General features: G+C 66.5%; 50 protein-coding genes (2 of these 50 cut by a window edge). 31 read left to right on the plus strand and 19 right to left on the minus strand.

Annotated elements, in window-relative coordinates; translation table 11 throughout:
- From infA to ACIBK2_RS09435, 13 genes are all read left to right on the plus strand, one after another.
- On the plus strand, positions 1-221 hold the 3' portion of the coding sequence (gene infA / locus ACIBK2_RS09375) for a translation initiation factor IF-1 (protein ID WP_003418601.1). The gene continues 1 nt to the left of window position 1, outside the view; 221 of the gene's 222 nt are visible here — the last part of the coding sequence; only part of the start codon is in view: it crosses the left edge, with 2 bases visible at positions 1-2; the stop codon is at positions 219-221.
- Positions 222-376: 155 nt separating this feature from the next.
- On the plus strand, positions 377-490 hold the full coding sequence (gene rpmJ / locus ACIBK2_RS09380) for a 50S ribosomal protein L36 (RefSeq protein ID WP_011207363.1): 114 nt from the start codon (positions 377-379) through the stop codon (positions 488-490).
- Positions 491-709: 219 nt separating this feature from the next.
- A complete protein-coding gene (rpsM, locus tag ACIBK2_RS09385) occupies positions 710-1084 on the plus strand; it encodes a 30S ribosomal protein S13 (RefSeq protein WP_218473860.1) in 375 nt (124 codons plus the stop codon).
- Between the two features lie 10 nt (positions 1085-1094).
- Positions 1095-1508, plus strand: a complete 414-nt coding sequence (gene rpsK / locus ACIBK2_RS09390) for a 30S ribosomal protein S11 (RefSeq protein WP_040731638.1) — start codon at positions 1095-1097, stop codon at positions 1506-1508.
- Between the two features lie 22 nt (positions 1509-1530).
- Entirely contained in the window at positions 1531-2136 is a 606-nt protein-coding gene (rpsD, locus tag ACIBK2_RS09395) for a 30S ribosomal protein S4 (protein WP_357386299.1), read from the plus strand.
- A gap of 102 nt (positions 2137-2238) precedes the next feature.
- Positions 2239-3297, plus strand: coding sequence for a DNA-directed RNA polymerase subunit alpha (locus tag ACIBK2_RS09400; RefSeq protein ID WP_014981770.1), 1059 nt, complete (start codon positions 2239-2241; stop codon positions 3295-3297).
- Positions 3298-3346: 49 nt separating this feature from the next.
- A complete protein-coding gene (rplQ, locus tag ACIBK2_RS09405; RefSeq protein WP_357386302.1) occupies positions 3347-3883 on the plus strand; it encodes a 50S ribosomal protein L17 in 537 nt (178 codons plus the stop codon).
- A gap of 96 nt (positions 3884-3979) precedes the next feature.
- Positions 3980-4867 (plus strand): tRNA pseudouridine(38-40) synthase TruA, encoded by an 888-nt coding sequence (truA, locus tag ACIBK2_RS09410; RefSeq protein ID WP_396965897.1) that lies wholly within the window; start codon positions 3980-3982, stop codon positions 4865-4867.
- Between the two features lie 63 nt (positions 4868-4930).
- Positions 4931-5761, plus strand: coding sequence for an LLM class F420-dependent oxidoreductase (locus ACIBK2_RS09415; RefSeq protein WP_396965351.1), 831 nt, complete (start codon positions 4931-4933; stop codon positions 5759-5761).
- A 208-nt stretch (positions 5762-5969) separates the two neighbouring features.
- Positions 5970-7418, plus strand: a complete 1449-nt coding sequence (locus ACIBK2_RS09420) for an MFS transporter (RefSeq protein ID WP_396965353.1) — start codon at positions 5970-5972, stop codon at positions 7416-7418.
- 50 nt (positions 7419-7468) lie between these two features.
- A complete protein-coding gene (locus ACIBK2_RS09425; RefSeq protein ID WP_396965899.1) occupies positions 7469-8128 on the plus strand; it encodes a response regulator transcription factor in 660 nt (219 codons plus the stop codon).
- Between the two features lie 13 nt (positions 8129-8141).
- The gene (locus ACIBK2_RS09430; protein WP_396965355.1) at positions 8142-9572 is read left to right on the plus strand and encodes a sensor histidine kinase; all 1431 of its coding nucleotides are present in this window, start codon (positions 8142-8144) and stop codon (positions 9570-9572) included.
- A 313-nt stretch (positions 9573-9885) separates the two neighbouring features.
- On the plus strand, positions 9886-10797 hold the full coding sequence (locus tag ACIBK2_RS09435) for a TAXI family TRAP transporter solute-binding subunit (protein WP_396965357.1): 912 nt from the start codon (positions 9886-9888) through the stop codon (positions 10795-10797).
- Positions 10798-10822: 25 nt separating this feature from the next.
- Here ACIBK2_RS09435 and ACIBK2_RS09440 read toward each other — a convergent pair whose 3' ends face one another.
- A complete protein-coding gene (locus ACIBK2_RS09440) occupies positions 10823-11146 on the minus strand; it encodes a metal-sensitive transcriptional regulator (RefSeq protein ID WP_357386312.1) in 324 nt (107 codons plus the stop codon).
- Between the two features lie 191 nt (positions 11147-11337).
- Here ACIBK2_RS09440 and ACIBK2_RS09445 point away from each other — a divergent pair, with 191 nt between their 5' ends.
- Together ACIBK2_RS09445 and ACIBK2_RS09450 are read left to right on the plus strand one after the other, a co-directional pair.
- Positions 11338-12147: an S-methyl-5'-thioadenosine phosphorylase gene (locus ACIBK2_RS09445; RefSeq protein WP_396965360.1), complete on the plus strand. Its 810-nt coding sequence runs from the start codon at positions 11338-11340 to the stop codon at positions 12145-12147.
- A gap of 32 nt (positions 12148-12179) precedes the next feature.
- A complete protein-coding gene (locus tag ACIBK2_RS09450; protein ID WP_396965362.1) occupies positions 12180-13244 on the plus strand; it encodes an NAD-dependent epimerase/dehydratase family protein in 1065 nt (354 codons plus the stop codon).
- 3 nt (positions 13245-13247) lie between these two features.
- On the opposite strand, the gene ACIBK2_RS09455 is transcribed toward ACIBK2_RS09450, so the two are convergent.
- Positions 13248-14237, minus strand: a complete 990-nt coding sequence (locus tag ACIBK2_RS09455; RefSeq protein WP_396965364.1) for a GAF domain-containing protein — start codon at positions 14235-14237, stop codon at positions 13248-13250.
- Between the two features lie 105 nt (positions 14238-14342).
- Positions 14343-15176 (minus strand): NAD(P)H-binding protein, encoded by an 834-nt coding sequence (locus ACIBK2_RS09460; protein WP_396965366.1) that lies wholly within the window; start codon positions 15174-15176, stop codon positions 14343-14345.
- Positions 15177-15220: 44 nt separating this feature from the next.
- Between ACIBK2_RS09460 and ACIBK2_RS09465 the strand changes: the two genes are divergently transcribed.
- Complete coding sequence (locus ACIBK2_RS09465; RefSeq protein ID WP_396965368.1) at positions 15221-15781, plus strand: NADPH-dependent FMN reductase; 561 nt, start codon at positions 15221-15223, stop codon at positions 15779-15781.
- 270 nt (positions 15782-16051) lie between these two features.
- On the opposite strand, the gene eccE is transcribed toward ACIBK2_RS09465, so the two are convergent.
- Complete coding sequence (gene eccE / locus ACIBK2_RS09470; protein WP_396965370.1) at positions 16052-17704, minus strand: type VII secretion protein EccE; 1653 nt, start codon at positions 17702-17704, stop codon at positions 16052-16054.
- 112 nt (positions 17705-17816) lie between these two features.
- Here eccE and eccB point away from each other — a divergent pair, with 112 nt between their 5' ends.
- Complete coding sequence (gene eccB / locus ACIBK2_RS09475) at positions 17817-19307, plus strand: type VII secretion protein EccB (RefSeq protein WP_396965372.1); 1491 nt, start codon at positions 17817-17819, stop codon at positions 19305-19307.
- Here eccB and ACIBK2_RS09480 read toward each other — a convergent pair whose 3' ends face one another.
- The 3 genes from ACIBK2_RS09480 to eccD all read right to left on the minus strand — a co-directional run bounded on the left by ACIBK2_RS09480 (position 19308) and on the right by eccD (position 23770).
- Positions 19308-20114 carry a potassium channel family protein gene (locus ACIBK2_RS09480; RefSeq protein WP_396965374.1) on the minus strand — a complete coding sequence of 269 codons (807 nt, stop codon included), beginning with the start codon at positions 20112-20114 and terminating at the stop codon, positions 19308-19310.
- Positions 20115-20891: 777 nt separating this feature from the next.
- A complete protein-coding gene (mycP, locus tag ACIBK2_RS09485; protein WP_396965376.1) occupies positions 20892-22307 on the minus strand; it encodes a type VII secretion-associated serine protease mycosin in 1416 nt (471 codons plus the stop codon).
- The gene (gene eccD / locus ACIBK2_RS09490; RefSeq protein ID WP_396965378.1) at positions 22304-23770 is read right to left on the minus strand and encodes a type VII secretion integral membrane protein EccD; all 1467 of its coding nucleotides are present in this window, start codon (positions 23768-23770) and stop codon (positions 22304-22306) included. The genes mycP and eccD overlap by 4 nt, the downstream gene beginning before the upstream one ends.
- A gap of 203 nt (positions 23771-23973) precedes the next feature.
- Between eccD and eccCa the strand changes: the two genes are divergently transcribed.
- Positions 23974-28008: a type VII secretion protein EccCa gene (gene eccCa / locus ACIBK2_RS09495; RefSeq protein WP_396965380.1), complete on the plus strand. Its 4035-nt coding sequence runs from the start codon at positions 23974-23976 to the stop codon at positions 28006-28008.
- Positions 28008-29456 (plus strand): type VII secretion-associated protein, encoded by a 1449-nt coding sequence (locus tag ACIBK2_RS09500; protein ID WP_396965382.1) that lies wholly within the window; start codon positions 28008-28010, stop codon positions 29454-29456. Before eccCa ends, ACIBK2_RS09500 begins: the two co-directional genes overlap by 1 nt.
- A 103-nt stretch (positions 29457-29559) precedes the next feature.
- On the opposite strand, the gene ACIBK2_RS09505 is transcribed toward ACIBK2_RS09500, so the two are convergent.
- The 9 genes from ACIBK2_RS09505 to ACIBK2_RS09545 form a co-directional block, all read right to left on the minus strand.
- The gene (locus ACIBK2_RS09505; RefSeq protein WP_379286841.1) at positions 29560-29862 is read right to left on the minus strand and encodes a WXG100 family type VII secretion target; all 303 of its coding nucleotides are present in this window, start codon (positions 29860-29862) and stop codon (positions 29560-29562) included.
- A gap of 39 nt (positions 29863-29901) precedes the next feature.
- Positions 29902-30219 carry a WXG100 family type VII secretion target gene (locus tag ACIBK2_RS09510; protein WP_396965385.1) on the minus strand — a complete coding sequence of 106 codons (318 nt, stop codon included), beginning with the start codon at positions 30217-30219 and terminating at the stop codon, positions 29902-29904.
- A 386-nt stretch (positions 30220-30605) separates the two neighbouring features.
- Entirely contained in the window at positions 30606-31643 is a 1038-nt protein-coding gene (locus ACIBK2_RS09515) for a hypothetical protein (RefSeq protein ID WP_396965387.1), read from the minus strand.
- Between the two features lie 227 nt (positions 31644-31870).
- Positions 31871-33070: a hypothetical protein gene (locus ACIBK2_RS09520; protein ID WP_396965389.1), complete on the minus strand. Its 1200-nt coding sequence runs from the start codon at positions 33068-33070 to the stop codon at positions 31871-31873.
- A 133-nt stretch (positions 33071-33203) separates the two neighbouring features.
- A complete protein-coding gene (locus tag ACIBK2_RS09525; RefSeq protein ID WP_396965391.1) occupies positions 33204-34385 on the minus strand; it encodes a hypothetical protein in 1182 nt (393 codons plus the stop codon).
- A gap of 147 nt (positions 34386-34532) precedes the next feature.
- Complete coding sequence (locus ACIBK2_RS09530; RefSeq protein ID WP_396965393.1) at positions 34533-36095, minus strand: serine/threonine-protein kinase; 1563 nt, start codon at positions 36093-36095, stop codon at positions 34533-34535.
- Between the two features lie 76 nt (positions 36096-36171).
- Positions 36172-37395 (minus strand): hypothetical protein, encoded by a 1224-nt coding sequence (locus ACIBK2_RS09535; protein ID WP_396965395.1) that lies wholly within the window; start codon positions 37393-37395, stop codon positions 36172-36174.
- Complete coding sequence (locus tag ACIBK2_RS09540) at positions 37392-38555, minus strand: hypothetical protein (protein ID WP_396965397.1); 1164 nt, start codon at positions 38553-38555, stop codon at positions 37392-37394. Before ACIBK2_RS09540 ends, ACIBK2_RS09535 begins: the two co-directional genes overlap by 4 nt.
- A 136-nt stretch (positions 38556-38691) precedes the next feature.
- A complete protein-coding gene (locus ACIBK2_RS09545; RefSeq protein ID WP_396965399.1) occupies positions 38692-39822 on the minus strand; it encodes a hypothetical protein in 1131 nt (376 codons plus the stop codon).
- A gap of 219 nt (positions 39823-40041) precedes the next feature.
- Between ACIBK2_RS09545 and ACIBK2_RS09550 the strand changes: the two genes are divergently transcribed.
- Complete coding sequence (locus tag ACIBK2_RS09550; protein ID WP_396965401.1) at positions 40042-41328, plus strand: FHA domain-containing protein; 1287 nt, start codon at positions 40042-40044, stop codon at positions 41326-41328.
- 4 nt (positions 41329-41332) lie between these two features.
- Here ACIBK2_RS09550 and ACIBK2_RS09555 read toward each other — a convergent pair whose 3' ends face one another.
- Positions 41333-42781, minus strand: a complete 1449-nt coding sequence (locus ACIBK2_RS09555) for a metallopeptidase (protein WP_396965403.1) — start codon at positions 42779-42781, stop codon at positions 41333-41335.
- Positions 42782-42889: 108 nt separating this feature from the next.
- Between ACIBK2_RS09555 and ACIBK2_RS09560 the strand changes: the two genes are divergently transcribed.
- The 5 genes from ACIBK2_RS09560 (at position 42890) to glmM (ending at position 49918) form a co-directional block, all read left to right on the plus strand.
- Positions 42890-45361 (plus strand): FHA domain-containing protein, encoded by a 2472-nt coding sequence (locus ACIBK2_RS09560; protein ID WP_396965405.1) that lies wholly within the window; start codon positions 42890-42892, stop codon positions 45359-45361.
- 76 nt (positions 45362-45437) lie between these two features.
- The gene (locus ACIBK2_RS09565; RefSeq protein ID WP_396965407.1) at positions 45438-47216 is read left to right on the plus strand and encodes a hypothetical protein; all 1779 of its coding nucleotides are present in this window, start codon (positions 45438-45440) and stop codon (positions 47214-47216) included.
- Between the two features lie 158 nt (positions 47217-47374).
- Entirely contained in the window at positions 47375-47818 is a 444-nt protein-coding gene (rplM, locus tag ACIBK2_RS09570; RefSeq protein ID WP_107654232.1) for a 50S ribosomal protein L13, read from the plus strand.
- A complete protein-coding gene (gene rpsI, locus ACIBK2_RS09575; protein WP_396965410.1) occupies positions 47815-48330 on the plus strand; it encodes a 30S ribosomal protein S9 in 516 nt (171 codons plus the stop codon). The genes rplM and rpsI overlap by 4 nt, the downstream gene beginning before the upstream one ends.
- Before the next feature lie 208 nt (positions 48331-48538).
- A complete protein-coding gene (glmM, locus tag ACIBK2_RS09580) occupies positions 48539-49918 on the plus strand; it encodes a phosphoglucosamine mutase (RefSeq protein WP_396965412.1) in 1380 nt (459 codons plus the stop codon).
- A gap of 29 nt (positions 49919-49947) precedes the next feature.
- On the opposite strand, the gene ACIBK2_RS09585 is transcribed toward glmM, so the two are convergent.
- Positions 49948-51603 carry an ABC-F family ATP-binding cassette domain-containing protein gene (locus ACIBK2_RS09585; RefSeq protein WP_396965414.1) on the minus strand — a complete coding sequence of 552 codons (1656 nt, stop codon included), beginning with the start codon at positions 51601-51603 and terminating at the stop codon, positions 49948-49950.
- A 245-nt stretch (positions 51604-51848) separates the two neighbouring features.
- Here ACIBK2_RS09585 and ACIBK2_RS09590 point away from each other — a divergent pair, with 245 nt between their 5' ends.
- The 5 genes from ACIBK2_RS09590 (at position 51849) to ACIBK2_RS09610 (ending at position 55313) form a co-directional block, all read left to right on the plus strand.
- Entirely contained in the window at positions 51849-52040 is a 192-nt protein-coding gene (locus tag ACIBK2_RS09590; RefSeq protein ID WP_357386371.1) for a PspC domain-containing protein, read from the plus strand.
- 104 nt (positions 52041-52144) lie between these two features.
- Positions 52145-52453 (plus strand): DUF6802 family protein, encoded by a 309-nt coding sequence (locus ACIBK2_RS09595; RefSeq protein ID WP_396965417.1) that lies wholly within the window; start codon positions 52145-52147, stop codon positions 52451-52453.
- Between the two features lie 177 nt (positions 52454-52630).
- Positions 52631-52957 carry a hypothetical protein gene (locus tag ACIBK2_RS09600; protein ID WP_396965419.1) on the plus strand — a complete coding sequence of 109 codons (327 nt, stop codon included), beginning with the start codon at positions 52631-52633 and terminating at the stop codon, positions 52955-52957.
- A gap of 8 nt (positions 52958-52965) precedes the next feature.
- On the plus strand, positions 52966-54816 hold the full coding sequence (locus ACIBK2_RS09605) for a hypothetical protein (RefSeq protein WP_396965421.1): 1851 nt from the start codon (positions 52966-52968) through the stop codon (positions 54814-54816).
- A gap of 149 nt (positions 54817-54965) precedes the next feature.
- Positions 54966-55313 carry a hypothetical protein gene (locus ACIBK2_RS09610; RefSeq protein ID WP_396965423.1) on the plus strand — a complete coding sequence of 116 codons (348 nt, stop codon included), beginning with the start codon at positions 54966-54968 and terminating at the stop codon, positions 55311-55313.
- Positions 55314-56573: 1260 nt separating this feature from the next.
- On the opposite strand, the gene ACIBK2_RS09615 is transcribed toward ACIBK2_RS09610, so the two are convergent.
- Positions 56574-57431, minus strand: coding sequence for a dienelactone hydrolase family protein (locus tag ACIBK2_RS09615; protein WP_396965425.1), 858 nt, complete (start codon positions 57429-57431; stop codon positions 56574-56576).
- 36 nt (positions 57432-57467) lie between these two features.
- Here ACIBK2_RS09615 and glmS point away from each other — a divergent pair, with 36 nt between their 5' ends.
- Positions 57468-57671, plus strand: the beginning of a protein-coding gene (glmS, locus tag ACIBK2_RS09620) for a glutamine--fructose-6-phosphate transaminase (isomerizing) (RefSeq protein WP_396965427.1). The gene runs 1680 nt beyond the window's last position; only the first 204 of its 1884 coding nucleotides appear in the window; the start codon lies at positions 57468-57470; its stop codon lies off the right edge, out of view.

Consider the following 57671-nt stretch of genomic DNA (forward strand, 5'->3'; position numbering starts at 1 on the left):
TGGCGAAGAAAGACGGGGCCATCGAGGTCGAGGGTCGAGTTGTCGAGCCGCTGCCCAATGCGATGTTCCGGATCGAGCTCGAGAACGGTCACAAGGTTCTCGCGCACATCAGCGGGAAGATGCGGCAGCACTACATTCGTATCCTCCCCGAGGACCGCGTGGTCGTCGAGCTGTCGCCCTACGACTTGTCGCGCGGCCGGATCGTCTACCGCTACAAGTGATCGCGTTCGTCGCGGTCATGTCGGCGTGAGTCGGCAACCTGCCCCGGTGTGAGCCGGGAATCGGGTCACTAGACCCATCACAGACTTCCCCAGCCGGTTGGGCTGGGGAAAAACTGTGTTCACACCCGTGTGAACCACAACAAGATTGGACGGACGTGAAGGTTCAGCCGAGCGTCAAGAAGATCTGCGAGAAGTGCAAGGTGATCCGCCGTCACGGTCGGGTCATGGTGATCTGCGACAACCTGCGCCACAAGCAGCGCCAGGGCTGATCAAGCGGGGCTCACGCCTCGTCGATCACCAGCCGGGCACCGATCACTGATCGGCTTGGCCAAATAAAGAAGAACTCCCAGCTCCAGCCGCACGCTGCGGTATTCCGGGTTCGCTCGGAAGGCGTGTGCGCCAACCACCGGTACGGAGGCCGGTGCCCCAAATCAAGACGAGGGGACGGACAGGGAGCAGACCTCCGCAACAGCTAAGGAACCTGCCACATGGCACGTCTCATGGGCGTTGATCTCCCGCGCGAAAAGCGCATGGAGATCGCGTTGACCTACATCTACGGCGTCGGCCGTACCCGCTCCAAGGAGATCCTCGCGGCCACCGGCATCAGCCCGGACCTGCGCAGCAAGGACCTCAGCGACGACCAGGTGACGCAGCTGCGTGACTACATCGAGAGCTCGCCCGAGCTCAAGGTCGAAGGTGACCTGCGCCGCGAGGTGCAGGCCGATATCCGTCGCAAGATCGAGATCGGCTGCTACCAGGGCCTGCGTCACCGTCGTGGCCTGCCCGTGCGTGGTCAGCGCACCAAGACCAACGCGCGCACCCGCAAGGGCCCGAAGCGCACCGTCGCCGGCAAGAAGAAGTAGGGGATAACCGATGCCTCCGAAGTCCAGGGCCTCCGGCCCCAAGAAGACCCAGAAGTCGCGTCGCCGGGAAAAGAAGAACGTCCCGCACGGCCACGCGCACATCAAGAGCACGTTCAACAACACCATCGTGTCGATCACCGACCCGGCAGGCAACGTCATCTCGTGGGCGTCCTCGGGCCACGTCGGCTTCAAGGGTTCGCGCAAGTCGACCCCGTTCGCCGCGCAGCTCGCCGCCGAGAACGCTGCCCGCAAGGCGCAGGAGAACGGCGTCAAGAAGGTCGACGTCTTCGTGAAGGGCCCGGGTTCGGGCCGCGAGACCGCGATCCGTTCGCTGCAGGCCGCGGGCCTGGAGGTTGGCACGATCTCCGATGTCACCCCCCAGCCGCACAACGGCTGCCGTCCGCCCAAGCGTCGTCGCGTCTAGCGGGAAAGGAAACAGATAAAAAATGGCTCGTTATACAGGCCCCATCACCCGCAAGTCGCGTCGTCTGCGCGTCGACCTCGTCGGCGGCGACCAGGCGTTCGAGCGTCGCCCCTACCCGCCCGGCCAGCACGGCCGCGCGCGGATCAAGGAGAGCGAGTACCTGCTCCAGCTGCAGGAGAAGCAGAAGGCTCGCTTCTCCTACGGCGTCATGGAGAAGCAGTTTCGCCGGTACTACGAAGAGGCCAACCGCCTCAAGGGCAAGACCGGTGACAACCTGCTGCGTCTGCTCGAGTGCCGTCTGGACAACGTCGTGTACCGCGCCGGTCTGGCCCGTACCCGTCGTCAGGCTCGCCAGCTGGTCTCCCACGGTCACTTCACTGTGAACAACCGGAGCGTCAACGTTCCGAGCTTCCAGGTGACCCAGTACGACATCATCGATGTCAAGGAGAAGTCGCTCAGCACGCTGCCGTTCCAGGTGGCGCGCGAGACCGTCGGCGACCGTCCGGTTCCCGGCTGGCTCCAGGTCATCCCGGGCCGCCTGCGGATCCTGGTGCACCAGCAGCCCGAGCGCGCCCAGATCGATGTGCCGCTCTCGGAACAGCTGATCGTCGAGTACTACTCGAAGTAACACGCTGCTACATGGTGTGTGATCCATCGAATCGGTGGATCACACACAACCCCTTAAACGAGGCGTCAAATAGCGGGCGCCCAAACAGGAGGATGATCCTAAATGCTGATTTCACAGCGTCCGACACTGACCGAAGAGGTCGTTGCCGAGAACCGCTCGAAGTTCACCATCGAGCCGCTCGAGCCCGGTTTCGGTTACACCCTGGGCAATTCGCTTCGGCGTACCCTGCTGTCCTCGATTCCGGGGGCCGCGGTCACGAGCATTCGTATCGACGGCGTGCTGCACGAGTTCACCACCGTCCCCGGCGTGAAGGAAGATGTCACCGACATCATCCTGAACCTCAAGGGTCTGGTCGTGTCCTCGGAGGAGGACGAGCCGGTCACGATGTACGTGCGCAAGCAGGGCCCCGGCACCGTCACCGCCGGTGACATCGTGCCGCCGACCGGTGTCGTCGTACACAACCCGGACATGCACATCGCCACCCTGAACGACAAGGGCAAGCTGGAGATCGAGCTCGTGGTCGAGCGCGGTCGCGGCTACGTCCCCGCCGTGCAGAACAAGGCGTCCGGTGCGGAAATCGGCCGGATCCCGGTGGATTCGATCTACTCGCCGGTGCTCAAGGTGACCTACAAGGTCGAGGCCACCCGTGTCGAACAGCGCACCGACTTCGACCGTCTGATCCTGGACGTGGAGACCAAGAACTCCATCAGCGCCCGGGACGCGCTCGCCTCGGCGGGCAAGACCCTGGTCGAGCTCTTCGGCCTGGCCCGTGAGCTCAACGTCGAAGCCGAAGGCATCGAGATCGGCCCTTCGCCGGCCGAGGCGGACCACATCGCCTCGTTCGGTCTGCCGATCGAGGACCTGGACCTCACCGTCCGGTCCTACAACTGCCTCAAGCGCGAGGGTGTGCACACCGTGGGCGAGCTCGTCGCCCGCACCGAGTCGGACCTGCTGGACATCCGCAACTTCGGCCAGAAGTCCATCGACGAGGTCAAGGTCAAGCTGCACGCGCTCGGCCTCTCGCTCAAGGACAGCCCGGCGTCGTTCGATCCTTCGTCTGTGGTGGGTTACGACGCGAGCACCGGAACGTGGAGCGACAGCGGCACGTTCAGTGACACCGACGGTGGCGAGCAGGACTACGCCGAGACCGAACAGCTCTAGGCCGCTGGGGTAGGCACCCCGGCCCGGCCTCACACAAGGAGAACAAACAATGCCCAAGCCCAAGAAGGGTGCTCGCTTCGGCGGGTCGGCGTCGCACCAGAAGGCGATCTTCGCCAATCTGGCGACGGCGCTCTTCGAGCACGGTCGTATTTCGACCACCGAGTCCAAGGCCAAGGCGCTGCGCCCCTACGCCGAGAAGCTTGTCACCAAGGCGAAGGGCGGCACCCTGGCCGACCGTCGCGAGGTGCTCAAGGTGATCCGCAACAAGGACGTCGTGCACGAGCTTTTCGCCACGATCGGCCCCTCGTTCGAGGGTCGCGAGGGCGGCTACACGCGCATCACCAAGACGCTGCCGCGTAAGGGTGACAATGCGCCGATGGCCATCATCGAGCTGGTCCGCGAGAAGACCGTGACCAACGAGGCCGACCGGGCTCGTCGGGTCGCGTCCTCCAAGAAGACCGAAGAGGCCCCCGCCGCTGAGGTTGTCGAGGAGACCGCTGACGAGGCTGTTGCCGAGACCGCCGAGGTCGAGGCGCCCGCTGCCGATGAGGCCGCTGAGGACAAGAAGGACGAAGACAAGGCCTGAGGTCGCGTCCAGTTCTGAAACGAGCCCGCCGCCCGCTTATGCGGGTCGGCGGGTTCGTTCGTTGACCAGGAGATCGAAGTGAGCGCGGAGGACTCGATGCTGTCGGCTGCCACGTCGTCGGATTCGGCTGAACCGAAGCAGGATTCGGTGGCGACAGTGCGTCCGTCGAGCCGCTTCCGGCTCGACATCAGTTACGACGGGACCGATTTCACCGGCTGGGCGCGACAGCCCGGGCTGCGCACCGTGCAGGGCGTGCTCGAGGAATCGTTGAGCAAGGTGTTCCGCGAGCCGGTGCAGCTGACCGTCGCGGGTCGCACGGATGCCGGCGTGCACGCCGAAGGGCAAGTCGCGCACTTCGATACGGCCGCCGAGGTCGACACCGACAGGCTGGTGCATCGGATGGCGCGCTTTCTGCCGAAAGACGTGCGCATCAAGGAGATTCGCGTCGCCCCGCCTGAATTCGATGCTCGTTTCTCGGCGATTCGCCGTCACTACGTATACCGGCTGACCACCGCTCCCTACGGCGCCGAGCCGCTGCAGGCGCGCGGCATCGTCGCCTGCCGCCACGACGTCGATATCGATGCCATGCGCGTGGCGTCCGGAAAGCTGTTGGGCCTGCACAACTTCGCCGCTTTCTGTCGTCGACGCGAGGGCGCGACAACGGTCCGCGAACTGCAGCGTTTCGACTGGGCCCGGCACGGCGATCTGCTCACCGCCTACGTCAGCGCGGACGCGTTCTGCTGGTCCATGGTGCGCAGCCTGGTCGGTGCCGTGCTGGCGGTGGGCGAGGGCCGCCGCACCCCGGACTGGGTCGGCGGCCTACTGACCGAAACCGAACGTTCCAGCTCGGTCACCGTCGCTCCCGCGCACGGTCTGAGCCTGGTCGCCGTCGACTATCCCGCCGACGCGGACCTCGCCGCCCGGAACGCGCAGACCAGAGAAGTCCGCACGGTGCCGTCCGGCGAAGGCTGTTGCGGCAGCTGAACCGTGCAGTCCGAGGTTTCGCTGTGACGGAATAGGAACGTTGGCACGGTGGTTCCGCAAAGCATGACAAACGAGGGTCTCGGACGGTTCGGTGTGTGGCGGGCGTACAACCTTTTCACTCCGGAAGACGCGCAGGAGCTGGAGAAATCCGGCTACGGCACGCTGTGGCTCGGGTCGTCGCCGCCCGCCGATCTGTCGACCGTCGAGCCGTTGCTCGAGGCGACGGAGACGATCAACGTGGCCACCAGCATCGTGAACATCTGGTCCTCGCCCGCGAAGCAGGCCGCCGAGTCGTTCCACCGGATCGAGGCGCGGTTCCCCGGGCGCTTCCTGCTCGGCGTCGGCGCGGGTCACCCCGAGCACACCGGTGAGTACCGCAAGCCCTATGACGCCCTCGTCGAATACCTCGATGAGCTGGACGAATTGGGCGTTCCGGTCGAGCGCCGCGCCGTGGCCGCCCTCGGCCCGCGTGTGCTGAAGCTCGCCGCAGCGCGTTCCGCGGGCCCGCTGCCCTACTTCGTCCCGTCGACGCATACCGCGCAGGCCCGCGCCACCCTCGGCCCGGACGCGTGGATCGCCACCGAGCACAAGGTCGTGCTGACCGACGATGCGCAACAAGCACATTCGCTCGCTGATGGCATCGTCGGCTTCTACCTCGGCCTCACCAACTACGCCTCGAACCTGACCAGGCTCGGCTTCAGCGACGAAGAACTCGCCAACCCCGGTGGCCGCGTCTTCGACGCCGTCATCGCCCACGGTAACGCGGATCAGGTTGTTGCCCAACTGAATGCGCACCTCGACGCAGGCGGCAACCACGTCGCGATCCAGGTCCTGAACGAGGACTACCTCGCCGTGCTGCGTACGCTGGCCCCGCTGCTGAACAGCAACGCCTGAGCGGCGCACGTACCACCATTCGCACCCCGCACGAGGTCGAGAGACCTTGTGCGGGGTGCGATCTTGTACCGGCGGTGACCAGGGGAAGTTCGGCGAGCAATCGTCCTAAGGGACTGTTAGGAACGGGCCCAGAACGTTCCCTTCCGCCTGTGACAGCAGACACACTCGATCTCGGCTGACGCGCTGATGCGTCGAAGAAGGAGATCTTGTGACTACGACAAAGCCCGTGAGCGAGCGGCGGGTCGTCGCGAATGTGCTGCGCGGATCCATCGGCAACCTCGTCGAGTGGTACGACTGGTACGTCTACGCCGCGTTCAGCGTCTACTTCGCGAAAACGTTCTTCCCCAAGGACGATCCGACGGCGCAGCTGCTGTCCACCGCCGCCGTTTTCGCCGTCGGCTTCCTGATGCGTCCCATCGGCGGCTGGCTGCTCGGCCGCTACGCCGACAAGTTCGGCCGCCGCTCCGCGCTGACGCTCTCGGTAACCGTGATGGCGGCGGGTTCGCTGCTGATCGCGGTGACCCCCGGCTACCAGACCATCGGCCTCGCCGCGCCCGCGATCCTGCTGATCGCCCGGCTGCTGCAAGGCCTTTCGGTCGGCGGCGAATACGCCACCAGCGCAACGTATCTGTCCGAGGTCGCCTCGTCGGGCAAGCGCGGGTTCTACTCGAGCTTCCAGTACGTCACGCTGGTCGCCGGTCAGCTCGTCGCGCTCGGCGTGCAGATCATCCTGCAGCAGTTCCTGACCAGCGCGGAAATGAACAACTGGGGCTGGCGCATCCCGTTCTTCATCGGTGCGGCGGGTGCGCTCATCGTGATGTGGCTGCGGCGCAGCATGGACGAGTCCGAGCAGTTCCAGGCCGCGGCCGCGGATCCGGAGAACCGGGTCTTCATCACCGACGGGATCGCCGAGCACGCCTATCAGTACGGCAAGGACAAGGCCGCCGAGTCGGCCGCCGCGCAGCGGGGCGAGCCGAAGCCGCCGCCCGCGCGTGGCTCGCTGCGGATGCTGCTGCAGTACCCGCGCGAATGCCTGCTGGTGATGGGTCTGACGCTCGGTGGCACGGTCGCGTTCTACACGTACACGACCTACATGCAGAAGTTCATGATCAACACCTCGGGCATCTCCAAGGGCACGGTCGCCTGGATCAACTTCATCGCCCTGCTCGTGTTCGTGGTGCTGCAGCCGCTGGCCGGCGCGCTGTCCGACCGGATCGGGCGGCGCAAGCTGCTGATCTTCTTCGGCGTCGCGGGCACGCTGCTGACCGTGCCGATCATGACCGTGCTCGCGCACACCACGAACGTGCTCGCCGCGTTCGCGCTGATGATGCTGGCCTTGGTGATCATCACCGGCTACACCTCGATCAACGCCATCGTGAAGGCGGAGCTGTTCCCGACCAAGATCCGCGCGCTCGGTGTCGGCCTGCCCTACGCGCTGACCGTCGCCATCTTCGGCGGCACAGCGGAAACCATCGCCCTCTGGCTGAAGCAGGCGAACCACGAATCGGTGTACTTCTGGTACGTCGCCGGGTGCATCCTCATCTCGCTGGTCACGTACTTCTTCATGCGCGAGACCTCGGCCTCGTCGACCATCGATACCGAGCAGCCCACCGCCACGGACGCCGAGCCTGCTCGTCCGTTGGCCCAGCATGCGTGACTGACCGCCCGCCACCCGCGCCGATCGACCCGCTGTGGGACGATCGGCGCGTGCGGCTTGCGGTGGTCGAAGATGACGACGGCGTCGGTGACGCGCTGGTCGAGGCGCTGAACGCCCGGGGCTACCGGGCGGAGCGCAAACGACGTGGCGCGGATCTGCTGATGTCGCACCGTGGCTATGACGCGGTCATTCTCGATCTCGGTCTGCCCGATGCCGACGGGCTGCAGATCCTGCGGCAGTTGCGGGAAGTGAGTCAGGTGCCGGTGCTGATCCTGACCGCGCGCAGTGACGAGCGTTCGATCGTGCGTGGGTTGCGTGGCGGTGCGGACGACTACATCGTGAAGCCGCCGCGGATCGCGGAACTGATGGCCAGGCTGGAGACCGTTACCCGGCGCGCGGCCGCCGCGGCGCAACCGGCGCAGGCGGTGGTGGTCACCGGGGACGTGCGGGTGGATCTGCAGGCGCGGGTGGTCGAGGTGGGCGGCGCGCCGATCACGTTGACGCAGAAGGAATTCGAATTGGTGCAGGCGCTGGTGGAGCGGCCGGGTGCTGCGGTGAGCCGCCAGCAGCTGATGGATCGGATCTGGGGTGACGCGTTCGTCGCGGTCTCGCGATCGTTGGATGTGCACATGACGGGGCTGCGCGCGAAGCTGAATCGGCCGGGGCTGATCACCACGATTCGCGGCTACGGGTATCGGTGGGGGCAGTGACCAGGGGTAGGCCATGCGGCGCCGGCTACTCATCGCGCTGACCGTGTTCGCCGCGATCGCGGTGCTGGCGTTCGCCGTCCCGCTGTCGCTGACGGTAGCGACGAGCCGGACCCAGCAGTTGGTGCTCGCCCGCTCCGGCGACGCCGATCGGTTCGCCACTCTCGCCGCTGCCGCGTCGACTGCGGGCGACAGTCGCGCGCTGTCGGACGAGGTGGGTCGCTATCACGAGCTGTACGGCGAAAACGTGCTGGTAGTCGATGCCAAGGGCGCGACAACCGCCAACGGTGGCGCGAACATGGACGATCCCGGTATCGGCGCGGCGGTCGCGGCGGCGCGGCGAAATCAGCGACCGCACGCGGAGGATCAGCTGACGCCGTGGGGTGCGCGGACCATGCTCATCGCGCGTCCGGTCGGCACCGGTGTGCAGGTGAACGGCGCGGTGGTGATCGAGGCGTCGACCGCGCGTGCGCGCGCCGATATCGCGCGGACCTGGGCGTTGATCGTGCTCGGCGGTGCGGTCGCGATGGCCCTGTTCACCTTGCTTGCCCTGACTTTGAGCCGCTGGGTGCTGCGGCCGCTCGCGGCGCTCTCGCACGCGGTCGCGGATCTCGCTGCGACACTGCCCAAGCCGCGGGTCGAGACGCTCGCCGCGGAGCATTCGGTATCGATCGCCAGACATCACGGCGGGCCACCTGAAATGCGCGCCGTAGCGGAATCTTTCGACGCCATGGCGCTGGCGGTGGCGGACTCGGTGGACGCGCAACGTCAGCTCGTCGCCGACACCGCGCATGCTATGAGGAACCCGTTGGCTGCCTTAACAATTCGACTCGATTCGCTGGAACATGCGGTACCCGGCAACGCGGCGAACACGTTTCGCAGCGCCAGCGCGGAGGTCGAACGGCTGACCGCGCTACTCGACGGCCTGCTGGCGCTGGCCTCCGCCGAAACTCCGGCCGCCTTCGACCTGACCGAGCTCGGTGAGGCCGACAATCATTGCGACGCCGTACAGGTGGTCGCCGACCGCTTCGACGCATGGCGCTCGGCGTACGAAGCCGCGGGGCAGGAAATACTCGTCAGCCCGTCGACCGAGCATGCCGACGTCGCCGTCTCTGCCGACGTACTCGCGCAGATTCTCGATGTGCCGCTGAGCAATTCGTGTCGTTACGCGGGATCCGGCACGCGAACCGTGGTCACCGTGCGTACCGAGCCCGGCTGGGTCACCGTCACCATCCACGACGACGGCACCGGTGTCCCCGCCGACGAGATCGACCGCCTCACCACCCGTTTCTTCCGCGGCTCGACGGCCATCAGCGGCGGCTCCGGCCTCGGCCTCCCCATCGCCGCCGCCCTCGCCCAAGCCCGTGGCGGCACCCTCACCGTGACATCGATGAACCCGCACGGCCTCGCTGTACACATCAGACTGCCCGCGGCGGAGTCCGCATGACAGAGCGCTGGAACTGGTTGGTGCGGCACCCTCGTCGTGGCGGCGATGAACTCGCACGGCGTCGTCGTGCCGATCAGACTGCGCGCAGCGGAGTCCAGATGACAGAGCGCTGGGATTGGTTGGTGCGGTGCACTTGTCGTGTCGGCGATCGACCCGCATGGCCTCGTCGTGCGTTTCAGGCTGCAGGCGGCGGCGTCTGTATGACCGAACGCTCGAGCTTGGTGCGGCACTGTCATCGAGCGCGCTTGGCGGAACGGAACTGGTTGGCGTGGGCGGCATTCGGCGCTGCGGGCGAGCGGGGGGTGTCATGGCGATGATGGGACGGCGGGGGTTTCTCGCGCTGACCGGCGTGGCCGCGGCGAGTGTCGCCGGGTGCGGGCCGAGTGGTGGTGGGCCGCTCGTGCGGCTGGCTTCGGGTGAGGTCGGCGGGTTCTACTACGCGTTCGCGGGATTGCTGGGTGCCGCCGCGGCCCGGTCGGGGGACGTGCGGATCGAGCGGGTGACTACGTCGGGGTCGCAGGAGAACCTGACGATGCTGGCGCGTGGTCAGGTGGATGCGGCTCTGGCGCTGTCGGATTCGGTCGGGGACAGCACGGATCGGATGCTGGCGCTCGGTCGGGTGTATGAGAATTACCTGCAGCTCGTGGTGCGGTCGGACAGTTCGATCGGGAGTGTCGCGGCACTGCGCGGCAGGAGGGTGAGCCTGGGGGCCGATGGGTCGGGGGCGGCGCTGACCGGTGACCGGATCCTGCGGGTGGCCGGGCTGAATCCCGAAGTGGACGTGCAGGTTTCGCATCGGCCACTGCGGGAGGCGATGGCGGAGTTGATATCAGGGGAGGCGGACGCGCTGCTGTGGGCGGGCGGTGTGCCGACGAGCGCGCTGGAGATCCCCAAACGCATGCGACTGGTGGACATGGGTGAGCTGGCCGTGCCGATGCGCGAGCGATTCGGCCCGGCTTACGACCGGGTGGAGATTCCCGCCGACGCCTACCCCGGCGGCGTCGCCGTGCACACCATCGGAGTGGCGAACTACCTGCTCGCCGCCGCGTCCACGCCCAATGATGTGGCCGCATCGATCGTGGAACTTCTGGTGTACCAAGCTGATTCGCTGGTGCCCACCGAGGCGGCGGGGACGCAGTTCCTGGATGGCCGTTCCCTCATCGGCACCGCACCGGTCCCGCTGCACCCCGGCGCCGCCGAGGTCTACCGCCGCTGGCACGGTTAGCGGCCGTTCGAGCAACGAGCGCGGGTCAGGAGCGGACCAGCCGGGCGATGGCGTCGGTGGCCTCTTTGATCTTCGCCTCGGCCTCGGGTCCACCCGCGACCGCGGCGTCCACCACGCAGTGGCTGATGTGGTCTTCGAGCAGCCCCATCGCCACCGCCTGCAGCGCCTTGGTCATCGCGGAGACCTGGGTGAGGATGTCGATGCAGTACTTCTCCTCCTCCACCATCCGCTGCAGCCCGCGCGCCTGGCCCTCGATCCGGCGCAGCCGCTTGAGGTAGTCGTCCTTTGCGGTGATGTAGCCGTGCGCGGCATGATCGTGCGCGGTGTGGTCCTGTGGGGTGGGTGTCACCGTGTCTCCTCGCTGGCCGCCCGGTCGGCGGCCGGACCGGAATTAATACCCCCCTAGGGTACAGTTTTCCGCCGGACTTGTCAGGTCGGCGCTGGTCCGCCGGGGTAGCGCGGGCGTGCTGCGGCTCGATGTGCGCTGGGAGTTTCGATCCCCGTCGCGCGGCGGCCGCGCCGAGACGAGAGAATTGGTGCATGAGTTCGCATGCCAAGCCCGCGCTCGCCGTCATCGGCGGCAGCGGCTTCTACGATTTCTTCGACGACGAGTCGACCAATGTCGAGGTAGAAACCCCCTACGGGGCGCCGAGCGCGCCGATCGCGGTCGGCGAGGTGCAGGGTCGCCCGGTCGCGTTCCTGCCGCGGCACGGCAAGAATCACGAATTCGCCCCGCACACCCTGCCGTACCAGGCCAACATGTGGGCGCTGCGTTCGCTGGGGGTGCGCCGGATCTTCGCGCCGTGCGCGGTGGGCAGCCTGCGCGCGGACTGGGGTCCCGGCACGGTGGCGGTGCCGGACCAGCTGGTCGACCGCACCTCCGGCCGCCCGCAGACCTTCTTCGACGGCGGTGGCGTGCACGTCTCGTTCGCCGACCCGTACTGCGACGACCTGCGTACCGCGACGGTCAAATCCGCCGACGACACGCTGCCGATGAAGGGCGCGGGCACCATGGTCGTCGTGCAAGGTCCGAGGTTCTCCACCAGGGCCGAGAGCCGCTGGTTCGCCGGGCAGGGCTGGGACCTGGTGAACATGACCGGACACCCGGAGGCCGTGCTCGCCAGGGAACTCGAGATGTGCTACGCCGCAGTCGCTTTGGTGACCGACCTGGACGCGGGGTTGGAGGAGGGCGGCGGTGTGCACGCGATCGATGTCTTCGCCGAGTTCAAGCGCAACCTTGCCCCGTTCAAGGACCTGATCCGCCGCTCGGTGGCCGCGGTCACCGATACCGACACCTGCGATCGGTGCCGTGTACATACCGGAGTGTCGCTGCCTTTCGAGCTACCGTGACCCAGGTGGGGTGCCGAACAAAGGTGCGGTGAATGAGAGTGCTGGTCACCGGCGCGGCCGGTTTCCTCGGAACACACGTGTGCAAGGTCGTGTCTTCCGCAGGACATGAGGTAATCGCGGTCGATCTGATGCTCGACGCGGTGCACGGTCCGGACGCGGCGCCGCCAGCGGGCGTTTCGCGGGTGGACGTGCGCGACGCCGACGCGCTGGTGCCGCTGCTGGCGGGCATCGATGTGGTCTGTCATCTCGCCGCGGTCAGCGCGGGCGGCCCGGCCGACTTCGCGACGCACAATGATCTCGGCACCGCGGCGCTGCTCGGCGCGATGGAGCGGGCGAAGGTGCGCCGGCTGGTGCTCGCCTCCTCGATCGCCGTGTACGGCGAGGGCCGCTACCGCAGCGTGCGCGGCGGGCCGTTCTTTCCCGGGGTGCGCAGGCGCGCGGATATGGATCGGGGTCTGTTCGATCACCGGGCGCCGCGCACCGGGGATGTGCTGACCTGGGAGCCGGTGAACGAGGATGCGCCGCTGCGCCCGCGCGGGAGCTACGGCGCGAGCAAGGTGGCGCAGGAAAACTATGCCTTCGCTTGGGGATTGAACGTCGGCGGCGCGGTGACCGCGCTGCGGCTGCACCAGGTCTACGGCGACGGTGCGCGCGCCGGCATGGTCGGCCAGGTGCGGGCCGCGCTGGACGCTGGGCGCGCGCCGCATGTGTTCGAGGACGGTGGGCAGGTTCGGGATTTCGTGCATGTGCGCGATGTCGCCGCGGCCATGCTCGCGGCGATCGAACGGGCGCTGCCCGGGTTCGTTCCGTTGAATATCGCGTCGGGGCGGCCGATCACGCTGTGGGAGGTCGCCTCGATCATGGCCAAGGCGTGCGGCGGGCCGACGCCGGTGGTCACCGGGGAGTATCACCTCGGCGATGTGCGGCATTTCGTTGCCGATCCCGAACGGGCCAGGCGGACACTGGGTTTCAGTGCGGTGGTGGCGCCGAGACAGGGGCTGGCCGAGTTCACGGCGGCTCCGGTTGCCGCAGCTCCGGCGAAGGTGGCTTCGGCGACAGGCGCGACGGTTTCAGCCGAAGCCGCGACGGCAGGCTGACAGTCACCGGGCCGGTGGGCGCTCGATGATATCCAGTTGGATGAGGGCGAATTCCGGTGTGCCCGTGCTGCCGCCGGGGAGCGGTGAGGCCGCCAGGTCGGCGATGAGCCAGTCGCCGGTGTCGGTGGCCAGGCGCATGCCGGGCATTGTCACCCGTTCGGAACCGGATCGGATGTCGTTGCGGGCAACAATGATTCGGTCTCGATCGGCAGGGTGCGGCACGGTGCGTTCGTCGGTGCCGCGACCCCAGCGCAGCCCGGGAACGGGGTCGGTGACCCAGCGGATCAGCCGCACCTGGGCCAGGTCGACGATCGCGAGGTAGAGGTTCGGTTGTGCGCCGCGCAGCAGGTCGAGGGTCGCGGCCTCGAACGATTTCCGTTGCGGCGCAACACTGTCGGTGACATCGATGGCCAGGCCGACCCAGTGGTACCGGTTCTCGTCCGGGTTGCGGGCGGCGAGCAGCAGCGTGCGCGGACCGGTCGGCGCACGCACGGTCGCCGTGTCGAGCCACCGGTCGCCGGGTGCGGACCTGGCCAGCGTGGCCACGAGATCGAGTGCGCCGTCGAATCTTTCGATCAGCTCGAAGGACTCCGCGCCGATCCAGACGATGCGGTCGTGCGCGAAATGCGGTCCGAGGTCGTGCGGGAGGGCCTCGATCCGGCGGGCGCGCGCGTCGACCCCGAACGCGGCGACGCCGACCGGCGGCGGGGGATCGCCAGTGCCCACCCAGAGGCGAACGGCATGCACCCGGTTGTCCGGCCCATGCAGCGGTACCACCAGGATGCGTTGGCCCGACCAGGTGTGCCGGGACTGCGGCAGCTGCTGGTCGACGATCGAACCGGTGGTGTAGGCGGTGGCGACGAGGGGCTGTAATCGCGTGGATACCGCGCGCTGGAACGACTTCCATTCGCGCGGCGCCGTGCCGACCGCGAGCAGCGACCAGGTATCGACGTGTCCGAGCGTTTCGATGAGCAGCCAGCGCCCGAGTATCACAAATCCCCCTCCCGAGTCGAACACTATGCCACGGTCAGGCTGATAGCCAGTGCATATCGTGCCTGATTCGGCGGTGCGGGTCGAGCTCCGGGCCCGGTTGCGAGGTCAGTGTGCGAAGTCGGCGGCGTGCGTGTGCGCCCACTGTTCGAAGGTGCGCGGCGCGCGTCCGGTGAGGTCGCGCACGGTGGGGTACAGCGTCTCCTCGTTCAGCGTGCCGTCGGCGAAGAAGCTCAGGAAGGCGTCGACATAATGCTGTGGCATGGTGGCTGCCAATTCGGCCTTGGTCTCCTCGGTCGTGAGCCCGTGCGCGACCAGTTGCCGGTCCAAAACCGCAGCCAGCGCCGTGATTTGGTCGGCGGGCAGCAAGGCCTGCGGGCCGGTCAGCTCCAGGACTCGGCCGTCGAGATCGTCGCCGGTGAGGGCAAGGGCGGCCACGGCGGCGATGTCGGCGGGATCGATCGCGCCGACGCGAACATCGGGGAACTGCACCCGGACCGTGTCGCCGACCGCGAGCTGGGGCAGCCAGCGCAGGGCGTTCGACATGAACGACCGCGGCCGCAGGAACGTCCAGGCCAGTTCGGATTCGCGCACCGCCTGCTCGGACAGTGTCATGTAGCGGGAGACTGCGTTGTCCAGGTCCTGCAGGCCCGCCGCGGCGCTCGACAGCAGCACAATCCGTTGCACGCCAGCCTTTTTCGCGCGGTCGAGGAAGTCGGCCTGGTTGTCGTAGCCCGGCAGCAGAAACAGCGCGCTCACTCCGTCGAGGGCATCGGCCAGGGTCTCCGGGCGGTTCAGATCGCCGGTCACCGCCGTGACACCGGCAGGCAGTGTGGCCTTCGCCGGATCGCGCACCAGCGCGCGCACCTGGGTGCCGGACTCGCTCAGCGCTTGCACGAGTTCGCCGCCGATGTTTCCGGTGGCGCCGGTTACCAAGATCATTTCGTCTTCCTTTCGGACCGTCTCGCCCGCGTTAAGCTCACGCGATGGACACTCCGTTGCGGCTCGAGGTCATCGTGGCCAGCGTGCGTCCGGAGCGGTTCGCTCCGGTGGTCGCCGACTGGTTCCTGCGCACATTACGCGCGCATCCCGAATTCGACACGGGTGTCATAGATCTGGCAGAAACCCACCTGCCCACCGACCTCACCGACACCCCCGAGGTCACGGCCTACCGCTCCCGCCTGGCCGCCGCGGACGCCTTCGTCGCGATCACCTCCGAGTACAACCACGGCTACCCCGCCGCCCTGAAGACCGCCCTCGACACCGCCAAACACGAATGGCGCGCCAAGCCCATCGGTTTCGTCTCCTACGGCGGACTCTCCGGCGGCCTACGCGCCGTCGAACAGCTGCGTCAGGTCGTCGCCGAGATCCACATGGTCTCGCTCCGCGAAACCGTCAGCTTCCACCAGGCCAAGCGCCAATTCGACGCCGCAGGCGAAACCAAGGACGGCGCCGCCATCGACGCCGCAGAACGCATGCTCCGCCAATTGTCCTGGTGGGCAAGAACTCTCCGCACCGCCCGAACCACCGACCCCTACCCCGCCTGACCACTGCCGCACACAGGCTCGCTCGCCGCGCACCAATCCTCTCGCCGCGCACGAATTGGTCGGCAATTTCGCGCGCGCCACGAGATAACGCGCGCAGCGGGGGCGGATACGACACTCTTGCGTCACGCGGCCGTCGGCCACGCACCGATTAGCGTGCTGCGCATCAATGTGCCTGCGGCGCACTGGTTGTTCGGCCGCGCACGAAATTGCTGGCGAATTCGTGCGCGCCGCACTGGAACGCGCGCGGCACGTTGGTTGCCATCGCGCGGGTCAGCCTGCGCTCGGGACGGGGGTGCCACGGCGGCCGCGGGGGTGGCCGATGTAGGTGGCTTCGCGGGGGATGGAGACGAGGGTGAGGTCTACCTGGGCGGTGCCGGTGCGCAGGATGACGTGGTTGCCGATCGCTTGGGGCTGGTGGATGGCGAGGTCGGGGCGGGTGGCGGGCCAGCCCATCGGGTCGCCGGTGACGTAGATGGTGGTGACACCGGCGTGCGGCGCGGGTGCGAGGACGCCGTCCACCACGGTCGCGGTGAAACCCGCGTCGGACTGGTGGGTTTCGACCGCGAGGGTGAGCCGCTCGGGGTTGCCGATGGTGGTGACCAGGTTTTCCCAGGCGTGCGCGCGGTCGGTGCGGATCAGGATGCGCTCGCCGACCGCGAGCGCGCGGAACACCAATTGCTGTGCGAGATAGAGCTCTCCGGCCACGTAGACGGTCGAGATGCCCGCGCCGACGATGCGGACCGCGACGCCGTTGCCCTCGTCGTCGGAGCCGATCAGCTGCCCGCAGCCGGAGGACGGCAGGTGTAGCGCGTCGATCACGTCGATCGGGTATTCGCTCATCGGCACGGTGGCGTCCACGCCGGGCACGGCCAGCGGCAGGTGGGCGAGCAGCCCGTCGCGGTGCCGCCCGTGCATCGACACCATGCCGGAAAGCTTGCTGCGCTCCGGCAGTTCCCGCGCGGTCAGCCGCCACGCGGCGCCGATGCTCACCGACTCGGCCGAGCTACCCGGCCGCAGCCGCACCGCAACGGTGGTGCCGCGCGACGGCGCCACCCACAGCTGCGCGAGCAGGTCCGAGCCGAGCCGCTTCGGGTCGACAGCCATGCCGATGTTCACGCTGTTGCCGATTTCGGCGTAGCGCCAACGATGTTCGAGGGTGCGCGGGTCGAAGCCGCTGGTGATCTGGAGAACCGCTTTGCGGATTTCCGGCGCGGTCAGGATGCGCGCGTTGCAGTCGGCGTCTTCGAGCGTGCGCATGATGCGCTGGGTCGCGATGGTGACCGCGCGGGACGCGCCCTCCGCGCCGCCACCACGCCGGGCGGCGGCTTCCGGACAGGCCACCGCGTCGAAACTGATCGCCAACCAGACGGTGCGATGTGCGGTGGCGGGCAGCGGCCCGAGCAGCGACTCGTAGATCTTGCCCGCAGGGGTACCCGACCTGCTGCGGTGTCCGTGGCTGACAATGTCGATGCCGCTCAGCAGGATGTCGTGCTGGCTGAGGCATTTCGCCAGTTCCGGCAGCGGCAGCAGGTGCGAGGCGTGCACGGTGTTGCGGGCGATCCTGGTCAGCCCGCCGGGCGGCGCGAGCACCTCGACGACCGTGACCACCCGGCTGCCCTCCCAGTACAGCCCGAGCGAGCGCCCGTCGGTGCCGCGGTAGTCGACGGTCTGGCCGATCGTGTACTCACGCTTGGTGAGGTAGCGCCACCAGGTCGCGATCCAGTCCAGCACGGTGCGCTTGGCGATCGGGATCAGCGGAATCAGCGCGACGACGATGCCCACCCCGAGCGCGATCAGCGGCTGTAGTCCGGCGAGCAACGCCACCACGCCTGCGATAAAGCCGATGACCTGCGCAATCAACAGATTCTGCAGCGAGATTCGGCCAAAGAGCGGCCGTGGTCCCGCCCCGGCAGGTTCCGCCATCGTCGTCCCCCAAGTACCCGGTGTCGGCCCTTTAATAGTGGCCGAGCTGAACAAGAGTCCTCGGGAACTGTACTGTGTTGCGCGAACGTGAGCACTGTTCGGGGGAGGAATAATGCCTTCAAAACCCACCACTCGGTGGCAGGTCAGCGGCTACCGCTTTCTGGTCCGCCGGATGGAGCACGCCCTGGTCCGCCGGGACGTGCGGATGCTGCACGACCCGATGCGCTCGCAGTCGCGGGCGTACGCGGCCGGGCTGGTTTTGGCGATCGTCGTGTTGGCCGGTTGTGGTGTCCTGGCGTTGCTGCGTCCGCAGGACAAGATCGGCGACAACAAGATCCTGATCGCGAAGGAATCCGGCGGCGTCTACGTGCAGATCGACGATGTCGTGTACCCCACCCTCAACCTCGCCTCGGCCCGCTTGGCCGCGGACAGCGCGGCCAAGCCCACGATCGTCAAGGACTCCGAGCTCGGCAAGAAGCCGCGCGGCCAGCTCATCGGCATCCCCGGTGCGCCCAGCTCGTTGATTTTCGATAAAGCGGGCAAGGGGCGGAGCTGGACCGTCTGTGATTCGTTGAAGACCGATGGCAGCGACGACCGCACCACCTCCGTGTTGATCGGCGACCTCGAGCTCAGCGATAGGGCATCGGAGCTGGGCAAAGACCAGGCGTTGCTGGTGAAGGGCAAGACTGCGACCTACCTGGTGTGGAACAACACGCGAGCGCGCGTGGATATGAACGACCCGTACGTCACGGAGCCGTTGAAGATCCGCGGCGCGACGCCGCGCCCCATCAGCGAGGGGCTGCTGAACTCCATTCCGGAAGTAGCGCCGATCGAGCCGCCGAAGATCGCCGATCCAGGCGGGATTCCCAACGGCTACACGATCAACAATCTGAAGATCGGTACGGTAATTCAGCGCTCCGGTAAGGCAGATCAGAACTACGTGTTGCTACGGGATGGATTGCAGCCGATCAGCCCGCTGACTGCCGATATCATTCGGGCATCGCAGCGAAACCCGGACCACGGAACGGCCGTCAGCGACAACGAGGTGACGCTGCCGCCGCCGTCCAATGCTTTGCAGGTGAGCACGTACCCGGTGACCACGCCGACGATCGTCCAGTCCAACTCTCGTCCGGTGAGCTGCCTGTCTTGGCAGCCGGTCGCCGGCGCGGCAGGTAATGCTGACGTCGCCGTACGCGCGAAGCTGTCGGTGATCGACGCCACCGAACTCCCGATGCCGAAGAGTGCCAAGCTCGTCCCGCTCGCGCAGGCCGACGGCAAGGGCGACAACGTCGACTCGGTGTACTTCAAGCCGGGCTCGGGTGCCTTCGTCCAAACCACCGGCATCGAAGTCGACAGCCGTCGCAAGGACAGCTTGTTCTACATTTCCGACACCGGCGTGCGCTTCGGCATCAAGAACAAGGATGCGGCGAAAGCGCTGGGGATGGACATCGAAGGCGGCGTGACGCCGGAACCCGCACCGTGGCCGATCGTCGGTCTACTCGCGGGCGGACCGACCATGGGCCGCGAAGAAGCGATGGTCGCGCACGACGGTATGGCACCTGACCCGAGCCCGGCCAAGCAGCCGGTCGCCTCGGCGAAGTAGCTATCGGCCGTCCGCACCAACGGAATTCGAGGTTTCCGCGGGGCGGTTCGCGTGTAGCGCGGCGACCTCCGCGCGCAACGCACGAATCTCCTCGACCAGCACCGTCATCTCGCGATCGGTGCGGTCGGCGGACTCCTCGACGGTCTTCAGCTGATCGATCACCCAGCTGGTGGTGGTGCCGATGGCGAAGGAGATGATGCCGATGCCGAAGGTCATCAGCACCAGGGAGATCAGCCTGCCTTCGACGGTGACCGGGTAGACGTCGCCGTAACCGACCGTCGTGACCGAGACGGCCGACCACCACAGTGCGTCACCGAAATTCAGCACTTTGCTGCCCTCGACGCCGTACTCGGCGTCGAAAAAGGCCAGGCTGCACAGGAATAGGATCAGCACCGAGCTGGCGCCGACGAACACCGAAAGCCGGGTTCGGTGCGTCAGGGTATGCCGGTTCAGGGTGCCGAGCACCAGCACCGCCGCCCGCACCAGCCGCAGCGGGCGGAACGGTGGAACGAGCACGATCAACAGTTCCACCGGATGTGTGCGCAGGAATTGCCAACGGCGAGTGGACAACCCGAACCGCATCAGAAAGTCGGCGGCGAACAGCACCCAGATCACCACGTCTACCCGTTCGAGCCAGGCATCCAACTGTGGCGAGGCACCGGTGTCGAGCACGAACCAGGCGTAGACGCCGAGAAACAGCACCGCGAGCACCACCATCGGCACCGCGGTGACCTGCTCCCACGCCTGCCTGCGACTGCGCCCCTGCTCAGCGAGCGCGCTGCTGACTGCTTGTTCTTGCTGCTCCATGGGAACTACCTGCGTCGATTCGGATCCGGCACCCTGTGTACCGCAGTTTGCCGTGCAGACGCTACAGGCACCGCACCTGATATTTCGTCAGCCCGCGTGAGTCGCCGAGCCGAGCCGAGTGCGTCGACGGAACATTCGCTGCGCCGACCAGACCAAAGAAGTCCCCGAATCGATGGAACCGATCGCGATCTTGCTGCGTCATACCAAGTGTCAGAACAAGTTTCGGGTGGGGCGGCGTAGTTATGAAATCTGGGCCACGATCTCAGTCGAAATCTGGAGCGAGATGGTCGCTCGGTCAACTGAAGAAGAGGGGATCTAAGATGAAGAACACGCCGAGGGCGATCGCGTCCATGTCTATGGTCGCTGTAGCGGGCGGAGTGTTACTTGCTACCGCCGGCCTCGCGAATGCGGACACCTACGACCCTTACCGGGTTACGCCGAATATGGAGAAGAGGACGTGTGAACAGGTGGCGCAGAACATGCGGAATCAAGAGCCAGATCGGTCCCCTGGGAGCGATATGAACCTGGGGGGCTATTCCATACAATGTGTGTTCGACGGTGCCGGAGCGGGTGGATACTACGTGCAGAAGAGGTACGTTTCCTAGTCTCGCACTCACTGATCCCAGTCGCTACCGATTGTCGAATCTGCGACATGGTCGGCCTGCGGCACAGAGGGGCGTAGCTTGATTATGAAATGACCCCCGGTTCGAGACCGGGGGTCATTTAGTGTCCGTATGCTATTCGCCGCCAAAGCGAACTGGCAACAACTGCGCCGTGCTACATATCGTCGCCGGAGATGCCGAATCGGCGGCGGATCGGGAATGACGCGAGCATGCCCAGGATTAGCAGGATGGCGACGGTGCCGCTGCCGATCAGGGCGATATTGCGGGCCCGATTGTCCGGCGGCGGGGTTGGTGCGGGGACCGCCAGCTGTACCTGTTTGGGAGCGGAGGGCTGTTTCGGGGGAAGAGGTTTCGTGGTTTCGGCGGTCAGCGCCGCGATCGGATCGATTGCGCCATAGCCGACGTACGGATTCCAGCCCCCGCCTGGCGCGTGCGCGGTGGCCTCGATGCGTTTGATCACCTCGATTGCGCTGAGTTCAGGGAAGCGGGCACGAACCAGTGCGACCACGCCGGATACGTAAGGTGCAGCAAAGCTAGTGCCTTTGAGCGGGATCAGCTGCCCTTTGTCGTAGAGGCCGGTAACAGTACCGTTGCCACGCGCGTCGAGCGAGACTATGTCCTCGCCGGGCGCGGCTACGCCAACCCAGGGACCTGGCACGGTGAAATCCGACGGTGCGCCATTCTGATTGATGGATCCGACCGATAGTACGTAGTCATCGAAACGCGCAGGTGTGACGTTGGTTGTCACGTTCTTCCACGGGTCGCTTTCCGGGTGGAGCGGGTTGATGACGTCCGGGTTACTCGGCTTGCATTTGCCATCGGTGTTACCGGCGGCCGTCACCACGACGGAATTCTGTTCCAAGGTCGCGTAGCGCACTGCCGCGCCAACTGCGCTGTCATCGGGTTGGGTGTCGCCCGGTACGCACAAGACCAGCGAGATGTTGATGACCGAGGCGTGCATGTCGGCGGCCCGACGGATCGCTGAGGCAAGTGCGTTGATGTTGCCGTATCCCTCGGCTGGATCTTCAGGCTTCCTGTCTGGTCGGCCCGGTATGTCGTAGTACTTGCTGGTTTGGCGAATCGACACGATCCGCGCGTCGGGTGCGACACCGTGAAAGCCTTGTCCATCTATTGGTTTCGCGCCGATTATGCCGGCGACGACCGTCCCGTGTCCGTCGCAGTCTTCGCTGACACCGTCACCACCATCTGCCACATAGTCGCCGCCTGCCTCCAGGTTGGGCAGACGGGGATGGCGGGTGACACCTGTATCGATGACTGCGATGAGTTGGCCTTCGCCCCGGGAGAAATCCCATGCACGGTTTATGTTGAGTGCAAGTTGCGGTATCGGAGTGGCAGGACCGTCCCCGCCCTGCTGGGTAGACGCACAGGGCGAGTTGGCGGGGTGCTCGGTCTTGTCCGGCGGTCGCGCGGGGTCTCCGGGTAGCAGTTTGCTCGGGTCGACCGGCGGCGGCCGATCCGCGTGTGCCACACCCTGACTCGCGCCCAGCCCGAACGACATGCTCAGTGCGAGCACTACTGCCGCTGCGCTGGTGCGCAGGATCCGGTTCACAGCCCGCGGACGAGGGAGTAGAGGCCGGCTACCCAGAAGACGAGGGGGAGGACGGCGGCGACGAAGGCGTATTCGAGGAGTTCGACGCCGCGGCGCATGGGTGGGGTGGCGGATTGGTTGGGGATGATGATGCCGAAGATGAGGGCGGCGATCAGGATGACCATGGCGGTGCCGAAGACCGCGAGTGGCTGATCCATCTCGAAGCTGGCGCCGATCAACATGATCAGCACGATGCCCGCGCCGCCCGCGATCAGGACGACGGCTTGTTCGGCGCCCGCGTAGGTGCGGCTGCGGAACATCAGGACTACGGCGCACACCAGGGCGAGGGCGATGCCCTGCCAGTACGGGTCGTCGGCCATCGGGTCGGTCGCGGCCAGTGCGCCGACGACGGTGACCAGGGTGGTCGCCGCGACGAGCCCGGCCAGGTACATGCGGGCGCGCTCCGACTTGACCCGCAGGGCCTCCATGGTGGGCAGGGCGCGGTGATCGTCGGGATCGTCCTCGGTCGGGTCGATCGGGGTGCCGGGGGAGGGGACCGGCGGCAGCGGCAGTTTGGACAGCAGCATGGAGATGCGCGGTCCCATGGCGAGTCCGGCGAGTCCGAGGGCCGCGGCGCCCGCGCCGATCGCGCGTTCCGGCTGTGCGGTGAGCAGGCCGACCAGGGCGGCGGGGACCGCATACACCGCGAGGGTGGTCGCGCCGATGAACAGGGCGAGGCCGACGCCGCTGACTCGCCACGCCAATACCGCTGTGGCGCCGAGCAATACGGAGCCGAGCAGCAGGTGCGGCCAGCCGTAGTGGTCGGGCACGTAGAGCATGCCCGCGGTGAAGGCGGTCGGTAGCGCGCAGCCGCCGAGGACCAGGGCGGTCGAGGTGTCGCCGTACATCCGGCTGAGCACCATGGCCGCGACCACGAGCAGGATCGTCACGGCCAGGGCGACCGAACCGCTGACCCAGTAGGGCAGCGAACCGGGCGCGAGCAGCAGGCCGAGACAGCCGACCAGCATGGTGAGCGCGGCGAGCACCGAACCGGTGATCCGCGCGACCTTCGGGGTCCAGCTGCGGTAATGGTCGGTGTCGGCGATCGCGACGTTGTACATGATGTCGTCGAACAGCGGCGTCGGCGCGGTGTGCGAGGCGCTCTCCAGCATGAGCAGCTCGCCGTCGCGGACGCCGTGCTCGCCGAGGCTGAGCGAATTGGAGAACGGCGGGTGACCGATCCGGGCCAGCACCCACTCGGCGGGCTCGAAGCGCTCGCCCTCGTTGTCGAAGTCGTTGGTACGGCTGTGCTGTGCGACCATGTCGACGACGCTCGGGATCACCAGTGCGACAGGCACGTCCACCGGGATCGCCATATCCACCTGGGTGTGCTTGGCGAGAATGGTCACCCGGGCAAGATCCGGTGCGCGCACGATGCCGTGCGAGGAGTTTTCATCGATGTGGTCAAGTCGCGCGTGCGTCAAGCTTCCCCCAACTCGTCTTCTACCTCGTATTTTCGCAAACCCGAGACCCTACGTCGAGTTTGCGAACCCACGGTTCGGGCAGCAGAATGCTGGTCGAACTGTACGACATGTCGGCGGCGGCCTCTACACTGAGCCGGAATCACAGCAGTCGAGGAGGGGGATTCTCGCACCATGAGGGAACCGAGCGCCGGCGAGGTGCAGGAATGAGTACCGTCCGGTTCCAGCGACGCGCGCGCCGGGAGATGCCGCGCTCGCCCGGTGGCGAGGTCACCCTGCAGCCGCCGCCCGAGATCCCCCGGGTGACGCCGGGCAACCTGCTGATGAAGCTGATGCCGGTCGTGATGATCATCGGCATGGTCGGCATGATGGCGCTGATGTTCACCCAGGGCGGTGGCATCGGGTCGAATCCGATGAGCATGATGTTCCCGCTCATGATGATGTTCTCGATGGTCGGCATGTTCGCGGGCCAGGGCGGCGGCAAGGGCGCCAAGGCCGCCGAGGCGAACGAGGACCGCAAGGACTATCTGCGTTATCTGGACCAGGTGCGCCGCGACGTCGACACCACGGCCACCCAGCAGCGCGCCTCGGTCGAGTGGAGCCACCCCGAGCCCACCCTGATCTGGATGCTCGCCGGCACCAGCCGCATGTGGGAGCGCCGGGCCGGCGACAAGGACTTCTGCCACGCCCGCATCGGCGTCGGCGGCCAGCGGCTGGCGACCCGCCTGGTCGCGCCGGAGACCGGACCGGTCGAAGAGCTGGAGCCGATCGCGGCCGTCTCGCTGCGCCGCTTCGTGCGCGCGCACTCGACCGTGCCCGACCTGCCGACCGCGATCGCGGTCAAGGGCTTCGCGACCATCGCCCTGGACGGCGACCGGGTCGAGGCCAGGGACATGACCCGCGCGATGCTGTTGCAGCTCAGCATGTTCCAGGCGCCGGACCAGGTGCTGTTCGCGGTGGTCTGCGGTCCGGACACCGCGCGCGAATGGGAGTGGACCAAGTGGCTCCCGCACACCCAGCACCCCGACGCGCAAGACGGCATCGGCACCCAGCGCATGTTCTACGGCTCGATCCGGGAAGCCATGGCCGGCCTGCAGCCGCTGCTCGGCAACCGGGTCCGCTACTCGCGTAACCAGCCCGCCAACGCGAACATGGTGCACATCGTGATCATCGTCGACGGCGGCCTGCTGGAGGCCGAGGACGATCAGCTGCGCGAATCCGGCTACGAGGGCGTCACCATCATCGACCTGTGCGGGTACGCACCGCGGTTGGCGGTGTCGCGCGGCATCAAGATGATCGTGGAGAACGGCGAGTGCGTCGGCCGCGGCGCGACCGGCAACCAGGAGCGCTTCGCGCTGATCGACCGGATCAGCCCGCAGCAGGCGCAGCAGGTGGCCCGCAGGCTCGCGCCCTACCGCGCGGCGACCCAGCGCAGCAGCGACGTGGAAACCGATGACTCCGAGGTGATTTCGACCTGGAGCCAGCTGATGGGCCTCGGCGACATCGGCATGTTCAACCCCGAACACGCCTGGCGTCCGCGCTACGGCCGGGAACGGCTGCGGGTGGCCTTCGGCGTCGGCGCCGACGGCCTGCCCGTCGAACTCGATATCAAGGAAGCCGCCGAGAACGGCATGGGCCCGCACGGCCTGTGCATCGGCGCCACCGGTTCCGGTAAGTCGGAGTTCCTGCGCACGCTGGTGCTCAGCCTGCTCGCCACGCACTCGCCGGACCAGCTCAACCTGGTGCTCGTCGACTTCAAGGGTGGCGCGACGTTCCTCGGGTTGGACAGCGTCCCGCACGTCGCGGCCGTCATCACCAACCTCGAAGAAGAAGCCGATCTCGTCGATCGTATGAAGGACGCGCTGGCCGGTGAGATGAACCGCCGCCAGGAGGTGCTGCGCGCCGCGGGCAACTTCGCCAACGTCTCCGAATACGAGAAGGCCCGCGCGGCGGGCGCCGACCTGGATCCGCTGCCCGCGCTGTTCGTGGTGCTCGACGAGTTCTCCGAACTGCTCACCCAGCACCCGGATTTCGCGGAACTGTTCGTGATGATCGGCCGGCTCGGCCGCTCGCTGCACGTGCACCTGTTGCTCGCCTCGCAGCGCCTCGAAGAGGGCAAGCTGAAGGGCCTGGAGAGCCACCTCTCCTATCGGATCGGTCTGAAGACCTTCTCCGCCAACGAATCCCGTCAGGTGCTCGGCGTGCCCGACGCCTACAACCTGCCGAACAACCCCGGTGGCGGTTACCTGAAGTCGGACTCCGGCGAGATCGTCCGGTTCCAGGCCTCCTACGTCTCCGGCGCCTACGTCGGCGGCGGCTCGCAGCGCGACATCACCGTCGCCACCCAATCCGGCGACATCGATATCAAGGCGCGGCCGTTCACCGCCACCCACGTGGATTTCCGGGCGATCGACCGGGTTCCGCTGCCCGCCGAACCCGGCGAAAGCGAGCAGCAGAGCGACGACGGCGAACAGGTCTCCAACGTGCACATGCTGGTCTCGCGGATCAACGGCCACGGCCGCCCCGCGCACGAGATCTGGCTGCCGCCGCTGGACGAGGCGCCGACGCTCGACCAGCTCATCCCGCGCTCCATCCTCACCGGCGAGTACGCCGCGGTGGCCACGCTGCGCGCGCCGATCGGCATCGTCGACCGGCCATACGACCAGCGGCGTGACCCGATGGTCGTCGACCTGTCCGGTGCTCGCGGCAACGTCGCCGTCGTCGGCGGCCCGCAGTCGGGCAAGTCGACCGCGCTGCGCACGCTGATCATGGCGATGTCGCTCACGCACACCGCCGAGCAGGTGCAGTTCTACTGCCTCGACTTCGGTGGTGGCACGCTGATGAGCCTGCAGGGTCTACCGCATGTCGGTTCTGTCGCAAGCCGATTGGACGGCGACCAGGTCCGGCGCACCGTCGCCGAGATGACCACCATCGTGCGGACGCGCGAGGCGCGATTCCGACAGCTCGGCATCGAGTCGATGACCGAGTTCCGCCGCCTGCGCGCCATGGATCCGTCCAGCAGCCCGGCCGCGACCGGCGCGCACGAGGATCCGTTCGGCGACGTGTTCCTGGTGATCGACGGCTTCGGCTCCATTCGCCAGGACTTCGAGGCGCTCGAACAGACGATCATGAACCTGGCGGTGCAGGGTCTGTCGTATGGCGTGCACATCGTCATCGCGCTGGCAGGCTGGCGCGAGGCGCGGCCCGCGCTGAAGGATCAGATCGCCACCAGAATTGAACTGCGCCTTGGTGATCCGATGGACTCCGACCTCGGTCGCAAGTTCGCCTCGATGGTTCCGCAGGCCCGTCCCGGCCGCGGTATGACGCCGGACTGTCTGCACATGCTGACCGGTCTGCCGCGCATCGATGGCAGCTCGGACCCGACCGATATCGGCCAGGCCGTCGGCGATGCGGTCGCGACCATTGCCCGGTTGACCCCGGGCCGGCCGGCACCGTCGGTGCGCATGCTGCCCGAGGAGTTGCTGCGCGAGCAGCTGCTCTACCTGGCCGGGAACTGGCCGTCCCAGGTCGATCAGTCGGCCAAGTGCATGCGAATCCCTATCGGTATCAACGAAGCCGAGCTGGCGCCGGTCTACATCGACTTCGCCGAGAGCCCGCACTTCATCATCATCGGCGATACAGAGAAGGGAAAGACGGCGCTGCTGCGCTCCATCGTCGAGGGCATCTGCGCGTCGAACACTCCGGACCAGGCGCGGATCATCATGGGCGACTATCGGCGCTCGATGCTCGGCATGGTGCCGGAGGGCTTCCTGGCCGGATACGGCTCGACCGCGCCCCAATTCACCCAGAATATGGCCGATCTCGCCGCGTACGTCAGCAACAGGACGCCGGGCGCGGACGTGACGCCGCAGCAACTGCGGGAACGCTCGTGGTGGAGCGGGCCCGAGTTGTATGTGGTGATCGACGACTACGACCTGGTGTCCACGTCGCAGGGCAATCCGGTGCAAGCTTTGCTCGAGCATCTGCCGCACGCCCGTGACCTGGGTTTCCACCTGATCATCGCCCGGCGCTCGGGTGGCGCGGGCCGGGCCATGTTCGAGGCGACGCTCGCCAGGATGAAGGACCTCGGATCGGCCGGTCTGATCATGAGCTGCAGCCGTGACGAGGGTGTGCTGATGGGTGTGACGCGGCCGAGCTCGATGCCTCCGGGGCGCGGCACGTATGTCACTCGAAACTTCGAGGGTTTGATCCAGACGGCCTGGACGCCGCCGCAGAACTGATGTCCACCGTCGAGCTGGTTGTCACCGACACGCGCGTCTGGGCGCGTGGCGCGACGACGCACTGGGATGTGCCGCCCTCGATCGTGTTGGGCAGCAACGGGTTCGATCTGGTGGTCGGGGAGTCGCTGACGCCGCCGACCCAGGTGAGTTCCGCGGTGCAGTATGTGGCTGCCGAGGCTGTCGCGTTGCTGCCGCGCGTCCCGTCTGTTGTCGACGCGCTGACCGCGGTGTTCGCCGCCGTGCTGGAGAATCTGCGCGTCGCCGCGCCGTGTGAGCGGATCAGCCTGATCTGCCCGACGGAATGGGGCGCGTCACGTCGCTCCGTGCTGGACCAGGTGGCTCGTCGGTTCACCGCGGACGTCGTGTTCGAGGACCTGGCGGTGCGGGCCGTCTCGGCGGACGAGGGCACCAGCCACAGCCGCCGCACGCTGGTGCTGGAGTTCGGTGCCCTCACCACCACGGCCACCGCGGTCATCCGCAGCCATCAGGGTGTGCACATCGAATCCTGTGAGCACCAGCCAGCTCTCGCGCTCGCCGAGGTACTTCCGGAATCGCACGGCTTCACCGCCCTGTGTGCGTTGATCGACCGGGTGCTCGACGGGCAGCCCGCCGACCTTGCGCAAACCGTCGGTGTCACCGATGCGGGGAAACTTGATCTCCTCCGCGCCGCCGTTCAACAGCGGTGCGGTGCGGGTGTCGGGCTGCGGGCACTCACCGGGCCCGAGCTCATTCGCGGTCATCAGACGGAACCGTTGCACCAGCCGGAGGTGCCGTCCGTCCTGTCGCAGACCGAGTGGATGCAGCCGCTGCGTGAACGCGCCGCCGCCCAGCGGCCGCCCCGCAGTGGCCTCGGTTATGTCGGCGCGGCCATCGCCGCGGTGGTCGTGGTTGCGGCCGTTGTCGTCGGCGGCGTTGTGCTGCTGAATCGCTCGGACGACACTCCTGCCGCTAATACAGCGGCGCCGAGCAGCAGTGCCGCAGCACCGACGACCAGTGCTGCCGCGACGACCACCGCTGCCGGGCCGGAAACGTATGGCCGCATACGCTTTCAAGTCCCCGATGGCTGGCACATCGCGTCGGCACCCGACGCCACCGGCAAGTCCCGAGTGGATCTGTCCCCGGACAACGGCGCCCGCCTACGCGTCACAGTGACGCAAACCCCGGTTGCTCCTGGCGCGAGCTATGAGCAGGTCGCGGCGAAGCTCGAGACCCAGATGAGTCAGCGCCCCGCTGGCGTGATGTCCGACCTGAAACGCGACGTCGTCTATGGCGGGCGCTCTACTCTCGCCTACAACGAACGCCCCGGTGACGGCTCGACGGTTCGCTGGCATGTGCTGTTGGAGTATGGAATTCAGGTCAGTATCGGCTGTCAGTATGCCGACAATGATTGGCAGTCTTTATCGACTGCGTGCGAGAACTTCGGTAGTTCGGTCCGCGTGATTCAGTGAATTCTGCTGCGGCAGCACGACATCAATGAGTACTTGGCAACACACATAATTCGGGCCCCCGGCGACGTGCGTGCCGGGGGCCCGAATTGGCCGAGACAGGTTCTCAGAAAAGGCCTGCGAGGCTGGTGTCGGTGCTCTGCAGATCCGTGTTACCGGAGCTGACGGCCCGACCGGCGGTCTCCAGCGTGGCGTTCAGCTGGGTGACGCTCGTGTTCCACTGCGTCTGGAGCTGGGCGAACGCGTCGTTGGCGTCACCCTTCCAGTAGTTGGTCACGAAGTCGGTGACCTGCTTGTGGAAGTCCTCGAGCATGCTCGAGATGTTCTTCGCTTCGGACACGATGGACTGGGCACCAGCCTCGACCGCTCCGAAGTTAGAGGAAATCGTGCTTGGGTCGTTCGCTGTCATCTGGGGCTCCTCCTTGGTATCTGGTGTTCGGCTGATCGATCAGGGAAGCGTCAGGCTGGAAGCCTGCTGCGCCACCTGCTGGGCGAACTGCTCGTCCTGCGCCGAGAAGGCCTTGCCGGCCTTGGTCAGCTTGTCGGCAGTCTGGTCCAGTGCGTCGTTCAGCTTGCGCGCCTGGGCGAAGTAGTTGTCCATAAGCGTGTCGAACGCGCCCCGGGCCTGACCCTTCCAGGTCGCGGTGGTGTCATCCGACTTCGTGTTCAGCGCGGTGATCGCGTTCTGCAGGGCGGCGTGACGATCCCTGCAGTTGTCCGCGAACTTCGCGATGATGGCGTCATTCGCTTCGAGCTGTCCTGCCATTTCGGCTCCTTCTCGGTTTCCCGTCTCGGCCAACGGCAGAAGCCCCCAGTTGGCCTGTACATCTGATTGGACGCTCGATAGGTCTGATCGGTTCCATCCGACTCGAGAAAATTTGGATCTCCCCCTACGGAGATCAGACCCCAGCGTCCTTTGCCCTGCTCGTCTGCGCTGTCGGGGCCGGATATGGGCCGCTCGTCAGGTCGTAGACGTAGTCATCTTGGCATGCCTGCAACGCCAGCGCTCGGCTCCCCTCCTTCCCCCTGCTCGCTGATGTCTTGATTGGCGAGTGGGCTGGCTGCTTGTACCTTACCCAACCACTATGGCTCCCGCTACAGCAGATCGCAGGTATATCGGAGGGAAAACGTCAGTGATGGCAGGGCGGCGCGCTACTGGCTGTTGGCGAGTAGCGCGTACTGTGCTGCCGCGCGTTGCTGCGCGTCCTGCAGTTGGGTGCTCCAGACATAGCCGACATAGTTGCGATACCTAACGGCGCAAATCCAGTCCTTGACGTATCGATCCGTCGGAAGCTCGGCGCATTTGCTGTCCGGAACGTTCGGAGGTGCCTGGCCAGTATCCGGTGCGTCGAGAATCGCCGACCACAGCGCTCGAGCCGAGTCGGTATCCCGCGTTCGGATCAAGATGGCTCCGTCCAGGAACCTGCCAATCCCCTTGCCGAAGCTTTGGGCGATTCCTCGTGTGTAGCTGTTCGTTGTCGCCGAGTAGGCGTCGGAGAAGACGAATCGTTCGCCGTTTGCGTAAAGATTCTTTGCCGCTGTGCGATCGGTCTGCCAGTGTAGAAATCCTCGCAGTTCGTACGCCGCGAGCCCGCCCACTTGGGGGACAGGTAGCTGGGTCGGATTAAGGACTCTGCGGATCACGCCCTCTGGGTCGATATCCAGACGCAGGACCTGTTCGGCCGACAGCGGCGTGAGTGTGTCGAGCATCGGCAGCTGCGCTGTGTAGACCTTCTCGACGAGGGCGGTCAGGGCGGTGAGGTCAGGCTGGGATGTGGAGATGAATGTGTTGATCACGTAGTTGCCGTGCGCGACTACCGAACCGATCGTCGGCGATCCGGGACGCCAATGAGAATGCGCCAGTGGATATTTCGCGAGCTGCACGCGCTCGTTCTGGTCCGGGGCCACGGCGAAATCGGCCTCTTCGAATTCGGCGGCAGCCCGCTCGGCGGACTCGGGGTCCGGGAATTGCATGACGGTCACCGTGGTCAATGTCGATTCCGGTGGTACGGCAACCGCAGACTGCGGCAGGAAATCGCTACTGCCGGAAGCGAACCCGAACAATATCTTGTTGCGCGCCGCGATCGGTACGCTCTGCTCCGCCAAGACGTTCTTGACGTCGTCGGGTTGGGTGATCTCCTGTACGCCGGTGCCGTACCGCAGCTTGGGGTCGATATCGATGCCGGTCACGACGTGGTTGGCCAGGCGTGAGATGGCCAGCGAGGTACCCCTGCGCAGCGAGTGTGAGTATTCCTCGTGGGTGTCGAACGGCTCGGTGGGGTACTTGCCGACGTCGAAGGTGCGGACGTCTATCTCGCCCGGCTTCGGTACACCGGTTACCGATGAACCGCACCCGGCGATGGCCAGCAACGTGATGGCGGCCGCGGTGAGTCGTACGCTTCTGCTGAGCATGCGGCTCACTTCGCCTTCACCAGAATCGAGTATTGCGCCGAGATCCGTTGGTGCACATCGATCAGCTGATCCGACCACACTTCTGCGGCATAACGGTCGTAGGACACCACGCAATGAAATCTGGGGATGAACAGATTCTTCACGCGGAGCTCAGCACAGCGTGCGTCGGGAAGATTCTTCGGCGAGTCGACACTGCGGTAGGTCTTGCTCAATGCGCTGTGACTATCTCGAATACGTTGTGCGCCTTTCGGATTCTGCGCGCGGAAGAGCTGTCCAGCATAATTCGCCATCCAGTCGACCCCGGCTTCCTCGAACAGCTTCTTGTCGCGCACCGGATCATTGGTCAGATGGAGCGCGCCGTTGCGGTCGTACAGGCCGGGAGGGTTACTCCAGTCGTCTTCTTTCGGCCGCGTCAGTGAGCGCCCGAGCATGCCGTCGCGGTCAAGGGGGATATCCGTCAGCTTGTCCGGCGGTGTCGGGCGGAACTCGCGCAGCCGCGCGCTGACCGCATCGAGGCACTTCTCCGCGAGCGCGACCATGGCGGGTAGGTCGGTGTTGTCGAGCGCGATCTTCGCGGGGTCTTTGACCGTGGTGTAGATGACGTACTGCCCGCTCGCCTGGAATGTGTACAGCTCCTGCGTCCCAGGTTTCCAGAACGCGTGTGCGTCCGGATGTTTGCCGAGGTCGACCGGTTCGCTCAACCCTTTCTTCGCGGCCACGGCCTGTGCGAGAGCGGGGGCGGCCAGTGTGGCGGACTGTTGGTCGATAAATAACATTGCCGTGTTAGTCAGCGAGGTGGCGATGAGCGTATCTTTCTCGGAATACCCGAGGCTGTAAAAACCAGCTATGAAACCCGGTGTAATCGGCCGGAAGCTGTCCGCGGAAAGTTCGAGGGAATAGAGGGTTTCGATGAATCCCGATGTCAGATTGGTCTCCGAGCCTGCCTGGACGGTGAACCGCGGGTCGATGTCCATCGGCAGGGGGACAAAGCTGCCGAGGCGCTGGCCTTCGCTGAGTCGTGCGCGGTCGAATCCGGGTTTGCCGATCTCGCGTGATGTGGTCGCGTAGCTACCGACGTCGAGCTGGCTGATATCTACGTCAGGCGGTGGTGGCGGGGAGTCCGACCCACATCCCGCTGTACCAACAGACAGGACGGCCAGTCCGACGGCCAGCGTTCTGAGTGCTCTCCGCATCGTTCCCTCCATCAGCCGACGAGCAGGAGGACGAGCCATCGAACCAGTTATCCCCCAAGGCATACGTGCGCGCTGACCAAGCCTGTGGCGGACGTATCGCAGTCGGCAACATAACACCCGGGACCGTCGTCCCGCGACATGCGACTCACGTCGCCTTCGCGAGAATCGCATACTGCGCCGAGATCCGTTGATACACATCGATGAGCTGATTCGACCAGACCTCGGCGGTGTATCGGTCGTAGGACGCTATGCAATGAAACCTATTGGTCACCACATCCTTTAGGCGGAACTCGCGACAGCGTGCATTGGGCAGATTTTTCGGCGGATCGATCCGGCGATAAAGCTTGCTCGGTGCGCTGTGGCTGTCTCGAATGAGCTGTGCGCCTTTCCGATTTTCGGCGCGGTATAGATACCCGGCGTTGTACACCAGCCAGTCGACGCCCGCCTCGTCGAACAGCTTCTTGTCTCGCACGGGATCGCTACTCAGATTCAGCGCGCCGGTGCGGTCGTACAGGCCGGGTGGGTTGCGCCAACCGTCTTCGTTCGGTCGCGGAAGGGAGCGGCCGAGCATGCCGTCGTGGTCTATGGGGACATCGGTCAGCTTGTCCGGCGGTGTCGGCCGGAACCCGCGCAGCCGGGCGCCGACCATATCGAGACTCTTCTGCACGAGGGAGACCATGGCAGGTAGATCGGTGGTGCCGACCGCGATCTTGGCTTGGTCCTTGACCTCGGTGTAGATCACGTACGGTCCGCCTGCCTGGAACGAGTAGAGCTCCTGCGTCCCCGGTTTCCAGAACGCGAGAGCGTCTCGGTGCTCGCCGATGCCGACCTGTTCGCGCAAATCTTGCTTTGTCGCGATGGCGTGTGCGAGCGCTGCGGCGGCCGACGTGGCGGATTGCTGATCAGCAAACAGCAGCACTGCGTTCGACAGGGAGGTGGCGATCGAAACGTCGTTTTCGGAGTACGCGAGGCCGGCGAAACCGGCGATGAAGCCCGGTGCATTCGCCTGGAAACTGTCAACGGAAAGGTTGAGGCTGTACAGGGTTTCGATGAATGCCAGCACCGGGCCGGTCTCGGAGTAGGGCTGGAAGACGAATCGCGGGTCGATGTCCATCGGCATGGGGACAAAGCCGCCGAGGCGCTGGCCTTCGCTGAGTCGTGCGTGGTCGAAACGGGGCTTGCCGATCTCGCGTGGTGTGGTCGCATAGCTGCCGACGTCGAGCTGGCTGATATCGACGGCGGGTGGTGGCGGGGAGTCCGATCCACATCCCGCTGTGCCTAATAGGACGGCCAACCCGGCGGCCAGCGTTCTGAGCGGTCTCCGCATCGTTCCTCCATCAGCCGACGAGCAGGAGGACGAGCCATCGAACGGTGTTCTCCACAGGGCATAGGTGCGAGCTGACCAAGCCTGCGGCGGACGTATCGCAGCCGGCAACATAACATCCGGGACAGCCGTCCCGCGACACCGCTCGAACTACTTCACACGCTTCTGCAGCAGCGGGACCAGCTTGTCGAGGAGTGTCTGTTCCGAGTTCGGCGTCCAATTGCGGAACGCGGCTACGGCTTCGGGGTCGTCGAGCGGAATAACGGTGGCCCGGGTACCCGCGACCTGGTAGGGCAGCCCGCGCAGCCCGCCGCCGCCGGCGTCTTCGTCGGTACGCACCGCGAGGACGTAGCTGTCGGACGCGACCTCGAGCGAGTCGGCCGATTTCATCGCGCGCGGCGATGGTTCGCCACCCTGCGCCACGTAGTTCAAGTTGTAGACGAAGCCGAGGTCCTCGAGGAACTTCGACTGGGTGTTGCCGCCGAGGTAGATCGACACCGGTTTGCTCGAAGCGACCGAGCGTTGCACATCCACCACCGTGATGGTCTTGCCGCGGAAGGCAGGATTGGTGGCGCGGGCCTGCTCGATCGACGGCAACGCACTCACGGCGACCGTGGCGTTGGCCGTGGTGGTGGCGACGGCGTTGGTAACGGGCTTGTCGCTACCGCCGAGCCCCCAGATCCCGAGACCCGCTGCCAGCGCGACAACGACGACACCGGCACCAGCGCCGATGACCCATCGTCTGCGGGAGGGGGGAGCGGTCGTCAGCGTGTGTGGTCTCGAAATCGCAACGCGCGGATCAGTATTCGGCCGTGGATCGAAGGCCTGGACGGGATAGGTTGGCGAGGTGCCCGTAGGGGCCGAGTGGTAGCCGGGGGAGAGGGCGCTCGCCGCCGCGTCGGTGAATTCGCGGCAGCTGTTGAACCGATTGGTGGGATCTTTCGCCATCGCCTTGGCGAAGACGTGGTCGATGGCGGGCGGCAGCGCTGGATCGACCGCGGTGGCCAGCGGGGGTGGCTCGTGCAGGTGCCCCATCATGACCAGCGCGGGTTGCGTTGCCGGATAAGGGTTTCGGCCGGTGAGCAGCTTGAAGAACGCGCAGGCGAGGCTGTAGATATCGGCCCGGTGGTCGAGGTGGCCGCCGACCAGCTGCTCCGGCGGTGCGTAGGCGATGGTGGCGACGAAGCTGCCGGTCTGGGTGAGCTCAGTGGTGTCGTCGTTGGATTTGGCGACGCCGAAATCGGTGAGCAGGACGCGTTCTTCGTCACCCTCGCTCGAGGAGAGCAGGAAGTTGGCGGGCTTGACGTCGCGATGCAGCAACCCTTTTCGATGCGCGTAGTCGAGGCCCTTGCCGACCTCGGTGGTAATGCGCAGTGCGCGAAGCGGATTCATCGAATGCTTGTCGCGGGCCAACTCCGCTGCGGCATCGGTGCCGTCGACGTACTGCATGGCGATCCACAGCTGACCGTCTTCTTCACCGCGGTTGTAGACCGAGACGATGTTCGGATGGTCGAGGCCGGCGGCGAGATTGGCCTCGCGCTCGAAGCGGGTACGGAACTCGTGGTCGTTGCTGAGTTCGCCGCTGAGCACCTTCAATGCGTCCATGCGCGGCAGACTGGGGTGTTTGGCAAGATAGACCGTGCCCATGCCGCCCGCTCCGAGCACGCCCTGGACGCGGTACCCGCCCACGATGGTGCCGGGGCTTATCGCCATGATCCACAATCTCCTGAGTCCGTGCTCCCCATGCGGCAGCATACTGGACCGCACGCGGTGGGCTCGGTGCGTCGCATTACCGGCTGTTCGCGAAGATTGCGTACTGTGCGGCGGCGCGTTGCTGTACATCGAGGAGCTGATCCCCGGTGACGAATCCCGCGTATTGGCGGTAGGCGACGACGCAGGTGAATCTTTTCGTTTCGAAGTCGTCGCGGTCGCGTTTGTTCTCGACGCAGGTCGAATCCGGCACATTCGGCGGGGCGTCGGCATCGCGCGCTGCCGGTGCGGGGGTAAGTCGTTCGGCAACAATCTTCTTCGCTGCTGCCGAGTCCGGTGTGCGGGCCACGATCGTGCCGTTGGAAACGGCGAACCGATCCGCATTCATCGCACTGAAGCGTTGCTTTGCGACACTCAGATCGTCGGCATACTGGATGATGCCGCGCAAATCGTAGAGGGCCTGGCTGCCGATCGCCGGTATCTCGACCTGGATCGGATTCAACGTGCGGCTCAGCAGATGGTCGGGGTCCCATGGCAGTTGGAACAGTTCTTCATCCGTAAGCGGCTTCAGCTGGTCCAGCACGGGAAGCTGTGCGTCGTAGGACTTTTCGGCGAGCGCGGTGAGTGCGTTCAGGTCGGGCTCGCTGGTGGAGACGAGAAAGGCAACGACATAGGGCCCATGGGCGAGAGTGGTGCGCAGAAATGGCGTGCCGGGACGCCAATGGGCGTGCGCGGTGTTGTATTTCGGCAGTGCGACCGGCTGGTTGTGCTCCCGGTTGGCGCTCAGGTCCGCGTCGTAGAACTCGGCGGCCGCGGCGGTGGCTCGCTCGGCGTCGGGGAACTGCATGACCATGGTCGAGATCACCGTCGCGTGCTGTGCTGACTTGATCGGCCAGCTGGATGGGACGATCGACGTCTTCTGATCGAAACCGGTTGCCCGGAACCCGAACAGCAATTTGTTCCGTTCGGCGATCGGCTTCATATCGTCTTCGTTACCCAGCTCGCCGGGTGGCAGCCCGCGGGATATCTCGAAGGGGCGTTGGCCGAATTTCAGGTTCGGGTCGATTTCGTAGGCAGGCAGGACATAGTCCGACAATCGCATTGCGGCGACGTGCGGCATGCTGGTGAAATCGGGCAGGTAGTCGTCATCGTGGGCATTGGGCGGCTCGGTGGGATAGGACCCGGTATCGAGTTTGCGAATGTCGACCTCGGCGGGATGCGAGGTCCCGGCCATGGTCGATCCGCATGCGGTGAGGCCGACCGCCAGCAACGCGGCCAATGGCAGGACGAACGCGCGCCTCATCGGGTGTTCACCAACAACGTGTACTCGGCGGAGATCCGCTGTTGCGCGTCCAGCAGCTGGTGCGACGCGGAGAAGGCGGCATAGCGGTCGTAGGACACCGAGCAGTAGAAGCGGATCGCCAGGTTTCCCCGCCCGATGTACTCCCGGCACTCGGCTGCGGGCAACTCCGCCGGGGAGTCGGCTTTCTTGAACCGCTTCGTCAGACCACCGAGGTCTTGCTGGAGCGTCTCGGCCGCGGCGGCATCGCGGGCTCGATAGAGTTCGACGCCGTTCGTCGCGTATCGGTCGGCGCCCGCTTTCTCGATTGCGTCGAGGGTGCTGTTCGGGTCATTGACGAAATGGAGCGCGGTGCGGGCGTGGTACGCGCCGGGCGGATTGAGCCACGCATCTTCCTTCGGCCGCGCGATGGTGCGATTGAGCATGCCGTCCAGGTCGATCGGCAGGCTCATGAGCTTGTCGGGCGGAGTCGGGCTGAACTTGGCGATGGACGGAGCCACCGTGTCGAGGCTCTTCTCCACCAGCGCAAGCAATGTGGGCAGGTCGACCTTTTCCAGGTAGATCTTCAGGTAGTCATAGATCCACGTGTAGACGACGAATTTGCCGGTGGCATACCAGGATCCGATCGACTGCTGGTCCGGTTGCCAGTGCGCATGTGCCGCAGGATATTTCGGTATCGCCACGGTGGTATTGCGATCGCCTGCCTCGTAATCGACCCGCTCCAGCGCCACCGCCGCGTCCGCGGCCTTCTGCTCGTCCGGAAAGATCATGACCGCGTTCATCAGATCGATGCCGTGCGGACCTGACACGGTGCGGCCGAAGGCCTGGAAGCCTGCGACGAAGTCCGGTGCGGCCTCGGCGAACCGGTCGACAGCCATGATCCGGCCGAGAGCGAACTTCGGGTCGGTGAAGACTGTGGCGATGAACGGATTGCTGTACGCGAACCGGGGGTCGATATCGCGCGGCACCGGCACAAAATCGCCCAGCCGTTCCGCTTCGATTATGCGAGCCTGGTCGAGGCTTTTCACCGCACCCAATTGACGCGGATTCGTATCGTAATTCCCGACATCCAGCTTGCCGATATCGACGGAAGGGGCCGGGTGGTCCGCGGTCGGCTCATCCGAGCCGCATCCCCCGCTGACGAACGCCAACGCTGCCGCCATGACCAGGGCATACGCCGTTCTGCGCGGCGTCGTCCTCGCGCTGAGCTGCAACATCCTCCCCTAACGGCTGTGGTTCCCGCGGAATCCTACGTCACCACCTGCCACGGCACCTGACCACAACGTTCGGGATCCGACCTCACAGACTGTTCGCCAGCAGCGCGTACTCGGCGGCCACCTTCTGCCGGACATCCGGTTCTTTGTCGCTGGTCACGACACCCACATAACGCTTGTACGAGACGTAGCACCGGAACTTGTATTCGCGGTCGGGGTTGCCTTTGCTATTGAGCTGCAAGCATTTGGCGCCGGGCACGTCCTTCGGTGCGCCGAGCGTGTCGTAGTGCGCCCCTTCGCTTTCCATCAGACCGTCGGCCAGTTTCTGCGCGGCGGCGGTGTCCCTGGTGCGCGCGACGTAGCTGTCGTCGGCGATGGCCTGGCGGTCGACGCCCGCCTCGTCGACCAGGCGCAGGTGCGCGGATTCGTCCACGGCGCGGTGCACCATGTGGTGCGGGCCGAAGATGGCGAAGGTGGCGGCGTCGGGGGTGCGGTTCTTGCGGTCGCTGACCGCGACCCGGGCGAGCAGTCCGTCGGGATCGACCTTCAGGTCCTTGATCTGGTCCTGCGGCGTCGCCTGGAACTTGTCCAGCTGGGCGACCTGCGCGGCGAGCGCCTTGTCGACCCAGCTCGTCAGGTCAGCGCTGTCGGCGCGCGGGCGCTGGATGAACAGGGAGATGACGAATTCCTTGTAGGCCATGAAGGTGCCGACGGTGGGAACGCCTGGGCGCCAATGGATATAGGCGTCGGGGTACTTGGTCGAGGGCAGTTTGCGGTTGTCCGGCGAGATGGCGATGTCGACGTCCTCGAGCTCGCGGGCGGCGAGTTTGGTGACCGCCGGGTCGGGGAAGCGGAACAGCGCGGTGGTGACCGCGGTGGTGTCGGGGGCCGGGTTGGTCTGCCCGGCCGGGTCGGGCTGGTCGGCGCCGCTGGCGGCGTAGCCGGTGATCAGCTTGCGGTCGTCGAAGACCGGCTTGGACACCTTGGCCACGAAATCCAGCGCCTGGTCGGCGTCGGCCACCACGGTGCTGCCGCGGCCGACCTTCAGGGACGGGTCGATCTGCACGGTCGGGACCACAGCATCCGACATGCGCATGCCCTCGAGTAGCGCGGCCTTGTCGCCCGGGTCCTGGTTGTACTGGTGACGGTCGACCGCATAGGTCCCGACCTCTAGTTGGCGTACGTCGACTTCGCCCGCGGTTGCGGTGCCCCGCACGCCGCCGCACCCGGTCAAAAGACCAGTCAATGCGATACACGACGCGGCAAGCGCGATTCGCGATGTCCGAACCATGACGGGTCCTCGTTTCTTCACGTGCTGCCACTGAAGTTACCGGACGGACGCCTGCGAGGGGGGTCGATAGTTGTCGGATTGCAATACCCTGGTTCGTGTGACGACGACCCCGGACCACGCGCTCGGCAGAGGCCGATACCTCTGATGGACCGGCAGGTCGAGGTCGTCGTCGGAGGTCACGCGGTGGTGCGTGTCGCCGGGGCGGTGGTGGTGGTCGGGCATCGCGGGCAGGGCAGGCCGACGCAGGATTCGCCCGCCGTACTCGCCCTGGAATCGTTGGCCGAATTGGTGCGTGAGGCGACCGAACAGCAGCCGAAGGGGCCGGGGGCGTTGATCGCGCGCCAGGCCACCCGGTGGCTGATGAAGCACGCCGAGCAGATCAGTCCGGGGGAGCCGATCGATTTCGGCATCCTGTCCACCGCGGAAAACGGTGGGGTGGCGGTGTTTCTGCACGGCGCGGTGACGGCGGTGCTGGCGGGGAACGGCACGGTCGAGCGGTATCGGGGCGGCGACGCGGCGTTCACGGTGGACCGGGTGGCGGGCGTGCCCGCCAGGGCCGTCGCGCTGTTCGTCGACGACGCGAAGGGCCGCATCCCCGAACTGCCCGCACAGCGCGGCATCGGCTGGCTGGTCGAGGGCATCGCGCAGGCGGGCGGCGCGATCATCTGGTCCGACGAGGTGCGCACCAGGGCGCTCTCGGGGCTGCCGCGCGAAAGCACGCGGCAGCGCGACGAAGAGGAACGGCTGCCGACCGCGCGGATCGACCACGATCCGCCGGAACAGCAGCGAGAACCGGAGCCGCACACCGGAAGTCAGGCCTCGACCGCCGCGCACGGACCCGACGAGGACCTGCACAACGCGCACACCGAGGTGAGCGGTACCACGCCGGCCCCGCCGCCCGATCCGGAGCTGCAGCGCCGGTTGGAGGCGACCGCGAAGGCCACCGCGCTCACCGTCAAGGTGATGGGATTCAAGTGCGCCAGAGCGCATCCCAGCGATCCGCGCGCGGCGTTCTGCACCGTGTGCGGCATGCCGGTGGACCAGACCCAGGCGCTGATCGAGGTGATCCGCCCGCCGCTCGGCATGCTGATCCTCGACGACGGCATGACCTACGTGCTCGCCGCCGACGCCGTGATCGGCCGCGACCCAGAACATTCCGACGCCGCGCAGCGCGGGCTGGTCCCGCTGCGGGTGGATGACTCCTCCGGCGGCATGTCCCGCGCACACGCCGAGATCCACCTACTGAATTGGGATGTGACCGTAGTGGATCGCGGCTCCACCAACGGCACCCGCACCCGCCTGCCCGGCTACCGCGACTGGATTCGCCTGGCCCCCAACCAATCCATGGTCCTGGTGCCCGGCGCCGAGGTCATGCTCGGCAACCGCGTCCTGCGCTTCGAACACACCGCCCCACCGCCGTTCGGCGGTTAGCCGACTACGAATACCGTGAGATGCAGGTCTTTTCGCCGTTGATCACGCCCGCGCGGAACGCGTCGACGCGGGCGAAGCCACTGCGCACGGTGTTGCCCTGCACGTCGCTGGCGGCCAACCCATCGGTGAGCAGGCCGGATACCGCTTCGTCGAGATCGCCTGCGGCAAGGCCGATGTCGCCCTGCGAGGTCGGGCGGTTCGGCGCCGCGAGCTTGCCGGTGACCACGCCGGACAGGCAGGCCGCCCGCAGCCCGGTCTTCGCGCCGATAAGGTCCTGGCCGTGGTTCTTCTGCACCGCGAGGGTGTATCGGGAAATGAAGACTATGTAACCGTTGTAGTCGCCGGTCACCTTCAACGGCAGCGGATCGTCGACATCCCAGTTCGAGGTGCCGCGCTGGGCGAGGGAGGGGATGTCGGTGCCGATGGTGTTGGTGTCCGGGCAATAGCTGACGGGCTCGGTGGCGACGCCGTTGGGGCAGTTGATCTTCGCACCGGAGTAGTCGTAGGTCGGCGAGGGCTTGGTCGGCAGCAGCGCGCCCAGAGCCTTGCTGAGTTCGACCAGGGTGTCCTTGTTGATCTCGTATTCGCCACGACCGGTGTCGCCGTTGAAATCCTTCGGCAATGAGCCGCGCCGCTGGTTGATCTCGTCCATGTCGATGCGCTTGCAGCCCTTCGCGCCATCGGTGAAACCGGCCTGCACCGCGGTGACGCGTTCGAAGGCCGAGCCGTGCACGCTCTCCGGGTCGCTCGGGTCGGAGTCGCGGATGGCGACGGTGGCGGCGAGCACGTTGTTGAGGCCGTCGGAGGTGTTGATGGTGAAGTGCTTGGATTTGCCCTCGGCGACCGAACGCATGAACGCGCCTGCGAAGCAGTCGGCCTGCTGTTCCTTGACGATCACCGGGTCTTTGGCGCCGACCAGCCTGGCCATGGTCTGCACCGCGTGCCCGTATTCGTGCGCGAGCACCATGACAACGGCCATCTTGCCGAAGGTGTCGGTCATCGCGGGCAGCAGCACGGAACGGTCCCAGCCGATGGAATTGTCCAACCGGCAGTAGGCCGCGTTCACCAGGTGAAAGGTGGTCTCCTTGCAGAATTCCCGCGCATCGCTGCGCGGCGCCTTCGCGCTCCAGGACAGCAGCGTGTCGACCGGCTTGAAATCGCCGCTCTGGAATTCCTTGCCGAATTCGGCGTGCCAGTAGGTCTGGATGTCGTCGACGGCGTTGAGGGCCAGGGTGTCCTCGGGGCCGCCGTCGCCATTGGTGGCCTTGAGCGGGCTGTCCGGGACACCGTCGCGCGGGCCGCTCGGACCACTCGTGGTCGGCAATCCCGCCACCTTGAACGGGTCGTCGTAAATGGAGACGGCGCGGCCGTCCACCAGTCTGGTGCAGCCCGCGACCAGCACCACAACGATCAAGACGGCGGTAATGATCGCCGTCGCACGGACTTTCGGCAAGGCTCCCCCTGAATCGGCCGGTATCACGTTCAATATCGTCGCCGGATCGGGGCAAAAGGCGCGTCGGGGGCACCGCCGATGTCCGGGTGATGGAATAGTATCCGCTGCATGTCTTCACCGGGGGCGCAGACCATCACCGTGCGCCATGATGGAAACGAACGAGTCTTCGATTCGAGCCAGCAGGTCACCATGGGCCGTGCGCCGGAGGTGACGCTTTTCGTCGACAGCCCGCTGGTTTCGCGGGTGCACGCGACGCTCGCATGGCAGGGTAGCGCCTGGGTGCTGTCCGATAACGGAAGCACGAACGGCGTTTTCGTCGACGCGCGCCGGCTCGCCCAACCGGTGTCGATCGATCGGCCGACGCAGGTGCGCCTCGGTGACGCGATCAGTGGACCGTTGCTCCATCTATTGCCCGCCAATCCACAACCCCCGCAGCGCCCCTCGGCGCGGCCGCCGCAGTCGGGTCAGCAGCCGATGTCGGGTCAGCGGCCCGCCCAGCAGTTCCAGCGCCCGGCCTATCAGCAGCCGCAGGACGCGCCGCCGCAGGTGAATGTCAATCTGACCACCCGCGCCGACACCTCGAACATGCCGCCGGTGCGGGCGCGGGCGTCGACCGCGCCGATCGCCAGGGCCGATCGGCTGCCCGCGGGCGGCCTGACGATCGGGCGCACCACCGACAACCAGATCGTCGTCAACGATCCGCTGGCCTCGCGCAAGCACGCGCGCCTGGTCGCGGCGGGCGACGGGCTGACCATCGAGGATCTCGGCTCGGCGAACGGCACCTTCGTCAACGGCCACCGCCAGCAGCAGGCGGTGCTGCGCGAGCGCGACATCATCACCATCGGCAACATCGACTTCGTTGTCCAGCAGGGCACTTTGGTGCTCCGGCAGAAGCCGGTGGCCGAGCAGGGGCTCGCGGTGCACGGGGTGGCGTTCACCGTCGAGGGCAACAAGCAGCTGCTGGTCGATGTGAATATGCAGGCCAGCCGGGGCACGCTGACCGCGCTGATCGGTCCGTCGGGCGCGGGCAAGTCGACGCTGTCCCGGTTGATCGCGGGCACCACCCAGCCCTCCGGCGGTGTGGTCACCTTCGAGGGCCGCAATCTGCACGCCGAGTACGAGGCGCTGCGTTCCCGGATCGGCATGGTGCCGCAGGACGATGTGCTGCACCGCCAGCTCACCGTGCGCCAGGCGCTCGGCTACGCGGCCGAGCTGCGACTGCCGCCGGACAACAGCAGGGCCGACCGGCAACAGGTGATCGACGGTGTGCTGAAGGAACTTTCACTCACCGAGCACGCCGACACCAGGGTGGACCGGCTCTCCGGCGGTCAGCGCAAACGCGCGTCGGTCGCGCTGGAACTGCTGACCGGCCCCTCGCTGCTGATCCTGGACGAGCCGACCTCGGGTCTCGACCCGGCGCTGGACCGGCAGGTGATGGTGATGCTGCGCGAGCTGGCCGACGCCGGCCGCGTGGTGATCGTGGTGACCCACTCCATCGCCCACCTGGACATGTGCGACCAGGTACTGCTGCTCGCGCCCGGCGGCAAAACCGCCTACTGCGGCAACCCGGCCGGGGTCGGCGCGGCGCTCGGCACCACCGACTGGGCGGAGATCTTCGCCAACGTGGCGGCCAACCCGGATCAGGCGTTCGCCGCCTATCGATCCAGGCAGGCGTTCGCGCCACCGCCACCGCCACCACCGCAGCAATACGGGTCCGCGGGCTCACCACCGCAATCCAGTGGCGGCAAACAGTTCTCGACGCTGTCGCGCCGTCAGATGCGGCTGATCCTGGCCGATCGCGGCTATCTGTCGTTCCTGGTGATCCTGCCGTTCATCCTCGGCGCGCTGTCGCTGGTGGTGCCTGGCAAGGACGGTTTCCAGCGCGGGGCGCTGAAGGCGTTGCCGGACGGCACTTTTGTGCCCACCGGCGGCGGCGAGACCCAGCAGCTGCTCGTCGTGCTGATCCTCGGCGCCTGCTTCATGGGATCCACGCTCACCGTGCGCGATCTGGTCGGCGAGCGCACCATCTTCCAGCGTGAACGCGCGGTCGGGCTGCTGCCGTCGGCGTATCTGTCGGCGAAGGTCGCGGTGTTCAGTATCACCGCGCTGTTGCAGTCGGCGGTGCTGGTCGGCATCGTGCTCGCGGGCAAGAAACGGCCGGACGAGGGCGCGGTGCTCGCCTCGGGGAGCGGGGAGCTGTACATCGACATCGCGTTGACCGCTGTGTGCTGTGTCGTTGTCGGCCTGCTGCTTTCGTCGCTGGCCAAGTCGAACGAGCAGGTGATGCCGCTGCTGGTGGTCGCCATCATGGTGCAGCTGGTGATGGCGGGCGGGCTGATCCCGGTCACCGGCCGGGTGGTGCTCGAGCAAGTGTCCTGGTTGTTCCCGGCGCGCTGGGGGTATGCGGCCGGTGCCTCGACGGTGAACATTCGTGAGGTGTTCCCCAGCGCGCAGCCGGACACGTTATGGCAGCACACACCGGGCATCTGGGCGTTGGACGTCGCCGTGCTGTTACTGATCACCCTGGTGCTCGCCGTCATCACCTGGCGGCGGCTGCGACTGAAGGCGTCGGCGGCGTGACGGGCGAGCGATTTTCCGGCCACTACCGGGGGCTCCGGACAAGAGCAAGCATCTCGGCCGCACACCAGGCACACTTATGCCTGTGACGGTGCGAGTAGGGGCGGTACATCTCGGCTGGGATGTGGTGTCCGTGGCCGCGGGTGGCGGTGGCACACCGATCCGCCCGGTCCAGGTGGAAGGTATGTGGACACCGCCGGCGTATCTGCTGGCGGATTCTTCGGGGCGGTTGCACACCGCGGGCGTGGACCGGCAGCGGCCGGACCTCGGCATGGCGATCGCGGATGTGCGCGACATCCTCGGGCACCCGCAGATCGTGGTGGCCGGGGCGACCTGGCCCGCGGAGCTGGTGTTCCGGGCCAGGATGTACAACCCGCTCGCCTCGATCGGTAAGCACTTGCGCGGCAAGCCGGATCTGGTGGCGTTGCCGTTCCCGGACGGCTGGCCGGACGAGAAGGTCGAGGTGTACGCCGGTCTGGTGGAACAGCTCGACGTGACCGTCGAGCCGCTGCCGGAGAGCGTCGCGTTGTCCGGCTATGTGCGCGCGCTCGGGCTGGTGCACCCGCCGGACCAGGCCAGGCCGCACGGCATCGGTGCGACCGGGGTGTACTCCGACGGCCGGACCGTGCTGGTTGTCGCGGTGCACGGCGACGACGAGCAGCCGACCGAATCGGTTGACGTGCCGGTGACCATGGAGTCGATGCGCGATGCCAGGTCGGCGGACAACGTGGTCATCGAGGTGATGGCCGCGGCCCGCTCGATCGGCGCGGACACCTCGACGGTGTTGCTGTCGGGCAACGTCTGCTTCAACGATGCGCTGCGGCTGGCCTTCCAGAACCATCTCGGCCACCGGTTGCAGGTCGCCGATCATCCGATGCACGCGCTCGTGCTCGGTGCGGCTCACCTGCTGGTGACCGATACCGAAGCCGAGGAGCCGGAACCGTCGGGTCGGCATGCCGAGCCGGCGCAACCACGGGTCGATCCCACCCAGTTCCAGGATCCGGGACCGCAGTACCGCGATCCGGCCGGGCACTATCGGGCGGAATCCGCACCGCAGCAGGCCGCGCCCGGGCAGCGTCAGGCCGGTGCCGCCCATCGGCAGGCCGAGTCCGCGCAGCGCCAAGCGGAGTCCTCGCAGCGCCGAACGGACGTGCCACAACCCCACATGGATCCGTCCCCGCCGCGGACCGTGCCGCCCGTGCAGTACGGGCCCGGCTATCCGACGCAAGGTGAGGAACCGACGACCAGGCTCACCCGCGACGAGGTGCCGCGACTGCCACCGAATCTCGCCGAGCGCTTCACCCGCCCGCCGGGTCAGTATCCCGAGGAGCAGGGTCGACCGCCCGGCAGCGCGCCGCAGGCCGGGCCGCCGCCCGGCCAGACGTCCGGTGCGCGGTCGTATCAGGCGCCGCAGTCCGATGCCGAACCCGGGCGACACGGGTGGCGGGAGCCGGAGTCCGAGGACGACGACGAGGACCGGCCCCGCAAGGGGAAACTGTGGAACAAGATGAAGGACAACCTGTTCGGGGCGCACACGGTGGTCGGCGCGCTGGCGCTGGCGGTGGTCGCGCTACCGGGCGGCGGTGATCGGGTCGAGCTGACCGCGGCCGAGGTGACGTTGACCACGGCACCCGCGCCGTCGTCCGCGGCGGACCCGATCGTGTGCCCGCTGACGCCGTACGTGACCAACGAGGTCAATCCCGGCATCTCGTCCGTGCGCGGTCTGTCCGCAGGCGGTGAACGGGACGACCGGGGGACCGCGGACCAGGACTGTCGGCAGCCGGGAGTAGACACCCTGCGCTACCTGCTGCCCGGCCCGCGCCGCGCCATCGATCCGGGGCCACCGATCGAGATCTGACGCGATTTCGATCGTCGGATCGTGGCTGGTATTGTGGCTCGTTGGCGTATGGACGGCCGGGCAACCGGTCGTGCAATCGAATCCCGGGTCTCCACCGGCCGCCGGGAGCTTCGACCACATGCCTGGCCGGCAACACCGACTACAGACAGGGAAGCACTGTGCCTACGTACAGCCCCAAGGCTGGTGACGTCACCCGTCAGTGGTACGTCATCGACGCCACTGACGTAGTGCTCGGCCGTCTCGCCGTTCAAGCAGCGAACCTGCTGCGTGGCAAGACGAAGCCGACCTACGCACCGAACTTCGACGGTGGCGATTTCGTCATCATCATCAACGCCGACAAGGTTGCCATCTCCGGCAACAAGAAGGCGGACAAGCTGATCCACCACCACAGCGGGCACCCGGGCGGCCTCAAGTCGCGCACTGTCGGTCAGGTGTTGGAGAGCCGTCCGGACCGGCTCGTGGAGAAGGCCGTCAAGGGCATGATCCCGAAGAACAAGCTCGGCAACGCGATCGCGGGCAAGCTGAAGGTCTACGCAGGCCCGAACCACCCGCACGCCGCTCAGCAGCCCATTCCATTCGAGATCAAGCAGGTGGCCCAGTGACCGCTCCTGAGGAATTCAACGAGGAAGCCGTCGTCGAGGAATTCGACGCCGCCGAGGTTGTCGAGGACGGCGAAGGCTACGAAGAGGCCGAGGTCGCAGTCGAGACCTTCGCCCCGATCGTGATCGACCGCCCGGTGCAGACCGTCGGCCGTCGTAAGGAAGCCGTCGTTCGCGTGCGGATGGTGCCGGGCTCCGGCAACTTCGTGCTCAACGGCCGCACCATCGAGGACTACTTCCCGAACAAGGTGCACCAGCAGCTGGTCAAGTCGCCGCTGGTGACCGTCGAGCGGGCCGAGAACTTCGACATCGTCGCCCTGCTGCACGGCGGCGGCCCGTCGGGACAGGCCGGCGCCCTGCGTCTGGCCATCGCCCGCGCGCTGATCGAGGTCACCCCGGACGACCGCCCCGCCCTGAAGCGGGCCGGCTTCCTGACGCGTGACCCGCGTGCCGTCGAGCGTAAGAAGTACGGTCTGAAGAAGGCGCGTAAGGCGCCGCAGTACTCGAAGCGCTGATTTTGGCCTCGCCGACCACCGTCATCCGGCACCCTGGAGGTGCCGGGGGCGGTACGGTCGGCGGGCAACCTGTACGAGAGCAGGCTTCCAGCAACGGCTGGTCGCCTGCTCTCGTGCTGTATCAGCCGCGGCGTTTCGGGTGCCCTGTGTGGCAACACCGGCTGTCGTCTTCGGACGCGCCGCGGATCCACCGATGAGGGGCTGAGGTATGGGACGTTTGTTCGGCACCGACGGAATCCGTGGGCTGGCCAACGAGTCGTTGAGTCCGGAACTGGCGCTGCGCGTTTCGGGTGCGGCCGCTCAGATTTTGAGCAGTGGCAAGAAGCGTCCCCTCGCGGTCGTCGGCCGCGACCCGAGGGCAAGCGGCGAGATGCTGGAGGCCGCGGTCACCGCGGGGCTGACCGCCGCCGGGGTGAACGTGCTGCAGGTCGGCGTGCTGCCGACGCCCGCCGTCGCCTATCTCACCGGCCTCTACGACGCGTGCTTCGGCGTGATGATCTCCGCGTCGCACAATCCTATGCCGGACAACGGCATCAAGATCTTCGCGGCGGGCGGGCACAAGCTCGACGACGCCATCGAGGATCGCATCGAGGCGCTGCTCGCTGCCGAGGACACCGCGCTGCGACCGACCGGACGCGGCATCGGGCGGGTCGTCAACGCGTCCGGCGCGCGTGATCACGGGCAGGTGGTGCCGGACCAGTACAGCGTCGCGGGCACCCACGAGCGGTACGTCGAGCATCTGGTCGAGGCGACCGGGCAGGACCTGTCCGGGCTGACCGTGGTGGTCGACTGCGCGCACGGCGCGGCGTCCGAGGTGGGGCCCGCCGCCTTCCGGGAGGCGGGCGCGACGGTGATCGCGATCAACGCCGAGCCGGACGGCCTCAATATCAACGATGGTTGCGGCTCAACGCATTTGGACACCGTGCAGCGGGCGGTGCGCGAGCACGGCGCTGATCTGGGGCTGGCCCTCGACGGTGACGCCGACCGGTGCCTCGCGGCCGATGCCGACGGCAATGTCGTCGACGGTGACGCGATCCTGGCGGTGCTCGCGCTCGATCTGCACGAGGCCGGTGAGCTGGCGAAGGACACCCTGGTCGGCACCGTGATGAGCAACCTCGGCCTGCACATCGCCATGCGGGAAGCCGGAATCACCTTGCTCACCACCGCCGTCGGGGACCGCTATGTGCTGGAGGAACTGCGCCGCGGCGGTTACACGCTGGGTGGCGAACAGTCCGGGCACGTGATTTTCCCGAAGTTCGGCACCACCGGCGACGGCATTCTCACCGGCCTGAAGCTGATGGCCAGGATGGCGCGGACTCGGCGCAGTCTCGCCGACCTCGCCGCCGTATTGCGAACGGTGCCACAGGTATTGGTGAACGTGGCGGTCAGCGACAAATCGCTGGTCGCGGCGGCGCCCGAAATCCGGGACGCGGTGCGGGAAGCCGAACGCATCCTCGGCGACACCGGGCGAGTCCTGCTGCGCCCCAGCGGCACCGAGCAGTTGGTTCGCGTCATGGTGGAAGCCACCGATCCCGCTCAGGCCAGGCAGCTCGCCGACGACCTCGCCAAGCGCGTCGCGTCGGTCTGATCCGAGGGACGCCTGGCGAGTTCGGCTCGTCAGGCGGTTTCGGTGAGCTTGCCGAAGTCCATGTGCCAGCGGCGGGTGGCCTGGACGGTGTCCAGCATGCGGCGGTCGTGGGTGACCAGCAGCAGTGTGCCGGTGAAGGATTCGACGGCCTGCTCGAGCTGCTCGATGGCGGGCAGGTCCAGATGGTTGGTCGGTTCGTCGAGCACGAGCAGGTTCACGCCACGAGCCTGCAGCAGCGCTAGGGCGGCGCGGGTGCGTTCGCCGGGGGACAGGGTTTCGCAGGCGCGCAACGCATGTGAGCCGCGCAGGCCGAACTTGGCGAGCAAGGTGCGGACCTCGGCGTCCGGCCAGTCCGGCATCTGCGCGCCGAAAGTGTCGGCCAGCGAGGTTGTGCCACGGAACAGGCCGCGCGCCTGATCGACCTCGCCGATCTCCACACCCGAGCCGAGCGTGGCGGATCCGGTGTGTGGCTTGATCTTTCCGAGCAGCAGCGCGAGCAGCGTGGACTTGCCGGAGCCGTTCGCGCCGGTCAGCACGATCCGGTCGGCGAAGTCGACCTGGGTGGTGATCGGGCCGAGGGTGAAATCGCCCTGGGTGACCGTCGCGTCGGACAGCGTGGCCACCACCGACCCGCTGCGGGGCGCGGCGCCGATGGTCATCCGCAGCTCCCACTCCTTGCGCGGCTCCTCGACCGCGTCGAGGCGTTCGATGCGGCGTTGCGTCTGGCGGGCCTTGGCGGCCTGCTTCTCGGTGGACTCGGCGCGCATCTTGCGGCCCGCCTTGTCCGAGTCGACCTTCTTCGGGTCGCGGGCCTTGCGGCGGGCGTTGCGCACACCGTGTTCGAGCCAGTTGCGCTGCATCTGCGCCCGCGCCTCCAGGCCCGCCTTGGTGTCGGCGAACTCCTCGTAGGCCTCGCGCGCGTGCTGGCGGGCGATCTCGCGTTCGGTCAGGTACGCCTCGTAGTCGCCGTCATAGATCCCGACCTGCTGCTGCGCCAGATCCAGCTCGACGATCCGATTCACGGTCAGCGCCAAGAACTCCCGGTCATGGCTGATCACCACCAGCGGCACCCGGACACCGGTGACGAACTGCTCCAGGCGGGCGAGGCCGTCCAGGTCCAGGTCGTTCGTCGGCTCGTCGAGCAGCAGAATGTCGAAGCGGGACAACAACACCGAGGCCAGTCCCGCGCGCGCGGCCTGACCGCCGGACAGGCCCGTCATCGGGGTGTCCAGGCCGTTGGGCAGGCTGGCGATCAAGCCGAGATCGGCGGCGACCTCCGCGGCGCGCTGGTCGAGGTCGGCGCCGCCGAGTGCGAGCCAGCGCTCCAATGCGGGTGAATACTCGTCTTCGCCGCCGTCGGCGATGCGTTCCGCGGCGGCATCCATGGTTCGCTGCGCCTCGGTGACACCCGTTCGGCGGCCGAGGAATTCGAGCACCGTCTCGCCGGGCACCCGCTCCGGTTCCTGTGCGAGATAGCCGACGGTGGCGTCGGGCGGGCTCAGCGTGATGGAGCCGGTGGCGGTGCGCCGGTCCGCGAGCATGCGCAGCAGCGTCGACTTGCCCGCGCCGTTCGCGCCGACCAGGCCGATCACGTCACCCGGTGCCAGGGTGAGGTCGAGGTCGTCGAACAGGGTGCGTTCGCCGTGTCCCGCGGACAGTCCGCGCGCGTGCAGAGTGGTACTCACGACTGCGCCTCGCTGGCGCTCGGCTCCGTCGTGTGCACGGGCACGCTGTGTTTTTGGTTCACTCGCTGACGCTCGCTCACGGTCCTAAGTCTGCCGTGTTCGCGCAGCCCACCCCTTACTCGGGGTAACACCCTGAACCAGGGGTGTAGGAAATCAGGGTCGGCATAGCACCACGGACCGATGTGCCACGGCGTGCGGCTCGGCAGAGTGGAGTTCGAAGAGATCATCATCAGAGAGGGAAGACCATGACCGCACCTACCCGCCGTTTCACCCGCTCCACCCATGACAAGTGGATCGCCGGAGTCTGTGGCGGCATCGCCGAATACCTCGGCTGGAATGCCAATGTCGTGCGCCTGCTGTTCGTGCTTTCCTGCCTGCTGCCCGGCCCGCAGTTCATCATCTACCTGGTGCTGTGGCTGCTGATGCCGAAGAAGTGAGGCCCAGGGGGCTGCGTCGGACTGCTCTGGATGTCAGGATGGAGCGATAGCGTTGTTGTCGGGTCATTGGATGACAGCACCACGAGTCCTGCTGAGGAGGAGTAATGATCACCTCGGGTGAATTGCCGGGTCTGGAACTACCCGGTATCGACGCGTCCTCGTCGCTGGACGGCCTGGGCGCCGTCGAACTGCACCATCCCACCCAGGACATCGATGGTGACGGCACCCTCGACACCATCACCACCAACGGTGGCGACTCGATGCAGGTCTGGACCGATTACGACCACGACGGCCTCGCCGACCACGTCACGGTCGTCGAGCACGACGGCGACTACGCGGCGTGGGAATTCCACCGGCATCCCGACGGTACGTCGGAGTGGGTGCGCACCGACCACGGGAAGATCGGCACGTAGCTCGTCGCAGGTCGGTTGTTCGCGCCGTTTCCGCCCAAGTAGATTTTTCCCGGGTACGGCCCTGTGCTGGATTCGATGGAACCGAACGTCGTCGTGCCGCGTCGAAGGAAGTATGGGGACGCCCGGCGCCGACGTAAGACCGGGGAGATCGTACGAGGCAGGGACGGAGGGGATCGCGTGACCGGATCCGAGTTGGTCGGCGTCAAGACGGGGGAGTTGGGGCGGCTCGGCAATGAGCTGAGCATGTCTGGACATGCGGTGCGAGACCGCGCGAAGGACCTGGCCCACACTATGTTCGGCCCGGCCCAAGCGGGCGAGCACTACGGCGATCAGGGGCGCAAGATTCAGGCCGGGCTCGAAACGATCTACACGTGGCTCGGGAACTGGTCGGAGGCGACGCTGGCCATGGGGGAAGCGGTGGGGGCCGCCGTGGTGAAGGTCTCGAATACCGATGAACAGACCTCGTTCGATATCGATAAGATCGACAACGGTAACAAGGCATAGGGGCGGACATGGCTTTCAGTGTTCCCGCGAACGCGACCGTCAAAGAGTATCTGGATATCGGGTCGCGCAGCCTGCTGTATTTCGAGAAGTTCGAGCCGCGGTTCACGCACGCATTCGGTAGCGACAAACTCCCGTCGACTTACGCGGAGTTGCACAAGCGGTTCTACGAGCAGAACGGGATGGACGAGGGCAGGCTGCGCGGTGTCGCGACGATGCTGCAACGAGTGCTGGACGGGGCGAACTCTGAGCTGGATAAGCAGCGGACACAGTCGAACGCGCTCGGGGGAGTTTGGCAAGGCAGGGCGGCCGACGATGCCGGCATCATGTTGAACCAGCAGATCGATCGTGCGGGCACCGATTCGAAGGCTGTGGGCGAGGCGCAGAAGGCGATCGCCGCAGCGGGGGATGGGCTGCGCGCCGCGGTCAAGATCAAAGCCGAGGTGGTGCGCTATATCCTGGAGAATGGCGAAGATGTCAAAATCGCCGATAAGACTCCGGAAGATATCGATGACATCATTTCCGGTAAGACATTCGCCTGGAGCAACACCACTGACAACAGCTTGCTCAGCAGCCTGTGGCGCATATTCCCGGATCTGACCGGTGGCCTGGACGCATGGGAAGCCGGGCAGATCGGTTATGTGGGGCCATGGTCTGACTACCACGATCGGATCCAAGCTCGTTGTCGGGATTGGCTCGACAATGTATTCAAACCGGACTACCTGGCCAAGGCAAAGATGTTCACCGAGGCATGCGATTTGACCGATAAAGCGGTCAAGCAGGTCTACGATCCGATTATCAACGCATTGGGCCAAGTATCGGTCGCGCCCTACCCGCGTCCGGTGGGTGCTCCGGCACCGGATAAGCCGAAGGACACCGTCCAGCCCGGGAATCCCGCTGCGCCAACGGTTCCGGCGAGTACTACGCCTGCGCCGTCGACGCCGAGCGCGCCGTCGACGCCCGCGTCGCCGTCGACACCCTCGACACCTACCGTTCCGGCAAGCACGGTGCCGACTCCGAGCGTGCCCACCACACCCACCACGCCTACGACACCGACTACACCTACGACACCGACGGTTCCGAATACGTCGTCGCTGGAGGGGCTACCGGCGCTCAGCCAAGTGGCGAGTCAGTTGTCGCCGTTGACATCCGGGATCAGCAACCTGGTCGAATCCGGGATCACCTCGCTGTCCGGGACGATCAAGGACGGCGTCGACAATGCGGTGAAGATGGTCGAGGGGATTGTCGATCCGACGCAGGTCGACAAGGACGGCGACGGAAAGCCGGACGGTAAGCCCGCGGCCGAATTCGATGTTGCCGGTAAGCATCTGAAGTTCGAGATGGCGGACGGTCAGCTGAAACTGGTGATGTCCGAAGCCGACGGCAAGGCGCAGGAGTTCAGCGTGCGGCTGGACGAGCACGGGATGCCGGTTATCGAGGTGCACGAGCCGAAGGATCCCGCGACGCCCGCGACCGAAGAAAAGCACTCGCCTGCGACTGACGAGAAGCCGTCATCCGCGTCGCCCGGCGAGAAGCCGTCGCCCGCGCCCGGTGACAGGCCGTCGCCCGCGCCCGGTGACAGGCCGTCGCCCGCGCCCGGTGCGCAGCCGCCGCCTTCCGATTCCGCCCCGACCGCCCCCGGTCAGGACAAAGCAGGCGACAAGCCGCATGCCGACGAAGAGAGCACCAGCCAGCCGAACGGCCGGGTCGGCACCCCGCCACCCGTGCGCCGCGGCGAAGACGGCGAACACCGGCCCAAACGCATGCCAGGAGAACAGAATCCGGACGCACCGTTCGACAGCGGCGCGGAACTGGCCGAGGCAGGCCCGATGGGCGATCTGGCAGAAGCGGGGCCGCTGTGAGCACCCGCGGTGCAGCGGTGAACCGGTAGCCTGGTGCGGATGCGGCGGGGAGTGCGCGTCGATGGCGCGATGCCCGCACAGCGCGGAGCCGAGCGTCGGCGCGAAGCCGCGCGCTGATGTCCACCTGCGGATCGGGGAGAATCGACATCGTGAGTTACGCCGAGGAGATCGAGCGCGTCGCCGAGGAATGCCGTCGCCGCTCGGCGCTGCTGCTGGACGAGCTGGAGCAGATCAACCGCAAGACCGCGGACACCAGCCGCGACCTCGCCGATGCCGCCGCCGCCGAGATGCGGGAATTCTGGTCGGAGCACTCGGAGGAGCTGGAAAAGGCGCGCGCCGAGGCCGAAGAGCGCGAGCGGCTGGAGACCGAGGCCCGCGAACAACGCGAAGCCATCGCCCGCTCGATCGCCGCCCGCAAAGCCAACCGGGATGTCCTCCCGGTCGACCTGGAAGACGAAGAAGCCGCCTTCTACCAGCGCGAAAGCTGGCTGATCTGAACCATCCGCGGGCAGCGTCATCGAGTCGAGTCATATGGTCGCTAAACGATCTTCAACAGCAACCATTTGACTCGACTCGATGACGCCAACGATCACGTGACTCGCCGCGTTTTCCCCAGCATCTTTCAACCGGACCACAGCCAGTCCTCACGCTGGAACTCACACGTTGCCCATCACAGGCTGCGGAAGAGAAGGTCGGGTACCCCACCTGACGTGCCCAGCACTACTCCGGTCATCCGATGGGTTGTCGAAAACCTCGGAGACAGCACACCACCGGAGATCTCTCGGCACACCAACTCGAACCAGTACACCCAGAGATCCTCGGAATAGTGCACCTATCCGGGCAAGTGCTGCTTAGGACTCCAGACGTGAGCAGCTCATAGAAGCTGAAGACCTATCCACATTTTCCCGTGAGTAGTGCTGGGCGCGTCAGGTGGGGTACCCGGCTTTAGGTGTGCGTCAGGTGCGCGGTGTCGCGTTCTGGAGGTGGTCATCTGGCTGTGGTCGCGTTTCAAGCGCTTTGGACAAGAGCGAGTAGGCGGTGGTTTGGCCTTTCCTGGATCCCGGTGGTGGTCGCCGCGCGTGAATTGTGCAGGCGCGCAGGGTATTGCTGGCAATTTTGTGCGCGGCTGCACAACTCGTGCGCGGGGAGGGCTTGCTCGCTGTTGGCAGTGCGGATGTGCACTGGGACTTGGGATCTGCACTCGGAATAGGGCCCTAAAGCCAGTGCAGGTCCCGAGAGAGTGCGCAGATTCCGGTTTCGGCTTGGTGGGGTGGGGTGCTGGGCACTCGTGGCGGGGTGTGTTCCCGGTTCGATTGCGGATCCGCACTCTTTCTCGGAATTCGCCCCAGTGCAGGTCCCGAGAGAGTGCGCAGATTCCGGGTTCGGGTTGGTGAGGTAGGTGCTGGGCACTCGTGGCGGGGTGCGTAGCCGGTTTCGAGCACCGATCGGCACCCTTTCTCGGAATCTGTCCGGCAGTAGGGTCTTGATCTGGGTGCGTGATCCCGATACAGGGTGCTGATTCCGTTGCCCGCGTGGCGAATTGGAAGGTGCTCACCCGTTGTTTAACCTGCACACCCGGTATAGCGGGTGTGCAGGTTAAACAACGGGTGAGCGGTTCAGCGCAGGCCGTGCTGTACCCGGATTCACCACAGATCCGCACTCTCACTCGGGATCTGCACTCGGAATAGGGCCCTAGAGTCGGTGCGAATCCCGAGTTAGGGTGCGGATTCTGCTGCTTGCTTGGGTTTGGGAGGGGGTTATCGGCGGAGGAGGCCGGCGAGTTGGGTGATCTTCAGTTTGGGGGCGGGCTTTTCTTCCTTGGCCTCTGGATCGACGACGACCGTGTGCGGGATGTCCGCCTCGGGGTCGGCGAAGGGCTGATAGGTCTTGTCGCCTGCCACGGTGGCGAGCAGGTAGCCCGCGAGCAGGGCTCGGGTGGTGCGGGCGGTTTTGGATTCGTGTTTGCCCGCGCCGACGGCGGCCAGTACGCGGCGGCCCTCGATGATGCCGTTGTGTGAGGCGCCGTCGATCGCCCGGAATACCGAACGCCCGCCCCATGCGGTAGCGAGGGGGATGGCGTTGGAGCTGACCGAGGCGAGATCGGTGGCACCGGCCAGGATCAGTGCGGGCGTGTCGAGGTCGGGCGCGAGGTTTTCGGCGGACGGCGCGGTGGGTGCGGGGAACAAGGCGGCGACCGCGGCGACCTGGCGCTGGGTCGCGGCGATGACGGCGGCGCCGGCGCCCATGCCGTGGCCGACCAGCGCGAGCCGGTCGGGGTGCACGCTGATGGTGCCGTCACCGAGCCGCACACCCGTGCAGATGTCCAAGGTGGTGAGCAAGTCGGTGGCCAGGCCGAGGTGTGACGGAATCGGACCGCGCTCGGTATCCGGGGCGGCGGCGACAAAACCCCAGGACGCCAGGTGCTCGAGTAGGCCTCGGTAGTTGGCCGCGCCGGTCAGCCAGCCGTGCCCGAACGCGACGGCGGGCAGGTTGAGCCCCGATTCGGGCGTGAAGACCACCCCCGGCTGCCCGGCGATGGCCAAATTGCCGCGCAGCACCCGATGGGGGCCGCGGCTGGTCAGGGTGCTCAGGAGTGATTTCACAGACGCCGACACGACGAGAACGTTATCCGATAAGTACTCTGGTGAGCCATGTGCGGAATCGTGGGGTACGTCGGATACCGGGACGCGCTCGGCGTTGTCGTTGACGCGTTGCGCCGCATGGAATATCGCGGCTACGACTCCGCGGGTGTGGCGATCGTCGATGGCGCTGGTGCGCTGGCAGTGGAACGCAAGGCGGGCAAGCTGGCGAATCTCGAGGCCGAGCTCGCCGAAATCGGGGTGGCGCGGTTCGCG

Source organism: Nocardia sp. NPDC050175, from assembly GCF_044459885.1.
In the GTDB taxonomy this organism is placed as follows: Bacteria; Actinomycetota; Actinomycetes; order Mycobacteriales; family Mycobacteriaceae; genus Nocardia.

What these genes read in the sequence shown, in the direction of transcription:
- ACIBK2_RS09525 (WP_396965391.1), bottom strand. Translation starts at nt 34,385, where the DNA reads ATGCGGAGACCGCTCAGAACGCTGGCCGCCGGGTTGGCCGTCCTATTA.
- ACIBK2_RS09500 (WP_396965382.1), top strand. Translation starts at nt 28,008, where the DNA reads ATGTCCACCGTCGAGCTGGTTGTCACCGACACGCGCGTCTGGGCGCGT.
- ACIBK2_RS09510 (WP_396965385.1), bottom strand. Translation starts at nt 30,219, where the DNA reads ATGGCAGGACAGCTCGAAGCGAATGACGCCATCATCGCGAAGTTCGCG.
- ACIBK2_RS09540 (WP_396965397.1), bottom strand. Translation starts at nt 38,555, where the DNA reads ATGGCGGCAGCGTTGGCGTTCGTCAGCGGGGGATGCGGCTCGGATGAG.
- rplQ (WP_357386302.1), top strand. Translation starts at nt 3,347, where the DNA reads ATGCCCAAGCCCAAGAAGGGTGCTCGCTTCGGCGGGTCGGCGTCGCAC.
- ACIBK2_RS09605 (WP_396965421.1), top strand. Translation starts at nt 52,966, where the DNA reads ATGGCTTTCAGTGTTCCCGCGAACGCGACCGTCAAAGAGTATCTGGAT.
- eccB (WP_396965372.1), top strand. Translation starts at nt 17,817, where the DNA reads ATGCCTTCAAAACCCACCACTCGGTGGCAGGTCAGCGGCTACCGCTTT.
- rpsD (WP_357386299.1), top strand. Translation starts at nt 1,531, where the DNA reads ATGGCTCGTTATACAGGCCCCATCACCCGCAAGTCGCGTCGTCTGCGC.
- ACIBK2_RS09595 (WP_396965417.1), top strand. Translation starts at nt 52,145, where the DNA reads ATGATCACCTCGGGTGAATTGCCGGGTCTGGAACTACCCGGTATCGAC.
- ACIBK2_RS09530 (WP_396965393.1), bottom strand. Translation starts at nt 36,095, where the DNA reads ATGGCGATAAGCCCCGGCACCATCGTGGGCGGGTACCGCGTCCAGGGC.
- ACIBK2_RS09460 (WP_396965366.1), bottom strand. Translation starts at nt 15,176, where the DNA reads ATGATCTTGGTAACCGGCGCCACCGGAAACATCGGCGGCGAACTCGTG.
- ACIBK2_RS09430 (WP_396965355.1), top strand. Translation starts at nt 8,142, where the DNA reads ATGCGGCGCCGGCTACTCATCGCGCTGACCGTGTTCGCCGCGATCGCG.
- ACIBK2_RS09590 (WP_357386371.1), top strand. Translation starts at nt 51,849, where the DNA reads ATGACCGCACCTACCCGCCGTTTCACCCGCTCCACCCATGACAAGTGG.
- ACIBK2_RS09565 (WP_396965407.1), top strand. Translation starts at nt 45,438, where the DNA reads ATGCCTGTGACGGTGCGAGTAGGGGCGGTACATCTCGGCTGGGATGTG.
- truA (WP_396965897.1), top strand. Translation starts at nt 3,980, where the DNA reads ATGCTGTCGGCTGCCACGTCGTCGGATTCGGCTGAACCGAAGCAGGAT.
- ACIBK2_RS09465 (WP_396965368.1), top strand. Translation starts at nt 15,221, where the DNA reads ATGGACACTCCGTTGCGGCTCGAGGTCATCGTGGCCAGCGTGCGTCCG.
- ACIBK2_RS09480 (WP_396965374.1), bottom strand. Translation starts at nt 20,114, where the DNA reads ATGGAGCAGCAAGAACAAGCAGTCAGCAGCGCGCTCGCTGAGCAGGGG.
- ACIBK2_RS09445 (WP_396965360.1), top strand. Translation starts at nt 11,338, where the DNA reads ATGAGTTCGCATGCCAAGCCCGCGCTCGCCGTCATCGGCGGCAGCGGC.
- ACIBK2_RS09560 (WP_396965405.1), top strand. Translation starts at nt 42,890, where the DNA reads ATGTCTTCACCGGGGGCGCAGACCATCACCGTGCGCCATGATGGAAAC.
- ACIBK2_RS09400 (WP_014981770.1), top strand. Translation starts at nt 2,239, where the DNA reads ATGCTGATTTCACAGCGTCCGACACTGACCGAAGAGGTCGTTGCCGAG.
- eccCa (WP_396965380.1), top strand. Translation starts at nt 23,974, where the DNA reads ATGAGTACCGTCCGGTTCCAGCGACGCGCGCGCCGGGAGATGCCGCGC.
- ACIBK2_RS09505 (WP_379286841.1), bottom strand. Translation starts at nt 29,862, where the DNA reads ATGACAGCGAACGACCCAAGCACGATTTCCTCTAACTTCGGAGCGGTC.
- ACIBK2_RS09535 (WP_396965395.1), bottom strand. Translation starts at nt 37,395, where the DNA reads ATGAGGCGCGCGTTCGTCCTGCCATTGGCCGCGTTGCTGGCGGTCGGC.
- ACIBK2_RS09550 (WP_396965401.1), top strand. Translation starts at nt 40,042, where the DNA reads ATGGACCGGCAGGTCGAGGTCGTCGTCGGAGGTCACGCGGTGGTGCGT.
- ACIBK2_RS09520 (WP_396965389.1), bottom strand. Translation starts at nt 33,070, where the DNA reads ATGGAGGGAACGATGCGGAGAGCACTCAGAACGCTGGCCGTCGGACTG.
- glmM (WP_396965412.1), top strand. Translation starts at nt 48,539, where the DNA reads ATGGGACGTTTGTTCGGCACCGACGGAATCCGTGGGCTGGCCAACGAG.
- ACIBK2_RS09450 (WP_396965362.1), top strand. Translation starts at nt 12,180, where the DNA reads ATGAGAGTGCTGGTCACCGGCGCGGCCGGTTTCCTCGGAACACACGTG.
- ACIBK2_RS09415 (WP_396965351.1), top strand. Translation starts at nt 4,931, where the DNA reads ATGACAAACGAGGGTCTCGGACGGTTCGGTGTGTGGCGGGCGTACAAC.
- ACIBK2_RS09435 (WP_396965357.1), top strand. Translation starts at nt 9,886, where the DNA reads ATGATGGGACGGCGGGGGTTTCTCGCGCTGACCGGCGTGGCCGCGGCG.
- rpsM (WP_218473860.1), top strand. Translation starts at nt 710, where the DNA reads ATGGCACGTCTCATGGGCGTTGATCTCCCGCGCGAAAAGCGCATGGAG.
- rpsK (WP_040731638.1), top strand. Translation starts at nt 1,095, where the DNA reads ATGCCTCCGAAGTCCAGGGCCTCCGGCCCCAAGAAGACCCAGAAGTCG.
- eccE (WP_396965370.1), bottom strand. Translation starts at nt 17,704, where the DNA reads ATGGCGGAACCTGCCGGGGCGGGACCACGGCCGCTCTTTGGCCGAATC.